Below are 43,845 nucleotides of genomic sequence, written 5' to 3'. Positions count from 1 at the left end.
GTAAACAATTCGACAAACCTCTCCATAACATATAGCTATAATATTTTTTTATTTAATTCTTTTTACTTCTTTAACTTAATGAAGAATATTAAGTTACTTAGCTAAGTCATTCATCTTCTATCTTATTCGCTCAGAATATAAGCAAATTAAACGTTACCGCAAAATACACCAGTGTTACCCTAAGAAACACTCTTATTAAAACAGATCACACACTTTTTGTGTTCTCTTTCTCATTATTTGCGCCCAAGCGGGAAAGCAGCAATACAATTAAAGCTGAACCAATGGCACAAATCACTGCAAGCACTAGATAGGAAGACTCTTGCGTTAAGGCTACATACTTATCCGGAGAAATATTAGCCTCTAACAAAGGTACTAATTCACCATGACGGTTTTCGCGATAGCTTAAAACCTGCTTCCAAGGCCAAACCTTGTTCAAGGCACCAATCATAAAGCCTGTTAAAACAGCCAAAGTCAGTTTTCTATAACGTGAAAATGTCCAAACAAGTAGTTTGGCAATGGACAAAATACCAATACCACACCCCAGCACAAAGACACTTAATACGGCGAGATCAAAGTCCTTCACCGCCCCAAGAATATAAGCATAGGTGCCCAGAATCAGTAAGATAAAGCTTCCGGAGATACCTGGTAGCACCATAGCGCAAATCGCAAGCACACCCGATAGAAAGGCGTTAAAGAGTGTTTGATCAATACTCGCTGGAGACATTGAGGTTAAGCCCCAGGCAAATACGGCTCCCAATAGCATTGCGATAACCAAGCCAACGCTCCACTCCCTTACTTCACGACCCACTATGTATACAGACGCCAAGATGAGACCAAAAAAGCCGGCCCAAAGAGGAATAGGAAAGTTAGCCAGCAGAAAAGTAATCACCTTCGCCAAGGATATTGCGCTTGTCACAATGCCAACAAACAGAGTAAGAAGAAAACTGGCGTCTGCCTTTTCCCAGACTCCTTTTAAGCTTCTATTTTTTAATGCTAGTAACAAAGTAGGAAGAATTGAATTTAAGGCTTGTAGCAGGCGCTCATAAATACCCGTAATAAAAGCAATAGTGCCACCACTAACACCCGGCACAATATCAGCGGCACCCATCAACACTCCCTTTATAAAAACCCATCCATCTATTTTCACATCTACCTCTTTATGGTGCCGTTTTGTATCTTAAATTTATTAGCGAATCGTTCCTGGAAGAAAGGGTACGAACATCGCAGGCTCAATTATCTTTTGTTCATAACTTGAGCCTTTTCTTGTGACAATAGTTAAGCTTTGTTGAGCATCTCCCAAAGGCAAAATCATCCGCCCGCCCTCTTTTAACTGACGAACCAGCTCCAATGGAATTTCTGTGGGCGCCGCCGTCATAATCACTGCGTCATACAAACCACGCTCCGGCCAGCCTATCCCGCCATCGGCATGACGAGTACTGATATTATTCAAGCCTAGCAGCTTAAAGCGTTGAACCGCTTTTTCTAACAGAGGATTAATTCTCTCAACACTATAGACCTCACCCACCAACTGAGCCAAGACCGCCGCCTGATACCCAGAGCCGGTGCCAAGTTCAAGAACTCTACGCGGCGCCGTTTGCAGCAACAACTCAGTCATTCTCGCAACAATATAAGGTTGGGAAATAGTTTGGTTGTGCCCAATCGGTAAAGCTGTATCTTCATAAGCCCGATGAGATAGCGCCTCATCGAGGAATATATGCCGCGGCGTATCCAGCATGACTGCCAATACATCCTCGTTGGTAATCCCCTCATCCCTGAGCCGCTGAATGAGTCGCATCCGGGTACGGCGCGAGGTCATTCCTATTCCTTCGAGATCAAGTGTCTGACTCACGATATTCAATCCTCTAAACAATCTTTTACTTGTGATATCAGCTCATGACGAGTCATATCAACTTGAAGCGGCGTTACTGAAACATAACCGTTCTTTACCGCGTCAAAATCTGTACCTTCTCCGGCATCGTCTCCCTCGCCTGCAAGCGATATCCAATATCGCTGTCGACCTCGTGGGTCTGACACTTCCTCTGGGGGAAGCCCTTTTGCCCGATGCCCCAAACGCGTGACTTTAATTCCCTTAAGCTGCTCATAAGGCACATCCGGCACATTGACATTCAAAATGGTTCTTTCAGGCACTTCCAAATCTTTAGAGCGAACCAATAAATCGAGTACCACTTTTGCTGCAGTTTGATAATGAAACTGACCCTGGTTCACTAGGGAAACAGCGATAGCGGGCTGCTTTAAAAACCGCCCTTCAATCGCTGCAGCGACTGTCCCCGAATATAACACGTCATCGCCAAGGTTTTCATGAGAGTTAATACCTGAGACCACACGCTCAAAGTCAAGATCAAAAAGTGATGAGACCCCTAGGTGAACACTATCGGTCGGCGTACCATCAATACAGTAATGGCCATTTGCAGTTTCCATTACACGCAAAGGGCGACTCAAAGTCAGTGAACTGCTTGCGCCACTATGATCACGATCCGGTGCAACCACCTTCACCTCGAACTTGGAAGATAGAACCTCCGAGAGTACCTGTATACCTTCAGCATTAATACCGTCATCATTGGATATCAGTAAACTCATCGTGTGCTCCGCATGCCTTGATTACCCTCTCCCAAGCCTTGAGACAAGTTAAACACTTCGGCAAGCAATGAAGTAGCAAAGACTCCCGTAGGTAATTGAAACTCTAGTTCAAGCTCAGCCTCTCCCATTGACCAAGACATCGCCTCAGGGACAACAAGGTATGGCCTCCGCTCTAAACGCAATCGATTTTGATGTATTCCTTTTTTAAAGGCAGGGTGCGCCTCTAGAATTTCTTTCTCTGGCTCAGTCAGTTCGTTACTTCCTGGCGTTTCGTCTCCGTATAGTGGGCCGCTTAGATCAGCGCTCAAGTCATCCCCACTTTCTATCAAGCTTGCTAGATTCAAGTTGTATAAGTACGAACGAGCTGCCGATAAATAGAAAGAACGCTGGCTTTTAGATGCTTTAATCTTACCTTCAAAATATTGTACGCCACGATCCAGATTCGCACCGTCAAAGCCGAATCGTTGAGGACCGAAGTAATTTGGAAAACCTTTATCTCTGACTTGTAGCAAAAGAGCTTCCACATTAGCCATATTGTCAATATTTCTCACCACCAACCTAAAGAAGTTGGCACTATGCTCGCCGCGTCTTAACTTCTTATTATGCCGTTGATAACTGAGTACTTTTACGCCTTCACATTCAAATTCGTTCCAATTAGGCTCAGGCTTATTCCCTAAATAAACACTAAACCATTGCCGGGTAAGCGCCCAACGATCCTTTAAACCTGACAGCCCGACATCCACTTTTTTGACGTGGGAGAAACGCGCTAACTGACCCGCCACATACTCAGTATTCTGACCATTTTTTTCCAGCCATAACCAAACGTGCTCCCCCTCACCACTTAGCTCAGGATTCATGACCTCTTCAACAAAGAAGTCTTCTTCTTTTGTCTTAATGACACCGGCAGGCCGCGGTAAGTCAGCGATACATGGAAAAACCAGATTGAACTGTGATTCTGGTAATGACCTTACTTCACTCACACGCTTCTCCTTTCACTTTCGCAGCTAGGTTTAGGCACTAACAATACACTTGCCTGACAAGCAACTCCTTCCTCACGCCCTGCAAAACCAAGGCGCTCTGTAGTCGTTGCTTTAACACTCACCAGCTCAGGAGAAACCTGTAAGTCCTGAGCAATATTTTCCTGCATCTTTCCTATATGCGGCGCCATCTTAGGAGCTTGAGCAATAATAACGCTATCGATATTGGAAACTACAAAACCTTTTTCTGAAATCAAGTGGTTTACTGCAGACAACAGTTCTCGACTATTTGCCCCTTTCCACTTTTCATCAGTATCAGGAAAGTGCTTACCGATATCACCTAAGGCCAAAGCACCTAACATTGCATCCATAATCGCGTGAATCAGCACATCCCCGTCGGAATGCGCAATAAAAGATTTGTGATGGGGAATTTTGACGCCTCCCAGGATAATTTCTTCACCCTCGCAAAATGCGTGCACGTCATAACCGTTCCCGATTCTCGGAAAGCTATTCATTTTTTCACCTCGTCCCAGCTGCGTCCGCGCAGCCAAGGTATCTGCAGCCAAACGTAAATCGTGCGGCCGCGTAATTTTGATATTGTCATCTGAGCCTTCAACTAGGCAGGGCGCCCCACCCATATGCTCTATTGCTGACGACTCATCGGTCACCGTCAGCCCAAGCCGCTGACATTCACTTAGGGCATGGCGCAGCTCGGCAAAACGAAAGACTTGTGGTGTAAATGCTCGCCAAAGTTTGTCCCGATCCGAAGTACCCTCAATCGCCCTTCCATCTTGTGATACCTTAATCGTATCAACAACGCGAGACGCCAGAATAGCACCGCCCTCTGAACCGTCCCAGGCGTCAACATGTTCAATCAAGTTATCTATATCTTCTCGACTTAAACAGGGCCGCGCAGCGTCATGCACCCACACCCAATCTTGCTCATCGGCAATACCTACCAAAGCATCAAGACCATTTAAAACAGTATTGAAGCGTTCACTACCACCCTTATACTGAATCACTCGAGCATCTTGAGCCAAACTATCGCTATCAAAATAGTCATCAGCCTCGGAAATACCTATATGCACCTGAGTAAAGCGAGGGTGGTCAAGGAAGGCTTTGGCACTCAGATAAAGAACACTGCTTGAACCAAGCTGAAGATATTGTTTAGGGATGTCACTTTGCATTCTGCTGCCAACACCCGCTGCCGGAATAATGACCCAAAACCGAGGTAGTGCTTGCTTAGCAGAGTCTAAGCCTGAGAGGGGTGAGGAGGTAAACGAAGGACTGGGGCTTGAAACCGACATAGTTGGGGCACAAAGTGATAAATAAAAACCTATGACCCGCTCTTGGTCATGGCAGGCGCTTGCAATGGGCCATTATAGTTTCGAAGCCACTACCATGTAAAAGGTTTCGTCTCGCCCTATCATGCCCAAACTGAAACGAGCACGTTCTTCAATCGCATCATAGCCATTTTTAAGGTCTAGCACCTCAGCATTCAGCTGAGCATTGCGCTCACTTAAGGTGTCATTCGCCGCCTGCTGCAAAGCCACTTTTTCGCGCAAATGCGAAACTTCTGCAAAGCTACCACTGCCAAACCACAAGCGGTACTGCAAACCAAGAATAACAATGACCATTATACTCCAGAGCACTTTCATAAGGACAACTTCACTACACCTTTAACTTCACACTAGTCACATTATTACTTAAAGATTGCCATACGCTGACAAGACACATAGACAAGCAAAAACGATATTTCTTCCCGCTACCACAGCGTAGAGACAAGAAAGCCCCGCTACATAAAAACGGATAAACAAACATATATTGGAATAAATTTACTCTAGTTCAGAAATTGGCTTTTAGCGAAAAGAATTCTGAAGATTAGCATAATTTAAGATAAGGCTTGTTTTGCCTAAAGACAAAAAAGCACTGAACGTTCAACGCACAGTGCTTTTCATTCAATCAAGGCCAGAAATTACTGTCCTTTGATCTCACTTCTACCCTTATAAGGCGCCTTGCTTCCCAACTGCTCTTCAATTCTCAATAAGCGGTTATACTTAGCAACACGATCAGAACGACAAAGTGAACCAGTCTTTATTTGGCCGGCACAGGTACCAACCGCCAAATCAGCAATTGTTGTGTCTTCTGTTTCACCAGAACGATGTGAGATAACTGCGGTATAGCCTGCATCTTTAGCCATCTTAATCGCATCTAAGGTTTCGCTCAGGCTACCAATCTGGTTGAATTTAATCAGAATCGAGTTAGCAATATCTTTTTCGATACCTTCAGAAAGAATCTTGGTATTGGTCACAAACAAGTCATCACCAACCAATTGAACTTTGTCGCCCAACTTTTCAGTTTGATACTTCCACCCATCCCAATCCGACTCGTCCTGACCGTCTTCAATAGAAACGATTGGATACTGGTCGCAAAGCTCAGCCAAATAATCAGAGAACTGCTCAGGGCTGAAAGCCTTACCTTCGCCTTTCATGTCGTATTTACCATCAACATAGAACTCAGTTGATGCACAGTCTAAGGCTAGCGTAATGTCTTTACCTAGCTCGTATCCTGCATTCGCTACAGCAACCTTGATTGCCGCCAATGCATCGGCATTAGAAGCCAAGTCAGGCGCAAAACCGCCCTCATCACCCACAGCGGTATTTAGACCTTGCTCACTTAATACCTTCTTCAAACCATGGAATATTTCAGCGCCCGCACGCAGTGCTTCGGCAAAAGTAGGAGCAGAAACTGGCTGAACCATAAACTCTTGGATATCAACATTGTTGTCTGCGTGCTCACCACCATTGATGATATTCATCATTGGCACAGGCATAGAGTACTGACCAGAAGTACCGTTTAGATCAGCAATATGCTCATAAAGCTCAACGCCTTTTTCTTGTGCTGCTGCTTTCGCTGCTGCCAAAGAAACCGCCAAAATTGCATTAGCACCCAGCTTAGCTTTATTCTCAGTACCGTCCAGATCCAACATAATTTGGTCTAAAGCTCGTTGATCGGTAACATCCTTACCTAATAACGCAGCCTTGATCTCTTCATTAATGCCGGCAACAGCCTTTAAAACACCTTTACCTAAATAACGACTCTTATCACCGTCTCTAAGCTCCAAGGCTTCACGAGAGCCTGTTGACGCACCAGAAGGAGCGCAAGCTGTACCCACCACACCAGACTCTAGAATCACATCCGCTTCAACAGTAGGGTTACCACGAGAATCCATGACCTCACGGCCTTTGATATCAATAATCGTTGTCATTACACTTCTCCAAAAATAATAACTTCAGGCCCTGTCTTTCCTTCAACAACGCCAAAATTCAAAATCATAAACGCTATATTTTAAGCCGTATCTAAAGGCTTAAATTGCTTAACTAGCTCATCGATTGCCTTAACTCTAGCAAGGAAGGGTTCAAGCTGCGACAACCTTAAAGCACACGGGCCATCACACTTAGCATTTTCAGGGTCAGGATGAGCTTCTAAAAACAAACCAGCAATACCCTGCGACATACCCGCAAGCGCTAAGTCAGTTACAGCTTCACGTCGACCACCAGCAGAATCTGCACGACCACCGGGCTGCTGCAAAGAATGCGTCACGTCAAAGAAAACCGGGTACTCAAAGCTCTTCATTACACCAAATGCCAACATATCGACAACCAGGTTATTGTAACCAAAACTGCTACCACGCTCGCAGAGAATTAACTGGTCATTGCCGGCCTCTTCACACTTGGTCAAAATATGTTTCATTTCCTGAGGCGCAAGGAACTGGGCTTTCTTGATATTAATAACGGCATTTGTCTTGGCCATCGCTGCCACCAGGTCTGTCTGACGGGACAAGAAAGCTGGCAATTGGATAATGTCACAAACTTCAGCAACCGGAGCTGCTTGCTCAGGCTCGTGCACATCGGTAATGACCGGCACATTAAAGGTTTTCTTTACCTCTTCAAAAATACGCAAGCCTTCTTCCAAGCCGGGGCCTCGAAAAGAGTTAATAGAGGAGCGATTCGCTTTGTCGAAAGACGCTTTAAATACATAAGGAATATCAAGCTTGGTCGTTACCTCGACATATTTCTCGGCAATCTGCATCGCAAGATCCCGGGACTCTAATACATTCATGCCGCCGAACAAAACAAATGGCAAATCATTAGAAATTTTTACATCACCGACCTGTATGACTTTTTGACTCATCTATATACCCTTCTATTTACGAAGACTTATTTGTGAATGCGGCAGAAATGAAACCTTCAAACAAACCATGACCGTCTCGCGGCGTTGAAGTAAATTCCGGATGGAACTGACAGGCAACAAACCATGGATGATCCGGTGCTTCAACGACTTCAACTAATGAGTTATCTGCTGAACGACCAGAAACAATCAAACCGGCCTCTTCTAATTGCGGCAGAATATTATTGTTCACTTCATAACGGTGACGATGACGTTCAATGATCACTGGCTTGCCATAACTTTCGAAAGCCTTAGAACCCTGAACCAGATTACACTCCTGAGCACCTAAGCGCATGGTTCCGCCCAAGTCTGAACCCGCATCACGTTGCTCTACAGCTCCGCTGGCATCTTTCCATTCAGTGATCAAACCTACTACCGGGTTTTCGCAGCCTTTATCAAATTCAGTACTATGCGCATCAGCCAAACCAGCGACATGACGAGCATATTCAATGACAGCAACCTGCATACCTAAACAAATACCTAAATATGGAACCTTGTTTTCACGCGCAAACTTAACTGTCTGAATTTTACCTTCAACACCACGATTACCAAAACCACCGGGCACTAGAATTGCGTCCACTGACTCTAGAACGGCAGTACCTTCATCTATAATTCTCTCGGAATCAATATACTCAATATTAACCTTGGTGCGCGTACGAATTCCTGCATGCTTAAGCGCCTCGATTAGAGACTTATAAGCGTCAAGTAATTCCATGTACTTGCCTACCATGGCAATGGTTACTTCGTTTTCCGGACTGGATTCAGCTTCAACCACTGAATCCCACTCTGTTAGATCGGCCTCATCACACTCCAGACCAAATCGTTCTACGACAATTTGATCCAAACCATGTTCATTCAGCATACGTGGAATCAGGTAAATGCTGTTTGCATCCTGTAATGGGATAACGGCGCGCTCTTCTACGTTGGTAAACAAAGCAATCTTGCGGCGAGATGATGCATCAATCTCGTGATCAGAGCGACAAACCAGAATATCGGGCTGAATACCGATAGAGCGCATTTCTTTTACGGAATGCTGGGTCGGCTTGGTTTTGGTCTCACCTGCGGTTGCAATATAAGGCACTAGAGTTAAGTGCATAAACAGCGCACGCTGGGAGCCCACTTCAATCTTTAACTGTCGCACTGCTTCCAAAAAGGGTTGCGACTCGATATCCCCAACTGTGCCGCCAATTTCAACCAAGGCGACATCATAGCCGTTAGCACCTTCAACGATGCGGCGTTTGATTTCATCAGTGATATGAGGAATTACCTGGACTGTTCCACCTAGATAATCGCCACGTCGCTCTTTGCGAATGACGTCTTCATAGACTCGACCACTCGTAAAGTTATTTCGCTTGGACATCGTGGTTCGAATAAAGCGCTCATAATGCCCCAAATCCAAATCAGTTTCGGCACCGTCTTCGGTAACAAATACTTCACCGTGCTGAAAAGGACTCATCGTGCCTGGATCCACATTTATATATGGGTCCAGTTTAAGCATTGTTACTTTCAGCCCTCGAGCTTCTAAAATAGCAGCCAATGAAGCTGAAGCGATGCCTTTCCCTAAGGAGGATACAACACCACCTGTCACGAAAATAAAACGTGTCATGCAAATCCCGTCAATATCTCAGACAAAGAGCTTTCCATACCTTGCGCCACGCAAAGTTCAGTTAACTCAAATATTTATGTAGAAGGGGGAGATTTTCATCTCAAGATGGGGCGCCAGATTACCAGAAAGCGAGGTTTCACTCAAACTAAATGTGCGTTCAATCACAGCTAATATCTCTTCTGCAAAGGCCTCATAGCTAAATTAAATTTATAGTACCTGGCCTGGCAGAGGCTGACATTGTCTTTTATCATAAACATAAGCCAAAAAATGGAGCTAATTCGTGTATCGCCCCCACCCCCAAACTCATGACAATTCAATAGTGCCCAGCGCTCTGAAAAAGTCGAAAGCAGGCTTTTCGTGCTCAGCAATAGCCGTGGTTTCAAGCCTATTATTTATACTGTCCTTTTCATTAAGTTCAGCCTTACATGCCAAACCTTTAATTGTCGGCGTTGCGCCCTCGTTCCCCAAACCCGTTGCCGAACTGGAAGCTCTTGAAAAACAGATCGTTAAGAAAAAAAGCAAGTTTGCGGTGAAACAAAAGAAGCTAGACCAACAACTCAGCTATGCAACATCAAGCAGCTCTCTTCCTACTAAAACAGTAGCATGGCAAAACGTAATTTCTTTTTTGGAACAAGCCTCGGGAATTGAACTTAAATATGAAGCTGCCAGCAGCCAACTCGATTTTGAATTAAAACTGGCCAAAGGGCATTACGACCTTGCCTACACTACCCCTTTGCAGTTTCATGCATTTAAAGAGTTTCCGGGCTACCAGGCCCAGGTCAAACGCAAGTCACAGCCAATCAGAGGACTAATATTCGTTAAGAAAACTGGACCAATTAAGACCTTGGCAGAGCTAAGAAATTCAACCATTGCGTTTCCTGGCTTGCTAGATTTTGCCGCCAGCGTAGTGCCGAGAGAAAGCCTGAATAAACTTAACTTCGATATCATCCCCCAGTTTTTATCTAGTCAGTCAGCGGTCTACAAAGGCGTCGCTAATGGGGATTACATCGCCGGTGGCGGAACTGATGAGAGCTTTAGAGCACTCCCCCCTGAAATACGTAGTCGCCTGAGAATGCTCTGGGACAGCCCCGGGTTTTCTCCCTACCCTCTTATCGCACACCCTCGCGTCGATTTTTTCTCGCTCACCAAGTTAAAGCGGGCGTTTGTGAATATGATTAAGGATGACGAAGGGGTAAAGCTTCTTAAATATATTTTTGTTGAAAACGGCTTTGAGGTTGCTAAAAACAGCGACTGGGATGAAATTGGCCTGATCGACCTCCATATCCTTAACGGTACTTCGAAAAAATCTCATGCAGAGTAAACAGGTCTACCTCTTTGGAACTTGCCTAATAGATTCCTTTTACCCGGAATCAGGTATGGATGCGATTGCTCTGCTTGAACTATGTAATTATCAAATAGTATTTCCTCAAGCGCAAACCTGCTGCGGACAGCCTCCCTATAATTCGGGTGAAGCAAGCCCAGCCAAAGATGTCGCCTGGCACACCATTCAGGTTTTTTCCGACAAAAAGTTACCTGTTATCGTACCTTCAGCCTCTTGTGCGGCCATGATCAAGCATCACTACCCGACTCTCTTCGACACGGGTTCCACAGAGCATAAACAAGCAATAGAGCTGAGCTCGAGAACCTACGAGCTTATCGAGTTTCTAGAGCCCATCCTCCCATACAATAAGCAAATCGACAGCTCCCACACTCATATCAGTCTTCACCGATCCTGTAGCGCCCTTAGGGAGATGGAAGTCGCAGAACCATGGCTATCAATTCTAAGAAAGCTAGATGGCGTCGAGGTATCCTTACCAACACTAGAGCAGGAGTGCTGCGGATTTGGGGGAACCTTTGCTATCAAGTCTCCTGAGATTTCTGCCGCCATGACAGCAGACAAATGTGAGCACTTACTATCACCAAATACTCAGTCTATATTAAGCGGTGATTGTGGCTGCATTTTGAATATTAGCGGACATATCAAGCATTCAGGCGACAAGCGTCCTTGCACCCATATCGCGAGATTTATTGCTCAGCGTTTTGGAATACAACATGACTGACGACGCGCACTCAAACTTCGCCACTCGCATAAAAAGCGCACTAGAAGATACGCAGCTACGCTCCAACTTCCGCGGCGCCATGGACTTTCTACGCAATAAACGCAAACAAGCCTTCAGTGATGAAGAGGAATGGCAAACCCTTAGAGAACAAGGTGCAGCAATAAGACAGAACGTCGTCGAGCGTTTACCTGAACTGCTAGAGCAACTAGAACAACAATGTAGCAATAACGGCATTCAGGTACATTGGGCAGAAACCGGGATCGAAGCTAACCAAATTGTTCTCGACATAGCACAACGTCGCAAAGCCAAACTTGTTATCAAAGGAAAGTCGATGGCGAGCGAAGAAATCGAATTGAACAATTTCCTCCAGAGCCATAATATTGAAGCCATTGAATCGGATATGGGGGAGTACATTGTGCAGATTGCCGATGAAACACCGTCTCATATCATCATGCCCGCCATCCACAAAAACAAACAGGAAATTGCTCAACTATTTGAAAAGAAGCTCAAGTTGAAATGCGACCCGAACGACGTTGATGGCATGATTGGTCTGGGTAGAAGAATCCTCAGGGATAAATTTGAAAAAGCAGACATTGGCATTTCGGGCGTCAACTTTGCTGCTGCCGAGTCAGGTACGCTTTGCCTGGTAGAAAACGAGGGTAATGGACGCTTATCTACCACAGCTCCTCCGGTGCACATTGCAATTATGGGCCTGGAAAAAGTTATTCCAAGCCTGAGAGAACTACCAACACTACAACGCCTTCTCACTCGTTCCGCAACCGGCCAACATATCACCAGCTACCTCAACTTGATTAGCAGCCCGCGTCAAGCAGGAGAACTTGACGGCCCCGAGGAAGTTCACTTAATTATTCTCGACAATGGCCGCTCACTCATCCAACAAGATCCGGAGCTGAAAACCACTCTCGCTTGTATTCGCTGTGGTGCATGCATGAATCACTGCCCGGTCTATACCAAAATAGGCGGACATGCTTACGGCACAACCTACCCCGGCCCTATTGGGCAGGTTGTTATGCCTCAACTTAAGGGTATGGCAAGTCATGGGGAGCTTCTAAATGCCTGCTCCCTTAATGGCGCCTGCGGGGAAGCCTGCCCAGTAGATATTAAACTGCCTCAACTTATCCGTAGTTTGAGAAACAAACAACAAGCTACTGGCTCGACGCTAAAGGTAGAATCGTGGATCTGGCGTTTGTGGAAAGTGATCCATACCCACCCCAAACTCTATCGCCTAGTCACCAAGCTCATGGGCGCCTTCCCTTTCATCAGCACTTGCTACCCAAAAGCATGGCGCAATACCCGAACACCGGCTCGCCCAAGTGCACGTACCCTTCACGAGAGGCTAAAGCATAGCCATCAAAAATTTGATGGACAAAGCAAGGAGCCACGCCAATGAACCAAGCTAAACTGAACATACTCTCACGCCTAAAACGCTCCAAGGGTTTTAAAGCACCAGAACGCGAGGGTTTGCCTAGCTCCCATAGAAGTCGTAGTGGTATTGTTCAAGCTGAAGATTTGCTTAGGCAGCTGATCTCAAAACTAGAAGAAAATCACGCAGAAGTACATCGAGTTAGCGCGCTTAAGTGGAAAACAACACTTACTGACATCATGGAAAGAGAAAAAGCCAAGCACTGCTTATTAGGGAATAATCTTGCATACCAAAGCGAAATTGAACAAGCTCTGCGCCTTCATAATAATAACATCAGCATTACACGCTACTCACAAGCTTATGAAACCCTTCGGGAAACCTTATTCCATAACATCGATATCGGCATCACCCTTGCACAGGGAGCAATAGCCGAAACCGGAACCTTATTGCTGCTGCCAAATAAAGACGAACCTAGAATGATGTCGCTTGTGCCACCAATACATCTAGTGCTACTACAAGAGGATCAAATCTACCCGGATTTATCAAGTTTGCTCAATGATGAACCTTGGGGTCAATGCGAGAAAATGCCAAGCAATGTTTTGTTTATTTCCAGCCCGTCGAAAACAGCAGATATACAACAAACACTAGCCTATGGCGCTCATGGACCCAAAAAGCTGATTGTCTTAGTTCAAGAAAACGCAGAGATATAGAGTGCTAAGGAGCAACGCTCAGCTCATCCAGAATCGATTCACTATCACCGCCTCCCGTTCTTAAACAGGGGAAAACCAATAGAATTTCGGTGCATTGCTCCGAGTCAGTGGAATAACTTATCGCCCCCCCTAAAGCGCTCATGACCCGTCGATAATAGACGGTCGCCAGATCAAGGTTAGATGAATCTTCATCCACAACTCTTAAACCTTCTAGCTGAGAACGCTGAACACCTTCTTTATAACGCAATAATAATACATTACGGCCACCCTCAACCCGACTATCAATAGTGATCTCTTCGCCTTTAGCCACGACAGAGTGATTGATGGCCGTTTTTAGTATGTTAAACAAAGCATAAATCAATAACCATTCATCACCTTTGAACAAGAAGTCTTGGCGTAAGTCTGTTCGTATTCTCTCTCGCTCTCCTGGCATAAACACATACTCTGCCAAACTCTTCGTTACTACACTCTGAATTGAAAGCACCTTGAAGGTACTTACATCGATGGGTTCATCCTTCACCAGACCTAGACTCATGTCGATCACCTGAGCACTTCGCGCGATAGCCACATGAGCTTGGCTATAGGGACTATCTAAATATCTCTCATCTTTTAGCTCCGCTCGTACCAATGCAGCATGTTCAACAAAGGCATGTAATTGATCTAAAGGCCCTCTCATGTCATTGGCGATATTACCGGCCAAAGACTGCAAACTCTGCATTTTTTGAAATAAGAAGCGCTGCTCCTGGAAAGCCTGACGGCGAAAAAACTCTACACGCTCAATGAGTCGACCCAATTTAGACGACAAAGCCTGTAACCTCGACTGATCTTTCAAACGCATGTCAGATTTACTGACGACGACTAAGAGCATTCCCCTAAAGTCACTATTTGCAACAACAGGCAAACCCAGCATCTCACGTCCCGGCACCATTTCGACCCAATCATAGGCAGCATCGAGCTGCTCAGTTGACATAATTTCAACCATTTGGGCGTTAAGCGTTCTTTCCTCAGCCTCACCCTGCAGGTGCACGTTTATAGAAGAGGGCAAACGATCATGGCGGCGTCCATCACTGCCGCTAAATAGTATGCGTTGATAGTTTCTCTCAGCGCTCAGGTCATTCGCATCAAAGCGCTCCAACTCTTTCCTGGATAAAGTTCGCTCCAATAGAACCCTATCCAAATACCATGCATAGTGATGGATATAGCTTTGTTGCTCAAAAAACTGCCGAAGAATTGGCAACATCGACTCAAAGTCATCAGATTGATCTAGCTGATACATTAGGTCTCGAAAGTGCCGCTCAGCATCAAGTTTCTGACGAACCAGGACTTTATCTGAAAACGCTTGTAAGCGAGATTTCATCGCTGCATAAAATTCACAGGAACAGATGGTGATAAGAACCAGAAATACAGTCTGAGAAACACTCAAATACGCTTGATCTATAAAGATGCCACCTTTAAGCATTAAAACCACGAAACCAACGATGCAAATGTAAATCATCAAACGCGTGATAACAAAACTCAGCGTCTCGGGCAGTTCAAGTAGGTCATGTTTCAATACTGCGTAGGTAGATATCACCACCATAAGGGCGACTGAAAGTAAGCCATAAGGCGGTATATTGATATCAAACTCAAGAGATAGCGTCATCCCACCCCCTAAAAAACCCAGGGCAATCGTCATGATCAGATAGTCCAACTTTAACTTACCTGAGCGGGTTGTGTCGGCTCTCTCTTGCAGTAGGACATATAGAGTATGCCCAATAATCCCGGCAAAAAATACCGGAAACAGATAGAACAAGTTCCCCCCTACAGGGAACCAGAAAGCATCAAAACGAAAGCTGGGACTGTGTAGAAAATGCTCTGGAGCGATAAATATCAAACTCAAATAGAGAAGCGATAAAAGATAGTATGAGAAAGAAACACGCTCGTAGGCATGTTGCTTACCCACAAAGCTTACAACAAAGTGAAACAACAAGACCGGAAGGAATAACACGACTGAGTTAGCACAACGTGCCCAAAACAAAGCTTGTGAAGGCTCGTTGGTAGACATTCCAACGAACAAGCTAAAAGACCAGAGAGCCAAGAGCGTACAGATTAGGCCAAAAAGAATCGACCCTCCCTGGCGTTTTGCCGATAAGCAAAGTACTGCACTGGCTGTACTCAATAGAGCGCAAACCAGACTAATAAAAGCAAAATTGTTCCATACCACAACGGTCACCCTGACCTTAACATTCCTGATCCTATGTTCAGCATGGGCTGTGACGGAATAATATTACCCCTATTCGAATAGTTGCCTTTAGCTGTACATAATCTAAACAGGCATTATCCTCCCAGAATCGCTTGGCAGCAAGCTAACGATTGATTACCATGCAAAAAATAAGAAGCTTTAGCCACTTTTATCGCTTCATGACAATAATTTGATGGATGCAATTAATGAAACACTTCTTATCCTGGCCCCGCAAGTCTCTATTCAACCTACTGCTAGTATCATATCTAGCGAGCCTTCTATCCTTTAATACGCTTGCCGCTCCAGAAAGTAAGCACGTTGCAATCACCCAGATTGTTGAGCACCCTGCCCTTGATGCAGTGAGAAAGGGCGTTAAGGATGTCCTCGCCGAGCATGACTGGAAAGACGGAGAAAATCTTAAGTGGGATTACCAAAGTGCACAAGGCGCACCGGCAACTGCAGCCCAAATAGCCAAAAAATTTGCAGGCGACAGGCCAGACGTATTTGTAGCTATCGCCACCCCTTCAGCCCAGGCTGCGGTAGCCTCTGCCAGAAATACCAACATAGTTTTTAGCGCAGTGACCGATCCTGTGGCAGCCAAACTGGTGAAGTCTTGGGAGCAACCGAGCAAAAACGTTACAGGCGTGTCGGACCTAACACCGATAAAACTGCATTTAGAGATGATTAAAGAGGTCCTCCCTGCCAGTAAGCAACTCGGTATTATCTACAACCCAGGAGAAGCTAATTCTGTTTCACTTCTCAAGCTAATCAAGCAACATGCTGAAGAGCTGAACCTTCAAGTAATTGAAGCAGTCTCCCCCAAGTCCTCGGATGTGCAAACTGCAGCTCGCTCATTACTCGGCAAGGTTGATGCAATTTACCTCCCTACAGACAACACAGTCATCTCTGCTATAGAAGGTATCATCAAAATTTCTGAGCAAGCAGACATTCCTGTTTTTGCCGGCGACACCGATAGTGTCGCTCGTGGCGCCATCGCGGCCTTAGGGTTTAACTACTATGAAGTGGGCCGACAGACAGGCAAGATCGTTGTGCAGATTCTTCAAGGCCAATCACCTGCTGATATTCCGGTTCAAGGTGTCATGAATACAGAGTTGTTTGTTAATCCTGGCGCAGCAAAGCGTATGGGCATAACACTTTCGCCAGAGTTTATCTCTAAGGCTAAATCACTTGTTGAATAGTTTTGCCTTATTCGGCGCCTTAGAAACCGGCTTCATTTTTGCGCTGGTCGCATTTGGAGTCTTTCTTTCTTTTCGAGTCCTGGATTTTCCAGACCTTACTGTTGACGGGTCTTTTCCCTTAGGGGCCGCTGTCGCCGCGGCACTGATTGTTGCTGGCGTAAACCCTCTTATCTCGACGCTCTGCGCTTGCTTAGCCGGCGCCCTTGCAGGCTCAGTGACAGCGATATTAAATGTGAAACTAAAAATTTTGCATTTACTTGCATCAATCCTGACTATGATCGCGCTTTATTCCATTAACCTGCGAATAATGGATGGCCCGAACATCGCGTTGCTCGGCGTTGATACCTTGTTAAGCCCGCTAGATAAGCTAAGTATTGCTACTTATGAGATTCCTTATTATGTCGCCTACCCAATTTGCTTCGGTATCATTAGTCTTATTACTTTCACCCTGCTTTTTATGTTCCTGCGTAGTGAAATTGGTTTAGCAATGCGCGCTACAGGCTCTAACCCCAGAATGGCTCAGGCCAATGGCGTCAATACTTCGTTAATGGTTATTCTTGGGATGTCACTATCTAATGCCCTTGTCGCCCTGGCAGGCGCTTTATTTGCTCAAAGTCAGGGTAGCGCTGATGTAACTATGGGGGTCGGCATCATTATTATCGGCCTTGCTTCTGTGATAGGCGGCGAAGCCTTGATTAGCCCGAAGAACCTGTTTCGCTGGATCCTTGCCTGCCTGATTGGCTCACTACTCTATCGCCTGGTTATTGCCGTGGCACTTAACGGTGAATTATTAGGCCTTAAAGCTCAAGATCTCAATTTGATCACGGCTATTTTGGTAACGCTCGCAATTGTTGCCCCAAATATCAAAAGCGCCATTAAAGCACGCACGAGGTTCGGCCAATGATCTCAATGAGCAAGGTAGATGTTAGTTTTAATCTCGGCAGCCCCTTAGAAAACCATGTATTAAAGGGAATCGACCTGACTATTCCTAAGCATCAATTCATTACAGTTATTGGCAGCAACGGTGCAGGTAAATCAACCTTACTGAACGCCCTGTCTGGTGAAGTCGCTGTTCAAACAGGACAAATTCACTTAGATGATCAAGACATCACTAAGCTTCCTGTACATAAAAGAGCCCGATGGATAGCGCGAGTCTTCCAAGACCCCTTAACTGGCACCTGTGAAGACCTGACGATTGAGGAAAACCTTGCACTAGCGCAGGCACGCACCTCACGAAGGGGGTTACAGCGAGCCGCTCGAAGAGAGTTCAAACAAAGCTTTATTAATAAGTTGAAGAGCCTGGAGCTTGGCCTGGAATATCGTTTAGAAGATAAAATTGGACTGTTGTCAGGCGGTCAACGACAAGCGGTCAGCCTCCTAATGGCAGCGCTTCAACCTTCAAAATTACTACTGCTTGACGAACATACTGCTGCCCTGGACCCGAAAACAGCCAAATTTATCCTTAACTTAAGCGAAGAGATTATTCGTAGCGAAAAACTAACTGCCTTAATGGTTACACACAGCATGAATCAGGCCTTAAGCGTTGGCGATAGAACCTTGATGCTTCATCAGGGCCAGGTTGTTCTTGATGTCAGTGGCAAGCAGCGCGAAGGTATGAACAGCCAAGACTTACTGGATCAATTCCATAAGAATCATGACGCCTTGGATGACGATAAATTAGTACTTTCCTAAACTGGCACTGACTCTTACAAAGACATTTAGTGCCGAAAGTGACTCACAACACCCGTCGCCTGATCGAGTGTTAAGCCATATTCAGACACTAAATACGCCACTTCTCGCTGCTCAGACTGACTCATACTCAAATGCAAAGAAGGCTCTTCCTCTTTATTCTTTCCAGCGACTACCTCTAATTGGCCGCGACGAATACGCAGTTTTCTTCGTCGCTCATGCTCCTGCTCTCGAACAAGCTGGACAAATGAGGATGCGAAAATACCAGCGGGCATCGCTGCGATCCCGACACCACAAACCATGACCAGCGCACCAAAAAGCTGTCCTCCGACAGTAATAGGCGTCACATCTCCATAGCCAACGGTCGTCAGTGTCACAACAGCCCACCATAAACAAGCAGGGATACTGCCAAAGGCTTCAGGCTGTTCAACCTTCTCGAAGATATAAATGCCTGTCGCGGCGATAAACATTAAGATCATCATCACCAAACCTGCTGCCAGTAAGGTGTTCTTATTCTCACGAAAGACACGAGCAATCATCAATAATGATGCAGAATAGCGGGTTAGCTTAAGCACCCTTACCATCGATATCAGCTTAAGAATACGCAGATCACCAAAAGCATCGCCCGGCAGTAGCAGTAAGAGGAGTAAAGGCAAGAAAGAGAAAAGATCGATTAGGCCCATCGGCGAACGAATATATAGCCAACGCTTTCGCCCGCTAGTCATATGAGTCGCATGAGGTGTTTCTGCCGCTACCCAATAACGCAACAGATACTCAAATGCAAAAACGACCACAAAGCAGATATTAGCAATGAGTACCCAGTCGCCCATTTGCTCCCTGAAGCCTGGCAGAGAACCAAGTACGACTTCAAGAATATTAAGAATAATAACTAATGAGAGAAAGACCGTCACTATCAAGGAAGGAAAGAAATCGGCCGAAGGCTCGTTGAGGCAGCGATACCAAAAAGCGCGGGCAGTAGTACTCATGTCGTTAACACTTCTTTTATTGTAATAGCGACAATATAGCTCGACTCAAGCCTTCATCCAAGCTCAAATCAAAGCATTTACATCAACTGTTCTGGCTAAACAGGTAAATGAGCAGCAAGAAAGTAACAAACCAGAAACCTGACAGAAGCTTCCAGAACATTAAAGTATTGGCACTCTTCTGCACCACTGGGTCCGCTTTCAGAAACTCAGGGTTTGGCTGCAGCAGGTCCTTCATAAAGTCATCGATCGTTCTATACCGTTCTTCAAGATCAAAAGACGTCCCTCTCTTCAAAGCACCGTCAAACCATTCTGGTATCACCGGGTTATTTGAACTGGCTTCAGTGTACCGTAACTGATCATAATCAAAGGCACTTCTGCACTGCTCTATTTTATCTCCATAAGGCAAGGTGCCTGTAAACATTTCATAGGTAATGGTTGCTAGCGAGTAGACGTCCCCCTGGATCCCGGGGTTATGTCCGCGTAGATAAAGCGGGTCTGAGTAGCCAGCTGTACCCAAAACGCCATCAGGAATAATAGGGCTCACGCACTCAGACAAACCGGCAACAAATACTGACCCGAAGTCCAACACCAAGGCCTTGCCCTCTTCAGTCACCATAATATTTCCGGGCTTCAAGTCTTGATGTACCGCCTCGTTTTGATGAAACGCTTTTAAGCCCTCTGCAACTTGTTTAACGATATTGATAGCACGCTTTGGACTCGGTGGCTGGTTCTTTCTCAGCCATTTATCTAAGCCCTCTCCCTCGACATACTCCATGAGGTAATATAGAAAACTGCGCTTGCGGTCTTGTCGAATAATCTTGACCACATTAGGGTGCTGTATGCGAATACCTATCCATTCTTCCTGGATAAACCGGTCAATATAAGCGGTATCTTCCTCAAAGTTTGGTGAGGGCGTCTTCATCGCCAACAGCTCGCCTGACACTTCATCTTTTACTAGATACAACTGGCTTCGACTCGAAGCAAATAACTCTTTTTGGACGACAAAACCATCCAGTTTCATACCCTTTTCTAAAGCTGGCGGGAAAGGTAGGCGTGTCAGTTTCGCACTATAATCATCAAGGTTTTCGAAAGGCAGCTGTTCAACAATACCCACAACGGCACTGATATTGTCATCGGTTTCGCCTTCTCGTGCCAAATCTAGAAATTTGTCCGCGATAAACTCAGCCGGCTGGTCCATCGCCAGCGTTTCGATTATTCTCGCTTCCTCGATAAAGTCATGTACACCATCACTACACAGCAATAAGCGATCACCGGCTTCAAGAGGAATTCGCCCATAATCGAGGTGCAAGCGATTATCCATACCGATGGCGCGAGTAAGAAAAGTTTTACCGCCGCCTAAAGAAGCGACATGATCAGTAGTACATTGGGCGAATTCGCCTTCTCTCAGCAAAAATATTCGACTATCGCCAACATGAAAAAAGTGCGCGGTACGACCTTTGATGACGATGGAGCTGAATGTAGATAAGTAACCTTTAGTATCAGACGAGAACTCGTGACTCTTACGAAAAAGCTTGAGGTTAATCGTTGATAGAATCTGCTCTCCGCACTTACTGACTGACCAGGTGTCAGGCGTCTGGAAATATTCCTCAATAAAACGTTCAACAGCCGTATGGCTTGCTTCGCGCCCCGCTTCAGCTGATGAAACACCGTCGGCAACGACGAGTGCACAACCTTTATTGTTAAGCAGATAGCTATCTTCTGGAACCTTGACGCCAGCCGAGTCTTCATTGATCGGTTTTATACCGGCGTCTGTTGAAAATGCAGCATCAATCTTAAGAATCTGGGCCATCGAGAAATCCTGAGTTTAGTGCTATAGCGTTACCTTAACGCAAAAATGCCCGCCGATGAAATAAGCCACCAGCAGGCACTCTAGACTAGCAAGTTTCTAACTAGCCAACATCAATCATATGAACTGTGCCATCTGGCAGTACTTCAGAGATCTGTCCTTTTGGCTCATCCATCATTGCAGCAATGAAGAATACAATCAGTGCAGAACAACCGATCACCAAGAAGAAAGTACTGTAATCTACAAAGCTCAAAACAGTTAGGTAAGTTACTGCACCGACGTTACCATACGCTCCGGCCATACCTGCAATCTGACCTGTCATACGACGTTTGATCAGTGGAACTACCGCAAATACCGCACCTTCACCAGCCTGAACAAAGAACGAACAGCACATGGTTGCAATCACAGCAGCGGGGATCCACCAAGATGAATCAACCTGGCTCAATACAAAGTAGCCACATGCCAAACCACCAATCAAGAACATTAGAGCTTTACGACGACCAATGTGATCAGAGAACCAACCGCCAGTTGGACGTGCAACCAAGTTCATGAAGGCAAAGCCTGAAGCCAATAGGCCCGCTTTGACAGGATCAAGACTTTCAAAAGTTTCCAAGAAGAATAGAGGCAACATTGATACAACCGCTAGTTCTGAACCGAAGGTAACGAAGTAAGACCAGTCTAGAATCGCAACTTGCTTAAAGTGGTACTTATCAAGCTCTTGGACACCGTTTGTCAGATTTTCTTTATTTACATTCCAGATAGAGTAAGTTTGGAAAACATATAGAGCGACCAAACCCGCCCAAATAACGTAAACAGCAGTCTGACTTAAGAGAGCAACACCCGTTGGAGATAGTTTCCAAGCCAACACAGCTAAGGCTGCATACATTGGAATATTCATGAACAAGTATAGGTAAAAGTCACCCCAGCTTGTTACTTCCAAACCACCTGCTTTCTTAGGCTTAAAGTAGGTTGAACCTTTTGGCGTATCACGTACTACCTGATAGTAAATAAGGCCATAGATACTAGCAACAATACCTGTTGTACCTAATGCATATCTCCAGCCATCTTCTCCACCGTACATCATTGCCAGCGTAGGCAATAGCATAGCCGATGCAGCTGAGCCAAAGTTACCCCAACCACCGTAGATACCTTCTGCGATACCGACAGACTTATGAGGAAACCATTCGCCAACCATGCGGATACCGATTACAAACCCGGCACCAACAAAGCCCATTAAAAAGCGCATCATTGCGAGCTGCTCATAAGATTGAGCCAGTGCGAATGCTATACACACGACGCCTGCCAGTACAAGTAAAGTACTATAAACCTTTCTGGGCCCTAGTTTATCCACCAAAATACCGATGACGATACGTGCTGGAATTGTTAGCGCAACGTTCAGAATCATCAGGGCTTTGACCTGCTGACTCGACATATCAAACGCTTCTTTCATAAACACCAAAAGCGGAGCATGGTTAAACCAAACCATGAAGGTTAAGAAAAAAGCAAACCACGTAAAGTGGAGTGTTTTAATCTTGGGGTCGCCAAAAGCGAACAGGTTTATTTTAAGATCAGTGGACATAAAGCCTCCTATACAAAAAAGGGGTATGACGCTATTCTGCTTCGTGTGTAGGGTTTCCTACTTGATATGAGTCAAGTAAGGCAGGGCCTGAGAATGCCCCGGCACAGCGCATATACCTACTTTATTTTTTACTCCCTTGCCACAAAGCCAGCAGGCATCACAAAGCCTACTCACTTATAGGTAGGCGACTCATACCCCCTAACTCAAAAGGGTTAGAACAAACATGCACAAGGTTTTTTTGATTTAATAGGTATCAATCACTTTAATAGATAAACGAGCTCCTCTGTACCAACAATACCTTTGAGGATAAACCGAGTTAAACAGCCTTCGATCAGAGCGTCATAATGAATTTTGAGATCCCTGGCGCAGCCAGAGCCTTAACCATTGCCACCATAGCATTTGCTGCTAATTTTTCGGTATGGACACTCTATGCCGTTTTGGGGCTTGAACTTCAAAACAGCTTAAGCCTAAGCGCAACACAGTTAGGATTATTCTTTTCGGCCCCGGTTCTAACCGGTGCACTAGGGCGTATTCCTGCTGGCTGGCTTAGCGAGCGCTACAACCCCAAGAGCCTATTCACCCTACAAATGCTTCTTAGCACACCGCCACTATTCATCCTGCCTCACATCGAGACTCTGGAAGGCTACCTATTACTTGGCTTGTGGATCGGTATTAGTGGCACATCTTTTACCATCGGCATTCGTTATATCACCGACTGGTTTGAAAGTAACCGACAAGGCACTGCCATGGGTATATTTGGTGCAGGTAACACCGGCTCAGCCATTACCCTTGCACTTGCCCCAATTATTGTTGCGAACTGGGGTTGGGACAGCATTGGTCCTATCTATGGGGTTGGTTTACTCATTATGGCTTTTCTGTTCTGGCTAATAGCACCTACCCGCCCCTATACCCCGACAAAACTTCAAGCCGAACTTAGCACCCTACAAGCACTTAAATCCATCCAGATTTGGCGCTTCGGTCTATATTACTACTTTGTCTTCGGTAGCTTTTTAGCGCTAATCCTCTGGCTCCCACAGTATTATGCTTCCGCTTATAAACTCAGCTATAGCCAAGCGATGGCCTTTACGCTTTTCTTTGTTGCCACCTCTGGCATGGTTCGAGCATTAGGAGGCTGGTTTGCAGACCGCTATGGTGGTCGCACCGTTAACTGGGCAGTATTCTGGATATGCTTAGTTTGCTTGTTCTTCTTGTGCTATCCGCCGACCACGATGACCATACATGGCGTGCATCAAGATGTAGAACTGGCTATCGAAATTAACGTCTGGTTCTTCAGTACATTGATATTTATTATCGGTATAGCCCAGGGCTTTGGGCGAGCAAGTGTGTATAAGACAATTCATGAATACTACCCTCAGCAAATGGGGCTTGTTGGTGGCTTAGTGGCTGCAATTGGCGCCTTAGGCGGCTGCACACTCCCTATCGCTTTTGGCCTAGCCGTTGACTGGATCGGCATCCATAGCGCATGCTTCATGGTTTTATATGGTGTGCTCGCTTGCTGTATGACTGTCATGTTCCTTGCTATCAAGACTGATCGCTTTAACCAGCGCGTGCAACATGCCACCAGTCATAACTTCCTAGATGATGATTAAGCATCATCTTTAAACTTTATTACTACATTGCTTATACAAGAGAGATATCCCTATGGGTCACAACGTCAGCCAAGAAACCATCCCTTTAAACATTGCCGTATTAACGGTTTCAGACACTCGCACTGAAGACAATGACACATCAGGCCAACTTCTGGTAGAAAAGTTAAACTCGGCTGGGCACAAGCTCGCAGACAAAAAGATTGTCATTGACGACATATATAAAATTCGCGCTGCGCTCTCGACATGGATTGCGAGTGATGACACCCAAGTTATTATCATTACCGGTGGTACAGGCTTTACTAGCCGAGATAGCACCCCTGAAGCCGTTACCCCTTTGCTTGATAAGGTCGTCGATGGTTTCGGCGAGCTTTTCCGACAAATATCTCTTGAGCAAATTGGCACCTCAACCGTCCAGTCTAGAGCACTAGCGGGCATGGCAAACAAGACCTTACTATTCTGCCTACCAGGTAGCACCAATGCCTGCCGCACTGCCTGGGATAATATAATCGACTCACAAATTGACAGCCGTCAAGGCCCTTGCAACTTTGTACCCCAGCTAAAAGGCATTGATTTCGCTGCATGTCTTGATCGAGAAAAAAGAGATAACTCTTAGATTTTCAAATACTTAAACTAAAACTTCGAGTTCATCTTAAAACACTATACCTCCAGACTTACCCATCAGGAGGTATAGCCCCTTACTCCCTTTATCCGATTGCCCCCCCAAAACCAAAAGCGTTAAATAGGTCACATCCCTTGCAAATTTAAGACACAAGAGCAAGGAGTCTTTTAGAACTTATATCAATTAGGATATCGCTTATGAAGAACGCTTTAAGTCTATCAATCTCGATGATCGCTCTCGGACTCTCTGCAGCAGCTCCAACGTTTGCAGCAGAAGAGGCAGACTCAATTACTGCCGCGATTGCGGGCGGCGATGCATCCCTTGCGCTACGTTATCGTTTTGAATATGTAGATGATTTCACCAACCGTGAAGCTTTAGCATCCACAGTGAAAACACGTTTAACCTACAAGACGCTTTCATACAATGGCGTATCCACTACGCTAGAAATGGATAACAACAGTGTTGTCGGTGAAGACAACTACAGCGACAGTGGAGCTGATCCAGATGAAGAAGCAGTAGTGCTCGATGCTACGTATACTGAAATTAACCAGGCATATATCGATTTTGCTGCGCCAGCTGATACGCTCGTTCGCTACGGTCGCCAGCGCATCAACCTAGATGGCCAGCGTATGCTAGGCGGCGTGGGCTGGAGACAAAACGAACAAACTTATGATGCTTTTACCCTAGTTAACACAGCACTACCAGACACAACATTGATATTCTCTAATGTTTATAACGTAAACACCTTTACCGGAGGCGATATCGACGGCAACGACCATCAAGTTTACTACGTAAACAACAAGAGTATTGACGGCTTGGGCTTAAGCGCTTACTTCTTGGACCTGAAAGATATTCATGACACTTTCGGTATCCGAGCAAACGGTAAAGTGAAAGCAAGTGACGACCTTACTGTCCTTTATACCGCTGAATTTGCCCAACAAACTACTGACGATGATAATGAGCATGAAACGAATTATCTTAACCTTGAAGCAGGTGTAAATGTTTCAGGCTTTACCGCTAAGCTGGGTTACGAAACTCTTGGCTCAGATGACGGTAATGCCATGTTTAAGACACCTCTTGCAACCAAGCATAAGTTCAACGGTTGGGCTGACAAGTTTGCTGCTGAAAAAGGAACTGACGGCTTAGTAGACACCTCGCTTAGCATTTCAACCAAAAACTACGGTCCTAAGATCGCGGTAATCTACCACCAGTTTGACGCCGATGAAGGTAGTGCAGATTTAGGTAGTGAAATTGACATTCTAGTTGCCAAGAAGTTTTCTGATAACTACACAGGGCTAATCAAGCTTGCCGATTACAGTAAAGGAGACTCGGGCGAGGATACTACGAAAATTTGGGTGCAGCTCGCAGCTAAATTCTAGTCTCTTAGGTTAATTTTTACTGCTAGCGGAGGTTTCTTCCACCTCCGCTTTTTTTATGCCCGATAGCCACAAAATATCCCCGTGAATTCCAGCATTTTTTTTGATCAGTGCTAAACTAAACGAATCAATAAAAACAAAGCACTTACGAGAGCCTCAGATACCGGATAGAACTAAGTCTTATCTTTTTAAATCTGGCCCTAAATACGCTACGTAAGTGAGTTTGGGAGACACTGCCAATGCTTAGCGAGAACACCCAACAAACCGTCATTGCAGCAAAGGTTGCCGCTGAGCTCTATCATGCTCAGGAGATTACTCGAAGCTTATCTATTTCTTCCAAAAATTTGCGCGTACTCGCTAAACGTATTGGCGAAAGCGCAGCCGGTCTAGCTGTTTTGGCAACCTTTTATGATGAGTGTTCACGTGAATCCATATCCTTGGCCGACCTGGTGAGTACCATGACTGTTGAAACCGCCAATAAAGCCGTTCGCGAGTGGCGTACCAGTTTATTTGAAGAGAAGCTTGAAAAAGCCTATAGAGTGATGGAACCGGACAAAGTACCTCAGATCGTCCAACAACACATCCAGGGGCGCCCTCAACGCGAGCAGCAAAGCCGTGAACGCATTGCACGCTTTAACCGCGAACTAAATGACCTTCTGACGGAAATGCAAAAGAATATTCGTAGCATCGCCGTTATTGCTGTTAATTCCAAAATCGAAGCGCCTCGAACTGGCGAACATAGCCCTGTTTTACTCGATATGGCGCATAACGTTGAAGAGATGATCAAGCGCATCCTTTACCATATCGATAAAGCGTTAAAGTTTTTATCTACTAACAATAAACTAATCTAGGCACGCACATGAAATCTCAAGCAATATATCAAGAAAAGCATCAATGGATCTATTTCGGAAGAGACCCTGACAAGCCTGAAAAAATTATTGATTCGAATCAGTTTATGATCGTGAATAATCAACAAGCTGTTTTACTCGATCCTGGCGGTGTTGAGCTTTTTGCTCCTATGTTAAGCTCTGTCGTCAAATACATTCCTTTAGAGCAAATCACTCACTTGTTTGCTTCTCACCAGGACCCAGACATCATTTCGTCTTTGGGTCTTTGGGATCAGGTTATCCCAGATGCGAAACTTCATGGCCCTTGGCTTTGGGAAGGCTTCATACGACATTTCGGCATGAACAATATTTCTTACGAGGCGATACAGGATGAAGGCCGAACATTGGATCTGGCGGGCCTGTCTTTACAACTGATTCCCGCACACTACCTTCACTCTTCGGGCAACTACCATGTATATGACCCTGTCGCGAAGATCCTGTTCACTGGCGATGTTGGTGCGGCTCTTGAGCCTATCGACAGCCCAATGTTCGTCGATGATTTTGATGCACATATCCCGAAAATGAAAATGTTCCATCAACGCTGGATGCCTTCCAATGCAGCCAAAAATGACTGGATCAACCGCGTCAGAAAATTAGAGATCGACATGCTTCTTCCCCAGCACGGCCGAATATTCAAAGGTGAAAATGTTGGGAAATTCCTGGACTGGTTCGAGCAATTACAGGTAGGATCCGCCATTTCGCAGAAAGAATAGCCTTAATTTCGAATCGGAACACATGAAAAAACCTGAATTATTATCTCCCGCAGGCTCGCTCCAGAATATGGAGTACGCCTTCGCCTATGGCGCAGATGCAGTTTATGCTGGCCAACCACGGTACAGTTTGCGCGTCAGAGAAAACGAATTTAACCATATTGAAAACCTTGCTAAGGGCGTTGCTCGCGCACACAAGCTTGGCAAACAGTTCTATATCGCATCGAACATTAGCCCGCACAATGACAAGGTAAAAAGTTACCTTCGCGACATGGAGCAAGTCATTGCTATGAAGCCAGATGCGCTGATTATGTCTGACCCCGGCATTATCATGATGGTGCGAGAAAAATGGCCTGATGTGCCTGTTCACCTTTCAGTTCAAGCAAACGCGGTAAATTGGGCAACAGTGAAATTCTGGCAACAACAGGGCCTGACACGCGTCATTCTTTCGCGGGAACTATCCTTGGATGAAATTGCGGAAATTAAACAACGCGTTCCTGAAATGGAAATTGAAGTTTTCGTTCACGGTGCTTTGTGTATTGCCTACTCTGGCCGTTGTTTATTGTCCGGTTATATGACCCATAGAGACTCAAACCAGGGCGCTTGCACAAATTCCTGTCGCTGGAAGTACCAGACTCACGAAGCAGAACAGACTGATGGCGGAGAAATTGTTCCAAGCCAAGCAGTTGAAACCTACGACCCTAATGTTCAAACACTTTCACTTTCGGAAAGTTCTGACGTCCTAGAAAAAGTTTCCCCTTTATACCTACTACAGGAAAAAGGCAGACCTGGTGAGTACATGCCTGCTTATGAAGATGAGCACGGCACCTACATCATGAACTCCAAAGACCTACGAGCTGTTCAGCATGTTCAGCGCCTGATGGATATAGGTGTTGAGTCCCTGAAGATTGAAGGCCGTACCAAATCGTACTATTACGCTGCAAGAACTGCTCAAGTATACCGACAAGCGATCAATGATGCCGCCGCCGGCCATGAGTTCAACATGGCCTTGATGGACGACCTCGAAGGCATGGCTAATAGAGGTTTCACAGAGGGTTTTTACCGCCGCCATGTACCTGATGAATACCAAAACTATGAGACAGGCAATTCAACCTCAACTCAGCAACTATTCGTCGCAGACGTTCTGGAAGGTGACCTTGGCACAAATCGCATCAAACTTGAGGCGAAAAACAAGCTTTCTACTGGAGATCAGCTCACGCTGCTAACACCGGTAGGTAATATTTCCTTCACCGCAGCACAGCTATTCAACAGCAAGAACGGCCGAGAAATTGAGTCAGCTCTTGGCTCGGGTTATAAAGTTGAACTCGAGGTTCCGGAGCTTTCCAAGCTTAAGCTTACTCACGAAGCGCTTGAAAAAGGCTTAATTGTTAGAAATATCTAATCAAGGACAAATCTTCCTGTAAGCAGAGCCCGCTCCTCAAGGGCGGGCCTCCTGCAAAAGTGCTGATAGCATCCTAAGGCAGGCTCGGCCTTTGGCCGCGCACTATAAAAAGGCTCTGAGTCTTGTACCTTAATAGATCATTTGCTACTTTTTAGGTATTGATTCTTCCTTGCCCCCCCTCTAGCCTTAAAGATTGATTACTTAGTAGGCAGAGCTTTCCATAGCTCGCTAGCGGGCTAGTACATGCCTTCAGCTAAGCACGGTATGAAACCCGCTACCTACACAAAATAACCATAGTCATAGTGATACAATCCTCACTAGCTGGCATAGGAATCGTCAATGCAACCTAAACACGAGCTCAGCTCTCAACACCCAGCATTATTCAACCTTGGCTTTCGTGCATTTTTCGCCGGTGCTAGCCTCCTTTCTTTAGTCAGCATCGCCGTATGGTTACTCTTTCTAAACCAAGCCTGGTCTTTTAATTCAAATAGCATCAGCCCTTTTCAATGGCACGCTCATGAAATGATCTATGGCTACGCCGTGGCAGTAATCGCCGGCTTTTTGTTAACCGCAGTAAAAAACTGGACCGGCCTACAGACTCCTCACGGCAAACCGCTCATGATCCTCTTTTCTTTGTGGGCCCTGGCACGCCTAATGTGGCTGATTAACGTACTATCACTCGCTGCATTCTTCGACCTCATCTTTATCGTTTGTCTCGGCTACGCTATTGCCAAGCCGATCATCCAAGTCAAACAATGGCGTCAAATGGCGATTCTTTCGAAGCTAGTGCTGATTGCAGTCGGGAATGCCTTTTTCTATGCTCAAGCACTTGGTTTTAGTGATTCAGGTGCACATACATCCCTCTACGCAGGCCTCTATATCGTTGTCGGTCTGATCCTGACCATCGGGCGTCGGATTATTCCTCTTTTTATTGAACGAGGGGTAGGCTACGAAGTGACCTTGTTTAACTCTAGAATTCTCGATATCTCAAGTATGCTGGTCTTTTTAGTGTTTTTTATCGCAACCCTCTTTACCAACTATATCACCCTCGCGCAGACTGCTGCGGCACTCATGGTCATTATCACGACCATACGTATGATCGGCTGGTATACATCAGGTATATGGAAATCCCCTTTGCTATGGAGTTTCTTCGTAACCCTGGGTTCAATTACCATCGGCTTTTTAATTTTTGTATTTGAAACCAGACTTTCACTGTCGCCTTATTTGTCCATACATGCTTTTGCTGTCGGCGCTATTGGCGTTATGACCATGGGCATGATGGCACGCGTATCAACGGGCCATACAGGGCGAAACCTTAAGCATCTACCAAAGACTTTAGGGCCCGCCCTGCTTATTCTTTCTCTGGCTGCCATCATTAGGTTTTTTCTACCAGCCATTGCTCCGGGTAGTCACTTGCTTTGGGTCAATATTTCCGGTGGTCTGTGGATCATAGCATTTTCATTATTCTGCCTAGCCTTTATTCCCGTATGGACAAGCCCCCGTGTAGATGGGAAATACGGATAAAAAAATGCGCCGGTCACATTTCAATTAACCCGAAAGGTCGCACAATTGAGCGTTTGAGAATTTTACGTGCCAAGCAGTCAAACGGAGATATGCCTAATACCAGCGGGCTTACCTCTCAGACCATGCAGGCCTGCTTGGCAAAATAGAGTTGGCAAAGTAAGCGCCTGAGATCCCTCCAGACAAGTTAGTCATCCATACCTTGTCCTCCCACCCTGAATTTCCTGAAGCCTATATTTTCAGGCATAATATAAGCTTAAATTTTTGATTCAGGATATCCCATGCAAGAAATCACTATTCAAGCCCCCGATGACTGGCACCTTCACTTTCGAGATGGAGACATGCTCGCAGAAACTGTCCCGGCAACCGCTCGGTGCTTTAAGCGAGCGATAGTGATGCCTAACCTTGTCCCGCCTGTTGTTAACACAGAAATGGCACTTGCTTATAAAGCCAGAATTGAAAACGCTATACCTGAAGGAGTCGATTTCACTCCCTTAATGACCCTATATCTGACAAACGATACAAAGCCCGAAGACATTACTCGCGCCAAGCAAGCGGGCATTATTGCAGCCAAGCTTTACCCAGCAGGAGCAACAACCAATTCCGATGCTGCAGTTTCAGCCTTGAACGAGCTTTACCCGGTTTTTGAGGCAATGCAAGCTTGCGACATGTTATTACTGATTCACGGTGAAGTGACCTCTCATGAGGTTGATATCTTTGATCGGGAAAAGTTTTTTATTGAACAACACCTAGCCCCTATCACCGAAAAATTTACCGAGCTAAGAGTTGTTTTTGAGCATATCACAACCTCTGAAGCTGCTCAGTTTGTACAAGCAGGCTCAGACAAACTGGCCGCAACGATCACTCCCCAACACCTGCTCCTTAATCGTAATGACCTGCTCGTAGGCGGTATTCGGCCCCATAACTTCTGCCTACCTGTACTTAAACGCAACACCCACCAAACAGCGCTTAGAGAAGCTGTAAAGAGTGGCTCAAGCAAATTCTTCCTTGGAACCGACTCAGCACCTCACGAAAAGGCGAAAAAAGAGTCATCTTGCGGCTGTGCTGGCTGCTACAGTGCCTGGAGCGCTATAGAGCTTTATGCGCAAGTATTTGAGGACCTTGGAGCGATCGACAAGTTCGAAGGCTTTGCCAGCCATCACGGCCCAGATTTTTACCAACTACCACGCAATACCAGTACTATCACACTTCAAAAAGAAGAATGGACCATCCCGGAGCAAATCATTCTCCCTAATGGCAATCCAATTGTTCCTTTTTATGCCGGGCAAACAGTTAACTGGAAGCTAAAAACAAAATAACTCCAGATCTCACCGTCTTGGCCGATATAAGCCAAGACGCCGCTGATTGCGGTCGTTATTTTTTCTACAAACATTGTAGAAATACGTAAGCATACTAGACTTATTCAAACAAGCTAAAACGATTGCTTCTAGTGACACTGAGGCCAGACTTGCTCGCTAAATAGGCTCGTCTTGTCGTTCGCACTCGAAACATTTTAGCGCTCGGTTCTTACACTGGTGATAAAGGTCACTCAATGAAATATGAATACGCTTGTCTGCTTTTCCTGCAGGTTCTCGCAACTGGCTGGCTAGTCATCGCACCGCCGCTACCAAGCTACGTCATCGTTCCCTTAGTGTTCATGACAATGATCGTTGGCTTTATGATTTGGCAACGCATTGAGCGATCTTTAGTGCCCTATGACCAAACACCGCGAGCAAAACGGGCGGCAAGAGAAAAGCAGGCGCAAATTGAGTTATTCGATAAAATCCACCATATGATGGATGAAAAAATTGCGCTTATCGCCCAGCTTGCAGAGGATACTGAAAAACTTACACACTCGCTTTCTGACGATACGACACAAACTGCAGAGACAATCGAACGGGCAGACAGCTATGCTAAATCATTATCAAAATCTTTAGATGAAAACCTTGAGCCCAGCACACTAGAAAGCCTCAACAACTTTGGAGAAGTTTCGAATCAGGCCTTAGCCCAGCTGATTCAGCAATTTGAAAACATTCAGGCGGCTTCTGTTACTTTAAACCAGAACTTTGACGATATTGATGCACGTTTTCATGAAGTAGTTGAGCATCTAGAAGATATAAACAAGATCAACTCACAAACCAACCTCCTTGCGCTCAATGCCGCGATTGAAGCCGCTCGAGCAGGCGATGCAGGAAGAGGGTTTAGCGTTGTTGCAGATGAAGTGCGCACGCTTTCAGTTCAAACAGATGATTTTAATGACAAGATCAGCGCTAAACTGGCAGAAACCGAAACCATGTTCAAAGAGTCTGTTGAGTGTCTGGATATTGCTGCCCAAGCCGACCTATCCAACACCCACCAAGCAAAGGAGACATTGCTAAGCTTATGGGAGCATTTGCAACCTGAGGACCCAGAAAATAATCCCAACCTGCCCTTGATCGCCTCTCTCAAAGAGGAAATAGAGCAGTTATATAACATTTCAAATACCGAGAAACTGTCCAGCGATGCAATTCAACAGAAAGCATACAAAGTTTATCAGGATTCGCAGCACTTCAAGGACTTCTTCGGTCCTATATTGAGTGATTTCAAGCAGCTATATAGCTGTAAAGACGAAGACCAGCAAGAAATTCTCCGACGCGCACTCTCTAAGCGAGTAAATAAAATCCCCTAAGTCTTACTTTTACTGGTACAGACAAGACAAAGCTATTACGTAATGTTAATATCACTTTCACACAAAGTTACAATTCTTTAGTTAGAATTTTAACTATCGGATAAGGATTTCAGGATCTTGGCTCATACATACCTATAAGATATAGAGATTAGCAGCGTTACTCTATTAATAACTGCACATTACGCAGAAGCCCGTTTTAGATTCTTTACGTTTATTCCAACTGTTGAAATCGCGCATACCACTATACATTTGCGGTTTTTAGCCCTTTCTTGCGTCATTTTATAGGAAGGGGCGAGTTGTTGAATTATGCCTGTCCATAATGAATATTTCGAATGTACAACTATGAAAGCAAAAGATACAAGTCAAATAGCACTCTCCAAACTATGTACACTGCTAATGTGTTTGTTCTTAAGTGGCTGCGAATTTTTTGATAGCGACCGGCAAGATAACAATGTTGATGGACGTGCTGTTAAAGGCGTCATCAGCAACGGCATAATCAGCGCATACCGAGCCGAAGATAATAGCCTGATCACACAAACACGCAGCGACTCATCCGGCTATTTTTCACTAGACTTAAACGAACTTGAAGATGGCACGCTCGTTCTACTCTCACTAAGCGTAGATACTGATACTCGCATGCTTTGCGACCTGGTAGAAGGCTGTATTGAAAAAATATCTGGCCAAACACTTTCGTTTGGTGAAGCAGTCAGACTCCCAGCTTATTTTCAACTCTTAGGTCTAACAAGCAAGCAAACCCACTCCACAACGTTTCTTTCACCTTTAAGTCACCTTATTGTTAAAACTGCGCAGTCTCTGCCTCAGGGCTTAAATGCGCAAAACATAGTAACAGCCACTCAGTGGGTCATGGAAAGTTTTGACTTAGAGAGCGACCCCTTAACTACCCCAACACTTGACCTAACAAAGCTCTCGGATGCAAGTGACGAATCTCTAAAGCAAGCAATTCTAAGCGCTTCTCTTTATGAGCACGCGCTTGATACAGAGTGGATAGGCACGAACCAATTGCTTGATCATATTCCCTTAGCGAACGTGTTCTACACAGCAAGCGACCTAGCAGAGCAGCTTTCTGCATACCTGGACACCTACTCTGACAACGGAAATAGTTATGCTAGCGCACTGAGCAGTATCACCAATGATGCTCAAAATATTGCAGAAGATCTCGACAGCGCTGAGCTTCAAATTCAAACTCAACCGCAGTCCATACATACCAGTGAATCACAAAGCTTTTCTTTGTTTGTTCTCGCATCCGGAGCGGGAAGCTTAAGCTATCAGTGGCAGAAGGATGGCGAGAATATCCCGGGCGCGACAGCAAGCTCCTACAATAAAACGAGCGCTCAACTTAGCGATTCTGGTTTATATAGTGTCACCATTTCCAACAGTGAGGAAACTATCCACTCGCTAGAAGCCCTTGTCTCAGTGGAAGAAAACGTGTTACCCGTCAGCATATCCCAGCAACCTAGCGCTAGCATCGTCACTGAAGGGGAAACAATCTCTCTCAGCGTCTTAGCGACTGGCGGAGATCCAATCAGCTATCAATGGCAAAAGAACGGCTCCTTAATTCCTGGCGCAACACATAGCACTTTAACGATTAGCCCAAGTTCAATAAGTGACACGGGAAGTTACCGAGTATCGATTAGCAACAATGTTTCCCAGGTTTATTCAAACTTTGTCAGCGTTACCGTCAATGAACAACTTGCAGCACCCAGCATTAACTCGCACCCCGTTTCATTAACAGTATCCGAAGGAAGCTCCGCTTCATTTAGCGTCAACGCTGGCGGTGGAGGCTTTCTGACTTACCAATGGCGACACAATGGCACGGATATTAGCGGCGCATATAGCAATACCTTAAGCCTAAACTCAGTCGAGTTAAGTGATGCAGGGAGCTATGATGTGACAGTTAGTAACACGCAAGGCTCCGCTACATCTTTCAGTGCAAACCTAAGCGTATTATCTATAAGTGTACCGGTAAGCATAACCCAGCAGCCCTATTCACAAGAGATCAACGCGGGTGAAAGTGTAGACTTAACAGTTCGCACTAGCGGAGACGGCCCATTCTCATATCAGTGGCTATTCAATGGCGAAGAGTTAGTTGGCGCTAATTCGCAGGACTTGAGCATCAGCAATGCGGGTATCGAAGATACCGGCTTATATTCTGTAGTCGTCAGTAATGCCAGCAGTGAAGCTTACTCACAAGAAGCCTTGGTCTCGGTTAACTCTCTACCTTCTTCACTCGAGCTAAGCTGGTCTGCGCCAAGCACACGTGAAGACGGCAGCGCACTGGAAAGTAGTGAAATTTCAGCATATGTTATCGAATATGCTTATAACAACACCGAGCTAAACCAAAGCATTCGTATTAACAGCACAGGTAGTGAGACCTACAACTACATAATCAGCGATGTGCAATCAGGAACAATGTACCTGCGTATTGCAACAGTCGATAGCAATGAGATTCAAAGCCAATTCTCTGAAACGATTTCTATCGACATCCCTTAAAGCACTTGTTAACGCTATTCAGCCACAGAGGTGAATAGCGTATCTCCTCTCCTTAGCTAGAAGTGTTGGCATACGCGACTCTTAGTTATTACCAAACTTCCTAGGCCTGTTAAAACGCCAGAAGTCCATTTCCTCTTCCCTTTGAATCGTAACAGCTTCATGCTCAAAGTATTTTTGCCTAAGCTCGGCAAGAGACTCATCAAGCTGTTCTGCATCAAGGCTCGCCACCAATTCAGCTCGCTCAGCCATATAGGCGTAACCAGTTTGCCATCTCGCCTCACGTTCTTGGTCCTTTGCAGCAAGTGTTTCAATTTGCTCTTCTGAATAACCTAACTGGCGCCGAATATTATCTATCTCTATCTGTCGCTCTTCAGCAGGCATTTCAGACAAACCCTTTTGAACAGAGCTAAGGTTAAAAAAGGCTCGAGAGATTACCCCTTCACTAAGGGCTGCGTCCTGGACACTTCCAGCTAAATTTTCATCAATTGCACTACGAAGTTGAAATAGCTTTTCATCCAGGCTCGTCTCATTTGATTGATCTAGCTGATGAAAAACTTCCTGCATTCTAAGTTTGCTTTGGTTAAGGTTATCTTTCTCATCTTGCCAAATTAGTTCGGCATCACTGCCAAAAATTTCTCTACGCTTTTCCCAGAGCATACCGTTTTTTGCTAAAGGAGATAATTCTTCCAGGTATAAATACTCTTCTGAAACCCAGTTTTGGTAGCGCTCTAAACCTTCAATGACACGAAAAATAGACTCGGCAAATTCAGGGAACGCTGCAAGCACAAGGCGAGTAAAACGCTCCTCCCCACTTTCCGGATACTTTTCCAATATATAACGTTTTACTGTTAAAAGACTCGCTTGAACCTTCAACTCGGCAATATTTTCTTTATAGTCTGCTCTTAGCTGAGCTAATATCTGAAGATCAAAGTCATCGTATTCCGAAGCGCCTAACTCAGTTTCGTTAACAGCTTGAACCGGCACCTCCAGGCTATAATTTCCTAAGATACTCTCTGGCTCCAGAGAGGTATTTGCTATATCCATCGAGTTAACGCTCAACTGATAGACAGTAACACTACCAGCTACCACTACCAGCCCAATAATCGATTTCTTCATTGATTATCATTCCTTAAAATGAAAACAACCCACTTGCTTCACAAGTGGGTTGCCTAATTAAGATATCCAATAGATAGCCTGCTACGATATCAGGTCGCAGGCCCTATCCTCTTTTATAACATTGGCTGCAATACTGGCCAAATAAGGTCAGCGAGCTTTTGCGAGCCACTGGTCGCAGGATGGATACCATCAATAATAATATCGCGGTCATTGATTACTGAGCGAGGGTCGATAAAGGTACAATTTGCTGTAGAGTTCGCACATGCCTGGGCTAAACGCATATCGCCATAATCAACCGCTTCTTCCACATCATCCAACCAAAGTAGTGCATTTTTAGGGTAGTAGTAGCCAAGGAAGATAACGTTTTCAACACCATTTGCATCGATATTATTCAACAAATTAACGACATCAACATACAAGTCGTCAATCAGGTTTTTACAAGAAGAGCTTAAACCCCACCACTGATACCACTCTGTCTTACAGTTGTACCAGTCAAACATAGTAATGATAGGGATAAGAATATCGTTACCTGCAGCATCCATAACGATCGTCTGGATATTCGGATTATCGTTCTTGGCAATCTCGAATTGCGTTGCAATATCAGTTGCATAGATACCGCCCGTTACTTCTGCACCCGAGATAGTATATTGACGGAACGTTTCTCCAGCATAGTCTTCAAGAATATCCTGAATCTTACCGGATAAAGCGAAAATCGAATCCCCAATGGTTACAACTTGATCGTTGTCAGCGTCTGTTACACGGTCATTGCTGACTAGACTACCAACACCGCCACAGCCTGTGAGTCCCGCAGAAATAAGTAATAATGCGATTATTTTCTTCATAATGAGTCCTTTTTATTTTATGTAATGATTGTTTTGTATAATCTTTTTACACAACATCAGCCCACGCTAGACTTGATGTAAAAAAGGCACATTAGCATTATTAGCCGGCGCCTCTCCATGACAGCACTTGCCTGTTTTTGACATTTGCGGTCACGAGTTCAAAGTTGTCGACCCGGTCTCGACTCTGAGTTATCTCAGGCCAGGTCATCTCGATACACAACAAGCTCATCCTCCTCACCATCTTTGACAAAGTAATAGGCGAGCATGGGTAATAGGGTAATTGAGCCAAGCATATTCCAAAGAAACATGAAGGTTAACAGTATCCCCATATCCGCTTGAAATTTGATCGGCGAAAAGATCCAGGTTGTAGTACCGATAGCCAGGGTCAGCCCTGTAAAAGCAACGGCTTTACCCGTTGAGTGGAGCGTATGGAAATAAGCTCTCTGTAAAGTCATGCCTTGCGTTAGGTACTCCTCTAGACGAGAGTAGATATAGATACCGTAATCGACACCTAAGCCCACACCCAAAGCAATAATTGGTAAGGTTGAAACCTTCACACCAATGCCTAAAAAGGCCATCAAGGCCGTACATAGAATGGAAGTCATCATCAAAGGCATAACAATGCAAACAACGGCTCGCATAGAGCGGTAGGCGAGCAAAACCATCATTCCGACAATCACATAAACAATAACCATCATAAAAGTCTGTGATTCAGCTATCACCTGGTTAGTCGCGACTTCAATACCTGCATTTCCAGCCGCCAACAATATTTGCACCTCATCTGACTCAAAGGTCTCCGTGTAAGCCTCTACCACATCAACCGTTCGCTGCAAGGTTTCCGCTTTATGGTCATTAAGAAAAATGAAAATAGGGGCTAAGCTGCAATCGCGATTAATAAAGCCCGAAGGCACGTGCTGCAAAGAAGTGTCGATAATTTTCTGGTTTCTCGATAATTCAAACCACTTATAACTCCCTTCATTAAATGCTTTGGTGACCGCCTTTGAAATATTCACTATCGAAACACTTAATTGAACACCCTCAGTATGATTTAGCTCCCACTGCAAACGCTCCATTAAATCCATCACTTCATAAGATACACATTGCTCTTGTGGCGTCTTAACCATCAGCACCATGACATCAGCACTGGTCGAGTAGTTACTGGTAATAAATGCATTATCCAGGTTATAACGAGAGTCAGGGCGTAACTCGGGAGCACCCGCATCTAGCTCTCCAATCTTCAACCCCTGGGAGACATAAAGACCCATTGCCACAGCAAATTGCGCAAGAATAATAAACTGCAAAGCATATTTATGAGATGCCATCTTCGCTATTCTTGCCCATATCGGGCTGGGGTGCTTTTCTACCTTACGCACATGCGCGATACCACGCTTAGTCACACCAAAGTAAGACATAATAATAGGCAGCAATACCATATTGGTGATGATAATACTGGCAATACCAACACTGGCACCAACGGCCAAGTCTTTTATCACATCCACCTCAACCACAATCAGGGTCATGAAACCAATTGCATCACTAATCAAGGCAAGCATCGCTGGCACATAATGGTGACGAAAAGTACGAAGCGTTGCCTCGAGTGACTCAAACCCTGCGCCCATTTCGTGGGTCAAGCCATTGATAAACTGGACCGAGTGGCTAATAGCAGTCGCGAATATAATAAAAGGAATCAGCACCGAATAAGGATCAAGACCATAGCCTAGTAAGTGCATAATCCCCATTTGCCATACCACCGCAACAATGGAGCAGCCAACAGCTGCCAGGGTGCTGGTAAGACATCGGGAATAGTGAAATAGCAAAGCCGCAGTAATCAATACAGCAACAGCGAAAAAGACAACGATCGCAGAGAAACCTTCAATCAAGTCGCCAATTTTTTTGGCAAAGCCAACAATCTGAATGTTGACCTTAGATCCTTCTCCCGCGTAGCGCTGCCTAACGTTTTCTTCCAACACCCTAGAAAAGTCGAGGTAATTTAACGGCTCCCCCGTCTCTGGGTTTTTCTCCAACAAGGGGACATAGACAATCGAAGACTTAAAATTATTCGCTACCAGGCGACCGATTTCACCCGAGCGCAAGATGTTCTGTCTCATTTGTTCCAGGCTTGCGTCACTTCCATCATAGTCATGAGGGATAACTGTCCCTCCCTGAAAACCCTCTTCTGTCACTTCAACCCAGCGAACATTAGGCGTCCACAGAGACTTTAACCCTGTACGATCCACCCCTGGTAAATAGAACACTTCATCACTAATTTTCTCTAGTACATCCAGATAATCCTTATCAAAAATATCACCTTGCTTGGCCTCGACCGAGATTCGAATAAAGTTCGCCAGGTTCTCAAGGTCCTCTCTGTTCTCAAGGAAGTTGATAACATAAGGGTGCTCTAAGGGGATCATTCTTTCCAGGCTGGCATCAGGCCTTACCTTCGTCCCCATATAAGCCAAAAACAAAGATACAGAGAGGAATAAGCACAAGACAACCAGCCTTCGGCTAAATATCCACCGCTCGACCATTGGCTCAGCAAGACTAACGCTCTGTAACTCTTGTTGTTCGATTTCACTCATTATCGTTTTTCACTCTTCTTACTTTTCAAGTGTCAGATTCGCATCTTAATAAGGCTGAAAGTGGACACCATGATCACTCACCAGCACCAATTCAGAGTTCTTTAATGTCGCAACAGCGTTATAAGCCTCTAGACCCGACTGTTTAACTTTAGAGAAAGTCTTACCCTGGTCGGTGCTGCGTACAATCACACCTGAAAAGCCACTTAATATCACCACGCCATTTTCATCAATCGTAGAGCCGGTTAAGTTAGTCGTTGCAGGCGTAGCAACCTTATCCCATGATTGACCTTCATCGGCTGAGCTATACACATTGCCTTTCAAACCATAAATCAACACTTCTTTGACCTGAGGGACTTCCTGAATGCCAAAAAAAGAGCCTTCATATGGGCTATATAAGGTTTCCCAGCTCTCCCCCTGATCATATGAGGCGAACATTGTGCCGGCCTCACCGACTATCAAAACGGCACCAGTGGATAAAACAGCAATTGAGTTTAGGTGGTAACGGTCAAAATTCTCTAAACGGTTTGCCATCGAAAACCAGGTCTTACCACCATCCTCGGTTGCAAAAAATAAACCGTAGGCACCGACAACATAGCCTTTATCTTTGTTTTCAAAATACACTTCCAAAAGAGGGTTCGCTGGCCCTAACTGGCTATCAAACTCAGCATTCGATAGGGCGAATTCGGCATCATCTAAATCGTAGGACAAATCGTCCTGAGCTTCCTCATCGGCGGCATCGTACTCTTCCCGAAGAGCTTGATAGTCTGCTTTAGCACCGTCAAGGAGCAGCTCATTAGCTCGCTTGCCATCAAACTGAAGCGTCCAGTTTTCGCCAGCATCTTGCGTATGAAGAACCACGGCACTATGCCCCACTGCCCAGCCATGGGTATCATCAACAAAGTACATCGCTGTGAGCATCGTTGAAACAGGCACCTTTGCCTGAACCCAGTTTTCACCTCCGTCATTAGAGTAAGCAATGACGCCGCGTTCGCCGATTGTTAGCAATCGATCACCGAGAGTCGTGACATCAAGAAAAGCCGACTTCTCGACATTGTTGAAGGTTCGCGAAGGCTCATCTAAACGATCCTTTAATTCAAGCGCACTAAGTGGCCCTGCAAGCAAAAGCAATAGAAAAAGGCGGTGCAGCATTTTGAGGCAAGCATAGCTATTCAACATGATGTTCAGTATTCTTTCCGTAATAAGTAGGTGCTTAATAAATTTAGCTCATCAATAGCAATAAGAAAAAGAATTTATGCCATATATCAATACTGCTGACGGTCAGCGAATTTATGTGCGCGACCTTGGCCCCAAAAACGCTAACACAGCTCCGATCATTCTACTCCATGGCTTTGGTATGCAGTCTCTGCATTGGCTACCTTTTGCCCTGCCCTTAGCAAGAAAGCAGCGTTTTATCATTCCCGATTTGCGAGGTTTTGGCCTTTCCCATCACATCAACCATGACCGGGATTGCGTCATGTCCAATTACGCAGACGATCTACAGCAAATAATCACTTCCTTAGAGCTGGAGAGTTTTAAATTAGCTGGTATATCAATGGGCGCCTTTGTTGCACTTAAGTACCAGGAAAAATATAGCGACAATCAGGTTGAACGTTATCTACATATCGACCAAAGTCCCAAATGCCTTAATGATAGTGAGTGGAAATGGGGGCTTTTTGGCGCAGAAAACCAAGAAAGACTCTCCGAAGCGACAGACCTAATAGGCAAGCTAGACCCTTATATTGAGGCTCAGGCAGCCTACGACACCCTCCCCAAAACACTAAGAAAAGAGTTATGGGATAATTTAGCAAGCTTCTTCTCTGATGCGCTGTCTCGCTCATCCCACAAAGCGATTGCCAGGAGAGTATGCTCAAATGAGTTTTTGGCCCGCAAAATAATGCCTGTCGATAACTGGCCCGTTTACATCACCTGTCTGAAAGCCTACATAGAACAAGACTACGACATGCTCGACGTTATCGCTAAGCTGAATAGCCCGCTGACATTAGTCGTTGGGCTTAAATCAACGATGTACCCCTGTACCGGCCAACTCCGCATTGCCGACCATCACCCCAATTGCGATGTTCTCACTTTCCGAAACAGCGGGCATACACCGCTTATCGATCAACCTTATCGCTTTTTTCAGACACTAAAAGGTTTTGCCCAAGCCTAAATTTTGACCTAAAAAACTGTTATGCTGCCGCCGAAATTTAAACAACATTTCTCGGAGTACTCGTGGAGAATATAACACCCGCATTAATTGGTGGATTACTGATAGGTCTTTCGGCCAGCCTTATTATGCTTTTTTACGGTCGTATCACCGGTGTCAGCAGCATGATTCAGAGCCTTGTTAAGCGCACACAAGGTAATACCTTAAACAGTTTTGCCTTCTTAGCAGGAATGGCTTTAGGTGCATTGTGCTTAAGCGAGCTCAGCCAAATTAATTCTCAACCCATTCCAAACCATCCGGTTATTATTATCCTTTCCGGACTACTTGTGGGCTACGGTACGTCAATGGGCAGTGGCTGCACCAGCGGCCATGGCATCTGCGGCATTAGTCGCCTTTCCCTGCGTTCGATCATCACTACACTTTGTTTTATGACAAGCGGAATCATCACGGTAGCTATCGTGAGGCATGTCATATGAATGCTCTAATATATCTTTTCTTTGGTCTGTTATTCGGCCTGGGGCTCGCTTTTTCAGGTATGACTAACCCAGAAAAAGTCCTTGGCTTTCTCGACCTATTCGGCAACTGGGATCCGACGTTAATGTTTGTTATGGCTAGCGGCGTGGGAACGACCATGCTCGCCTACCATTTTATTTTCAAGCGTCGGCCGATAATAAATAGCGAGTTTTGTCTTCCAAACAAACAAAAACTGGATAAGCGGCTGATCATTGGTTCTGTTTTGTTCGGCGTCGGCTGGGGGCTTTATGGCTACTGCCCTGGCCCGGCTATTGCCGCCT

Annotated in this window: 37 protein-coding genes; 20 read left to right on the top strand and 17 right to left on the bottom strand. The window is 45.3% G+C overall.

The features are described from left to right. Positions 1 to 205: 205 nt before the first annotated feature. From A3756_RS10655 to A3756_RS10615, 9 genes are all read right to left on the bottom strand, one after another. Positions 206 to 1,108, bottom strand: coding sequence for a DUF368 domain-containing protein (locus tag A3756_RS10655; RefSeq protein WP_068511502.1), 903 nt, complete (start codon positions 1,106 to 1,108; stop codon positions 206 to 208). Positions 1,109 to 1,186: 78 nt separating this feature from the next. Further along, positions 1,187 to 1,816, bottom strand: a complete 630-nt coding sequence (locus A3756_RS10650) for a protein-L-isoaspartate(D-aspartate) O-methyltransferase (protein ID WP_068514134.1) — start codon at positions 1,814 to 1,816, stop codon at positions 1,187 to 1,189. Between the two features lie 38 nt (positions 1,817 to 1,854). Further along, positions 1,855 to 2,598, bottom strand: coding sequence for a 5'/3'-nucleotidase SurE (gene surE / locus A3756_RS10645; RefSeq protein ID WP_068514132.1), 744 nt, complete (start codon positions 2,596 to 2,598; stop codon positions 1,855 to 1,857). After that, positions 2,595 to 3,578 (bottom strand): tRNA pseudouridine(13) synthase TruD, encoded by a 984-nt coding sequence (gene truD, locus A3756_RS10640; RefSeq protein ID WP_082865198.1) that lies wholly within the window; start codon positions 3,576 to 3,578, stop codon positions 2,595 to 2,597. The genes surE and truD overlap by 4 nt, the downstream gene beginning before the upstream one ends. Then, positions 3,575 to 4,882 (bottom strand): 2-C-methyl-D-erythritol 2,4-cyclodiphosphate synthase, encoded by a 1,308-nt coding sequence (ispF, locus tag A3756_RS29240; RefSeq protein ID WP_068514129.1) that lies wholly within the window; start codon positions 4,880 to 4,882, stop codon positions 3,575 to 3,577. The genes truD and ispF overlap by 4 nt, the downstream gene beginning before the upstream one ends. 72 nt (positions 4,883 to 4,954) lie before the next feature. After that, the gene (gene ftsB / locus A3756_RS10630) at positions 4,955 to 5,233 is read right to left on the bottom strand and encodes a cell division protein FtsB (protein ID WP_068514126.1); all 279 of its coding nucleotides are present in this window, start codon (positions 5,231 to 5,233) and stop codon (positions 4,955 to 4,957) included. A gap of 317 nt (positions 5,234 to 5,550) precedes the next feature. Then, the gene (gene eno / locus A3756_RS10625; RefSeq protein WP_068514123.1) at positions 5,551 to 6,843 is read right to left on the bottom strand and encodes a phosphopyruvate hydratase; all 1,293 of its coding nucleotides are present in this window, start codon (positions 6,841 to 6,843) and stop codon (positions 5,551 to 5,553) included. Positions 6,844 to 6,923: 80 nt separating this feature from the next. Then, entirely contained in the window at positions 6,924 to 7,769 is an 846-nt protein-coding gene (kdsA, locus tag A3756_RS10620) for a 3-deoxy-8-phosphooctulonate synthase (protein ID WP_068514121.1), read from the bottom strand. A gap of 16 nt (positions 7,770 to 7,785) precedes the next feature. After that, positions 7,786 to 9,411 carry a CTP synthase gene (locus A3756_RS10615; protein WP_068514118.1) on the bottom strand — a complete coding sequence of 542 codons (1,626 nt, stop codon included), beginning with the start codon at positions 9,409 to 9,411 and terminating at the stop codon, positions 7,786 to 7,788. A 373-nt stretch (positions 9,412 to 9,784) separates the two neighbouring features. On the opposite strand from A3756_RS10615, the gene A3756_RS10610 reads away from it, so the two are divergent. Genes A3756_RS10610 through A3756_RS10595 form a run of 4 tightly spaced genes read left to right on the top strand, consistent with a single transcriptional unit; the run spans position 9,785 to position 13,565 of the window. Continuing rightward, positions 9,785 to 10,732 carry a phosphate/phosphite/phosphonate ABC transporter substrate-binding protein gene (locus A3756_RS10610; RefSeq protein WP_197470162.1) on the top strand — a complete coding sequence of 316 codons (948 nt, stop codon included), beginning with the start codon at positions 9,785 to 9,787 and terminating at the stop codon, positions 10,730 to 10,732. Continuing rightward, positions 10,722 to 11,471, top strand: coding sequence for a (Fe-S)-binding protein (locus A3756_RS10605; RefSeq protein ID WP_068553473.1), 750 nt, complete (start codon positions 10,722 to 10,724; stop codon positions 11,469 to 11,471). The genes A3756_RS10610 and A3756_RS10605 overlap by 11 nt, the downstream gene beginning before the upstream one ends. Next, entirely contained in the window at positions 11,464 to 12,882 is a 1,419-nt protein-coding gene (locus tag A3756_RS10600; protein WP_068553472.1) for a LutB/LldF family L-lactate oxidation iron-sulfur protein, read from the top strand. Before A3756_RS10605 ends, A3756_RS10600 begins: the two co-directional genes overlap by 8 nt. Continuing rightward, a complete protein-coding gene (locus A3756_RS10595; protein WP_068553471.1) occupies positions 12,879 to 13,565 on the top strand; it encodes a lactate utilization protein in 687 nt (228 codons plus the stop codon). Before A3756_RS10600 ends, A3756_RS10595 begins: the two co-directional genes overlap by 4 nt. A gap of 4 nt (positions 13,566 to 13,569) precedes the next feature. Here A3756_RS10595 and A3756_RS10590 read toward each other — a convergent pair whose 3' ends face one another. Next, entirely contained in the window at positions 13,570 to 15,768 is a 2,199-nt protein-coding gene (locus A3756_RS10590) for a histidine kinase N-terminal 7TM domain-containing protein (RefSeq protein WP_197470163.1), read from the bottom strand. 224 nt (positions 15,769 to 15,992) lie between these two features. Here A3756_RS10590 and A3756_RS10585 point away from each other — a divergent pair, with 224 nt between their 5' ends. The 3 genes from A3756_RS10585 to A3756_RS10575 are packed head-to-tail and all read left to right on the top strand — an operon-like array spanning position 15,993 to position 18,677. Further along, positions 15,993 to 16,985, top strand: coding sequence for an ABC transporter substrate-binding protein (locus tag A3756_RS10585; protein ID WP_068553469.1), 993 nt, complete (start codon positions 15,993 to 15,995; stop codon positions 16,983 to 16,985). Beyond that, on the top strand, positions 16,975 to 17,889 hold the full coding sequence (locus A3756_RS10580) for an ABC transporter permease (RefSeq protein WP_068553468.1): 915 nt from the start codon (positions 16,975 to 16,977) through the stop codon (positions 17,887 to 17,889). The genes A3756_RS10585 and A3756_RS10580 overlap by 11 nt, the downstream gene beginning before the upstream one ends. Then, positions 17,886 to 18,677 (top strand): ABC transporter ATP-binding protein, encoded by a 792-nt coding sequence (locus A3756_RS10575; RefSeq protein ID WP_068553467.1) that lies wholly within the window; start codon positions 17,886 to 17,888, stop codon positions 18,675 to 18,677. Before A3756_RS10580 ends, A3756_RS10575 begins: the two co-directional genes overlap by 4 nt. A 26-nt stretch (positions 18,678 to 18,703) precedes the next feature. Here A3756_RS10575 and A3756_RS10570 read toward each other — a convergent pair whose 3' ends face one another. The 3 genes from A3756_RS10570 to A3756_RS10560 all read right to left on the bottom strand — a co-directional run bounded on the left by A3756_RS10570 (position 18,704) and on the right by A3756_RS10560 (position 23,046). Further along, positions 18,704 to 19,660 carry an ion transporter gene (locus A3756_RS10570; RefSeq protein WP_068516791.1) on the bottom strand — a complete coding sequence of 319 codons (957 nt, stop codon included), beginning with the start codon at positions 19,658 to 19,660 and terminating at the stop codon, positions 18,704 to 18,706. Positions 19,661 to 19,742: 82 nt separating this feature from the next. Beyond that, complete coding sequence (locus A3756_RS10565; protein WP_068516789.1) at positions 19,743 to 21,470, bottom strand: bifunctional protein-serine/threonine kinase/phosphatase; 1,728 nt, start codon at positions 21,468 to 21,470, stop codon at positions 19,743 to 19,745. A gap of 100 nt (positions 21,471 to 21,570) precedes the next feature. Continuing rightward, a complete protein-coding gene (locus A3756_RS10560; protein WP_068516787.1) occupies positions 21,571 to 23,046 on the bottom strand; it encodes a NarK family nitrate/nitrite MFS transporter in 1,476 nt (491 codons plus the stop codon). A gap of 344 nt (positions 23,047 to 23,390) precedes the next feature. Between A3756_RS10560 and A3756_RS10555 the strand changes: the two genes are divergently transcribed. The 10 genes from A3756_RS10555 (at position 23,391) to A3756_RS10510 (ending at position 36,350) form a co-directional block, all read left to right on the top strand. Beyond that, entirely contained in the window at positions 23,391 to 24,656 is a 1,266-nt protein-coding gene (locus A3756_RS10555; protein ID WP_068516785.1) for a nitrate/nitrite transporter, read from the top strand. A gap of 52 nt (positions 24,657 to 24,708) precedes the next feature. After that, positions 24,709 to 25,269 carry a molybdenum cofactor biosynthesis protein B gene (moaB, locus tag A3756_RS10550; RefSeq protein WP_068516783.1) on the top strand — a complete coding sequence of 187 codons (561 nt, stop codon included), beginning with the start codon at positions 24,709 to 24,711 and terminating at the stop codon, positions 25,267 to 25,269. A gap of 203 nt (positions 25,270 to 25,472) precedes the next feature. Beyond that, positions 25,473 to 26,654: an alginate export family protein gene (locus A3756_RS10545; RefSeq protein WP_068516782.1), complete on the top strand. Its 1,182-nt coding sequence runs from the start codon at positions 25,473 to 25,475 to the stop codon at positions 26,652 to 26,654. A gap of 236 nt (positions 26,655 to 26,890) precedes the next feature. Further along, the gene (locus A3756_RS10540; RefSeq protein WP_068516779.1) at positions 26,891 to 27,502 is read left to right on the top strand and encodes a hypothetical protein; all 612 of its coding nucleotides are present in this window, start codon (positions 26,891 to 26,893) and stop codon (positions 27,500 to 27,502) included. Positions 27,503 to 27,510: 8 nt separating this feature from the next. Continuing rightward, complete coding sequence (locus A3756_RS10535) at positions 27,511 to 28,251, top strand: MBL fold metallo-hydrolase (RefSeq protein ID WP_068516776.1); 741 nt, start codon at positions 27,511 to 27,513, stop codon at positions 28,249 to 28,251. 22 nt (positions 28,252 to 28,273) lie between these two features. Continuing rightward, on the top strand, positions 28,274 to 29,650 hold the full coding sequence (gene yegQ, locus A3756_RS10530; RefSeq protein WP_068516773.1) for a tRNA 5-hydroxyuridine modification protein YegQ: 1,377 nt from the start codon (positions 28,274 to 28,276) through the stop codon (positions 29,648 to 29,650). 339 nt (positions 29,651 to 29,989) lie between these two features. Then, on the top strand, positions 29,990 to 31,174 hold the full coding sequence (locus A3756_RS10525) for an NnrS family protein (protein WP_068516770.1): 1,185 nt from the start codon (positions 29,990 to 29,992) through the stop codon (positions 31,172 to 31,174). A gap of 278 nt (positions 31,175 to 31,452) precedes the next feature. Then, positions 31,453 to 32,490: a dihydroorotase gene (pyrC, locus tag A3756_RS10520; RefSeq protein ID WP_068516767.1), complete on the top strand. Its 1,038-nt coding sequence runs from the start codon at positions 31,453 to 31,455 to the stop codon at positions 32,488 to 32,490. 233 nt (positions 32,491 to 32,723) lie between these two features. Then, positions 32,724 to 33,839, top strand: coding sequence for a methyl-accepting chemotaxis protein (locus A3756_RS10515; RefSeq protein ID WP_068516764.1), 1,116 nt, complete (start codon positions 32,724 to 32,726; stop codon positions 33,837 to 33,839). 342 nt (positions 33,840 to 34,181) lie between these two features. Then, a complete protein-coding gene (locus A3756_RS10510) occupies positions 34,182 to 36,350 on the top strand; it encodes an immunoglobulin domain-containing protein (RefSeq protein WP_197470008.1) in 2,169 nt (722 codons plus the stop codon). A gap of 81 nt (positions 36,351 to 36,431) precedes the next feature. Here A3756_RS10510 and A3756_RS10505 read toward each other — a convergent pair whose 3' ends face one another. From A3756_RS10505 to A3756_RS10490, 4 genes are all read right to left on the bottom strand, one after another. After that, positions 36,432 to 37,466 carry a hypothetical protein gene (locus tag A3756_RS10505; RefSeq protein ID WP_068553465.1) on the bottom strand — a complete coding sequence of 345 codons (1,035 nt, stop codon included), beginning with the start codon at positions 37,464 to 37,466 and terminating at the stop codon, positions 36,432 to 36,434. A 113-nt stretch (positions 37,467 to 37,579) separates the two neighbouring features. Further along, the gene (locus A3756_RS10500) at positions 37,580 to 38,308 is read right to left on the bottom strand and encodes an SGNH/GDSL hydrolase family protein (RefSeq protein WP_068516756.1); all 729 of its coding nucleotides are present in this window, start codon (positions 38,306 to 38,308) and stop codon (positions 37,580 to 37,582) included. A 194-nt stretch (positions 38,309 to 38,502) separates the two neighbouring features. Further along, positions 38,503 to 40,887 carry an RND family transporter gene (locus tag A3756_RS10495; protein ID WP_068516754.1) on the bottom strand — a complete coding sequence of 795 codons (2,385 nt, stop codon included), beginning with the start codon at positions 40,885 to 40,887 and terminating at the stop codon, positions 38,503 to 38,505. A 45-nt stretch (positions 40,888 to 40,932) separates the two neighbouring features. After that, entirely contained in the window at positions 40,933 to 42,063 is a 1,131-nt protein-coding gene (locus A3756_RS10490) for a YCF48-related protein (RefSeq protein WP_082865196.1), read from the bottom strand. Between the two features lie 76 nt (positions 42,064 to 42,139). Between A3756_RS10490 and A3756_RS10485 the strand changes: the two genes are divergently transcribed. The 3 genes from A3756_RS10485 to A3756_RS10475 form a co-directional block, all read left to right on the top strand. After that, positions 42,140 to 43,054, top strand: coding sequence for an alpha/beta fold hydrolase (locus A3756_RS10485; RefSeq protein ID WP_068509332.1), 915 nt, complete (start codon positions 42,140 to 42,142; stop codon positions 43,052 to 43,054). A gap of 62 nt (positions 43,055 to 43,116) precedes the next feature. Continuing rightward, positions 43,117 to 43,527 carry a YeeE/YedE family protein gene (locus A3756_RS10480; RefSeq protein WP_068553464.1) on the top strand — a complete coding sequence of 137 codons (411 nt, stop codon included), beginning with the start codon at positions 43,117 to 43,119 and terminating at the stop codon, positions 43,525 to 43,527. Then, positions 43,524 to 43,845: DUF6691 family protein (locus A3756_RS10475; RefSeq protein ID WP_068553463.1), on the top strand; the 322-nt coding region annotated here is incomplete at its 3' end. The genes A3756_RS10480 and A3756_RS10475, both read left to right, overlap by 4 nt.

This window comes from Oleiphilus sp. HI0086 (assembly GCF_001635225.1).
The sequence above is the reverse complement of the archived record's forward strand: the minus strand, read 5'-3'. Positions and strand labels throughout refer to the sequence as shown.

What these genes read in the sequence shown, in the direction of transcription:
- A3756_RS10560 (WP_068516787.1), bottom strand. Translation starts at nt 23,046, where the DNA reads ATGTCCACTGATCTTAAAATAAACCTGTTCGCTTTTGGCGACCCCAAG.
- A3756_RS10600 (WP_068553472.1), top strand. Translation starts at nt 11,464, where the DNA reads ATGACTGACGACGCGCACTCAAACTTCGCCACTCGCATAAAAAGCGCA.
- yegQ (WP_068516773.1), top strand. Translation starts at nt 28,274, where the DNA reads ATGAAAAAACCTGAATTATTATCTCCCGCAGGCTCGCTCCAGAATATG.
- A3756_RS10570 (WP_068516791.1), bottom strand. Translation starts at nt 19,660, where the DNA reads ATGAGTACTACTGCCCGCGCTTTTTGGTATCGCTGCCTCAACGAGCCT.
- A3756_RS10515 (WP_068516764.1), top strand. Translation starts at nt 32,724, where the DNA reads ATGAAATATGAATACGCTTGTCTGCTTTTCCTGCAGGTTCTCGCAACT.
- A3756_RS10495 (WP_068516754.1), bottom strand. Translation starts at nt 40,887, where the DNA reads ATGAGTGAAATCGAACAACAAGAGTTACAGAGCGTTAGTCTTGCTGAG.
- ispF (WP_068514129.1), bottom strand. Translation starts at nt 4,882, where the DNA reads ATGTCGGTTTCAAGCCCCAGTCCTTCGTTTACCTCCTCACCCCTCTCA.
- A3756_RS10555 (WP_068516785.1), top strand. Translation starts at nt 23,391, where the DNA reads ATGAATTTTGAGATCCCTGGCGCAGCCAGAGCCTTAACCATTGCCACC.
- A3756_RS10545 (WP_068516782.1), top strand. Translation starts at nt 25,473, where the DNA reads ATGAAGAACGCTTTAAGTCTATCAATCTCGATGATCGCTCTCGGACTC.
- A3756_RS10605 (WP_068553473.1), top strand. Translation starts at nt 10,722, where the DNA reads ATGCAGAGTAAACAGGTCTACCTCTTTGGAACTTGCCTAATAGATTCC.
- A3756_RS10510 (WP_197470008.1), top strand. Translation starts at nt 34,182, where the DNA reads ATGAAAGCAAAAGATACAAGTCAAATAGCACTCTCCAAACTATGTACA.
- A3756_RS10485 (WP_068509332.1), top strand. Translation starts at nt 42,140, where the DNA reads ATGCCATATATCAATACTGCTGACGGTCAGCGAATTTATGTGCGCGAC.
- pyrC (WP_068516767.1), top strand. Translation starts at nt 31,453, where the DNA reads ATGCAAGAAATCACTATTCAAGCCCCCGATGACTGGCACCTTCACTTT.
- A3756_RS10505 (WP_068553465.1), bottom strand. Translation starts at nt 37,466, where the DNA reads ATGAAGAAATCGATTATTGGGCTGGTAGTGGTAGCTGGTAGTGTTACT.
- A3756_RS10650 (WP_068514134.1), bottom strand. Translation starts at nt 1,816, where the DNA reads ATGACCTCGCGCCGTACCCGGATGCGACTCATTCAGCGGCTCAGGGAT.
- surE (WP_068514132.1), bottom strand. Translation starts at nt 2,598, where the DNA reads ATGAGTTTACTGATATCCAATGATGACGGTATTAATGCTGAAGGTATA.
- A3756_RS10525 (WP_068516770.1), top strand. Translation starts at nt 29,990, where the DNA reads ATGCAACCTAAACACGAGCTCAGCTCTCAACACCCAGCATTATTCAAC.
- A3756_RS10585 (WP_068553469.1), top strand. Translation starts at nt 15,993, where the DNA reads ATGAAACACTTCTTATCCTGGCCCCGCAAGTCTCTATTCAACCTACTG.
- ftsB (WP_068514126.1), bottom strand. Translation starts at nt 5,233, where the DNA reads ATGAAAGTGCTCTGGAGTATAATGGTCATTGTTATTCTTGGTTTGCAG.
- kdsA (WP_068514121.1), bottom strand. Translation starts at nt 7,769, where the DNA reads ATGAGTCAAAAAGTCATACAGGTCGGTGATGTAAAAATTTCTAATGAT.
- A3756_RS10535 (WP_068516776.1), top strand. Translation starts at nt 27,511, where the DNA reads ATGAAATCTCAAGCAATATATCAAGAAAAGCATCAATGGATCTATTTC.
- moaB (WP_068516783.1), top strand. Translation starts at nt 24,709, where the DNA reads ATGGGTCACAACGTCAGCCAAGAAACCATCCCTTTAAACATTGCCGTA.
- eno (WP_068514123.1), bottom strand. Translation starts at nt 6,843, where the DNA reads ATGACAACGATTATTGATATCAAAGGCCGTGAGGTCATGGATTCTCGT.
- A3756_RS10655 (WP_068511502.1), bottom strand. Translation starts at nt 1,108, where the DNA reads ATGGGTGCCGCTGATATTGTGCCGGGTGTTAGTGGTGGCACTATTGCT.
- A3756_RS10565 (WP_068516789.1), bottom strand. Translation starts at nt 21,470, where the DNA reads ATGGCCCAGATTCTTAAGATTGATGCTGCATTTTCAACAGACGCCGGT.
- A3756_RS10540 (WP_068516779.1), top strand. Translation starts at nt 26,891, where the DNA reads ATGCTTAGCGAGAACACCCAACAAACCGTCATTGCAGCAAAGGTTGCC.
- A3756_RS10490 (WP_082865196.1), bottom strand. Translation starts at nt 42,063, where the DNA reads ATGTTGAATAGCTATGCTTGCCTCAAAATGCTGCACCGCCTTTTTCTA.
- A3756_RS10615 (WP_068514118.1), bottom strand. Translation starts at nt 9,411, where the DNA reads ATGACACGTTTTATTTTCGTGACAGGTGGTGTTGTATCCTCCTTAGGG.
- A3756_RS10500 (WP_068516756.1), bottom strand. Translation starts at nt 38,308, where the DNA reads ATGAAGAAAATAATCGCATTATTACTTATTTCTGCGGGACTCACAGGC.
- A3756_RS10575 (WP_068553467.1), top strand. Translation starts at nt 17,886, where the DNA reads ATGATCTCAATGAGCAAGGTAGATGTTAGTTTTAATCTCGGCAGCCCC.
- A3756_RS10595 (WP_068553471.1), top strand. Translation starts at nt 12,879, where the DNA reads ATGAACCAAGCTAAACTGAACATACTCTCACGCCTAAAACGCTCCAAG.